The 57,671-nt window shown below is 41.9% G+C and carries 42 protein-coding genes (1 of these 42 running past the window's edge); 19 read left to right on the top strand and 23 right to left on the bottom strand.

Annotated features, from left to right (window positions below):
• Positions 1-1,386, top strand: the end of a protein-coding gene (locus U3A58_RS17120) for a biopolymer transporter Tol (protein WP_323825491.1). It extends 1,905 nt beyond the left edge of the window; only the last 1,386 of its 3,291 coding nucleotides appear in the window; its start codon lies off the left edge, out of view; its stop codon occupies positions 1,384-1,386.
• Positions 1,387-1,400: 14 nt separating this feature from the next.
• Positions 1,401-2,282 (top strand): YicC/YloC family endoribonuclease, encoded by an 882-nt coding sequence (locus tag U3A58_RS17115; protein ID WP_323825489.1) that lies wholly within the window; start codon positions 1,401-1,403, stop codon positions 2,280-2,282.
• A gap of 50 nt (positions 2,283-2,332) precedes the next feature.
• On the opposite strand, the gene U3A58_RS17110 is transcribed toward U3A58_RS17115, so the two are convergent.
• The 16 genes from U3A58_RS17110 to U3A58_RS17035 all read right to left on the bottom strand — a co-directional run bounded on the left by U3A58_RS17110 (position 2,333) and on the right by U3A58_RS17035 (position 25,494).
• On the bottom strand, positions 2,333-3,004 hold the full coding sequence (locus U3A58_RS17110; protein ID WP_323825487.1) for an energy transducer TonB: 672 nt from the start codon (positions 3,002-3,004) through the stop codon (positions 2,333-2,335).
• A 146-nt stretch (positions 3,005-3,150) separates the two neighbouring features.
• On the bottom strand, positions 3,151-3,828 hold the full coding sequence (locus U3A58_RS17105; RefSeq protein WP_323825485.1) for an energy transducer TonB: 678 nt from the start codon (positions 3,826-3,828) through the stop codon (positions 3,151-3,153).
• 68 nt (positions 3,829-3,896) lie between these two features.
• A complete protein-coding gene (locus U3A58_RS17100; RefSeq protein WP_323825483.1) occupies positions 3,897-4,265 on the bottom strand; it encodes a VanZ family protein in 369 nt (122 codons plus the stop codon).
• Between the two features lie 10 nt (positions 4,266-4,275).
• On the bottom strand, positions 4,276-4,653 hold the full coding sequence (gcvH, locus tag U3A58_RS17095) for a glycine cleavage system protein GcvH (protein ID WP_323825481.1): 378 nt from the start codon (positions 4,651-4,653) through the stop codon (positions 4,276-4,278).
• Positions 4,654-4,709: 56 nt separating this feature from the next.
• Positions 4,710-11,840 carry a T9SS outer membrane translocon Sov/SprA gene (gene sov, locus U3A58_RS17090; protein ID WP_465038362.1) on the bottom strand — a complete coding sequence of 2,377 codons (7,131 nt, stop codon included), beginning with the start codon at positions 11,838-11,840 and terminating at the stop codon, positions 4,710-4,712.
• Positions 11,841-11,852: 12 nt separating this feature from the next.
• The gene (gene ruvA, locus U3A58_RS17085; RefSeq protein WP_323825479.1) at positions 11,853-12,449 is read right to left on the bottom strand and encodes a Holliday junction branch migration protein RuvA; all 597 of its coding nucleotides are present in this window, start codon (positions 12,447-12,449) and stop codon (positions 11,853-11,855) included.
• The gene (locus U3A58_RS17080) at positions 12,446-14,716 is read right to left on the bottom strand and encodes an NADP-dependent malic enzyme (RefSeq protein WP_323825477.1); all 2,271 of its coding nucleotides are present in this window, start codon (positions 14,714-14,716) and stop codon (positions 12,446-12,448) included. The genes ruvA and U3A58_RS17080 overlap by 4 nt, the downstream gene beginning before the upstream one ends.
• 21 nt (positions 14,717-14,737) lie before the next feature.
• Complete coding sequence (locus U3A58_RS17075) at positions 14,738-15,835, bottom strand: DUF4837 family protein (protein WP_323825475.1); 1,098 nt, start codon at positions 15,833-15,835, stop codon at positions 14,738-14,740.
• 123 nt (positions 15,836-15,958) lie between these two features.
• A complete protein-coding gene (locus U3A58_RS17070) occupies positions 15,959-17,347 on the bottom strand; it encodes a LysM peptidoglycan-binding domain-containing protein (protein WP_323825473.1) in 1,389 nt (462 codons plus the stop codon).
• Positions 17,348-17,360: 13 nt separating this feature from the next.
• A complete protein-coding gene (gene gatA, locus U3A58_RS17065) occupies positions 17,361-18,788 on the bottom strand; it encodes an Asp-tRNA(Asn)/Glu-tRNA(Gln) amidotransferase subunit GatA (RefSeq protein WP_323825471.1) in 1,428 nt (475 codons plus the stop codon).
• Positions 18,789-18,806: 18 nt separating this feature from the next.
• On the bottom strand, positions 18,807-19,007 hold the full coding sequence (tatA, locus tag U3A58_RS17060; RefSeq protein ID WP_057938704.1) for a twin-arginine translocase TatA/TatE family subunit: 201 nt from the start codon (positions 19,005-19,007) through the stop codon (positions 18,807-18,809).
• Between the two features lie 112 nt (positions 19,008-19,119).
• A complete protein-coding gene (locus U3A58_RS17055; RefSeq protein ID WP_323825469.1) occupies positions 19,120-20,367 on the bottom strand; it encodes a murein hydrolase activator EnvC family protein in 1,248 nt (415 codons plus the stop codon).
• A gap of 5 nt (positions 20,368-20,372) precedes the next feature.
• Positions 20,373-21,113: a lipoprotein insertase outer membrane protein LolB1 gene (gene lolB1, locus U3A58_RS17050; RefSeq protein ID WP_323825467.1), complete on the bottom strand. Its 741-nt coding sequence runs from the start codon at positions 21,111-21,113 to the stop codon at positions 20,373-20,375.
• On the bottom strand, positions 21,106-22,833 hold the full coding sequence (locus U3A58_RS17045) for a tetratricopeptide repeat protein (protein ID WP_323825465.1): 1,728 nt from the start codon (positions 22,831-22,833) through the stop codon (positions 21,106-21,108). The genes lolB1 and U3A58_RS17045 overlap by 8 nt, the downstream gene beginning before the upstream one ends.
• Before the next feature lie 354 nt (positions 22,834-23,187).
• Entirely contained in the window at positions 23,188-24,693 is a 1,506-nt protein-coding gene (locus U3A58_RS17040) for a lipopolysaccharide biosynthesis protein (RefSeq protein WP_323825463.1), read from the bottom strand.
• A gap of 15 nt (positions 24,694-24,708) precedes the next feature.
• The gene (locus U3A58_RS17035) at positions 24,709-25,494 is read right to left on the bottom strand and encodes an enoyl-CoA hydratase/isomerase family protein (protein ID WP_323825461.1); all 786 of its coding nucleotides are present in this window, start codon (positions 25,492-25,494) and stop codon (positions 24,709-24,711) included.
• A gap of 210 nt (positions 25,495-25,704) precedes the next feature.
• On the opposite strand from U3A58_RS17035, the gene U3A58_RS17030 reads away from it, so the two are divergent.
• From U3A58_RS17030 to U3A58_RS16970, 13 genes are all read left to right on the top strand, one after another.
• On the top strand, positions 25,705-27,156 hold the full coding sequence (locus U3A58_RS17030) for an NADP-dependent isocitrate dehydrogenase (protein ID WP_323825459.1): 1,452 nt from the start codon (positions 25,705-25,707) through the stop codon (positions 27,154-27,156).
• 128 nt (positions 27,157-27,284) lie between these two features.
• Complete coding sequence (locus U3A58_RS17025; protein WP_323825457.1) at positions 27,285-28,574, top strand: glycosyltransferase family 4 protein; 1,290 nt, start codon at positions 27,285-27,287, stop codon at positions 28,572-28,574.
• Positions 28,555-29,640 (top strand): DegT/DnrJ/EryC1/StrS family aminotransferase, encoded by a 1,086-nt coding sequence (locus U3A58_RS17020; RefSeq protein WP_323825455.1) that lies wholly within the window; start codon positions 28,555-28,557, stop codon positions 29,638-29,640. Before U3A58_RS17025 ends, U3A58_RS17020 begins: the two co-directional genes overlap by 20 nt.
• Positions 29,641-29,648: 8 nt before the next feature.
• A complete protein-coding gene (locus U3A58_RS17015; protein ID WP_323825453.1) occupies positions 29,649-30,788 on the top strand; it encodes a DUF819 family protein in 1,140 nt (379 codons plus the stop codon).
• A 117-nt stretch (positions 30,789-30,905) separates the two neighbouring features.
• Positions 30,906-31,538, top strand: coding sequence for an RNA polymerase sigma factor (locus U3A58_RS17010; RefSeq protein ID WP_323825451.1), 633 nt, complete (start codon positions 30,906-30,908; stop codon positions 31,536-31,538).
• A 136-nt stretch (positions 31,539-31,674) separates the two neighbouring features.
• Complete coding sequence (locus U3A58_RS17005; RefSeq protein ID WP_323825449.1) at positions 31,675-32,709, top strand: FecR family protein; 1,035 nt, start codon at positions 31,675-31,677, stop codon at positions 32,707-32,709.
• A 17-nt stretch (positions 32,710-32,726) separates the two neighbouring features.
• On the top strand, positions 32,727-36,269 hold the full coding sequence (locus tag U3A58_RS17000) for a SusC/RagA family TonB-linked outer membrane protein (protein WP_323825447.1): 3,543 nt from the start codon (positions 32,727-32,729) through the stop codon (positions 36,267-36,269).
• A gap of 11 nt (positions 36,270-36,280) precedes the next feature.
• Positions 36,281-37,798 carry a SusD/RagB family nutrient-binding outer membrane lipoprotein gene (locus tag U3A58_RS16995; RefSeq protein WP_323825445.1) on the top strand — a complete coding sequence of 506 codons (1,518 nt, stop codon included), beginning with the start codon at positions 36,281-36,283 and terminating at the stop codon, positions 37,796-37,798.
• Positions 37,799-37,854: 56 nt separating this feature from the next.
• Entirely contained in the window at positions 37,855-38,793 is a 939-nt protein-coding gene (locus U3A58_RS16990; protein WP_323825443.1) for an RraA family protein, read from the top strand.
• A gap of 118 nt (positions 38,794-38,911) precedes the next feature.
• The gene (locus U3A58_RS16985; protein ID WP_323825441.1) at positions 38,912-40,189 is read left to right on the top strand and encodes a mandelate racemase/muconate lactonizing enzyme family protein; all 1,278 of its coding nucleotides are present in this window, start codon (positions 38,912-38,914) and stop codon (positions 40,187-40,189) included.
• 228 nt (positions 40,190-40,417) lie between these two features.
• Positions 40,418-41,317: an RraA family protein gene (locus tag U3A58_RS16980; RefSeq protein ID WP_323825526.1), complete on the top strand. Its 900-nt coding sequence runs from the start codon at positions 40,418-40,420 to the stop codon at positions 41,315-41,317.
• Positions 41,318-41,426: 109 nt separating this feature from the next.
• Complete coding sequence (locus U3A58_RS16975; RefSeq protein ID WP_323825438.1) at positions 41,427-42,911, top strand: mandelate racemase/muconate lactonizing enzyme family protein; 1,485 nt, start codon at positions 41,427-41,429, stop codon at positions 42,909-42,911.
• A gap of 94 nt (positions 42,912-43,005) precedes the next feature.
• Complete coding sequence (locus U3A58_RS16970) at positions 43,006-44,100, top strand: bile acid:sodium symporter family protein (RefSeq protein ID WP_323825436.1); 1,095 nt, start codon at positions 43,006-43,008, stop codon at positions 44,098-44,100.
• Between the two features lies 1 nt (position 44,101).
• Here U3A58_RS16970 and U3A58_RS16965 read toward each other — a convergent pair whose 3' ends face one another.
• From U3A58_RS16965 to U3A58_RS16950, 4 genes are all read right to left on the bottom strand, one after another.
• Positions 44,102-44,521, bottom strand: coding sequence for a nuclear transport factor 2 family protein (locus tag U3A58_RS16965; protein WP_323825434.1), 420 nt, complete (start codon positions 44,519-44,521; stop codon positions 44,102-44,104).
• 401 nt (positions 44,522-44,922) lie between these two features.
• Positions 44,923-45,219: a cupin domain-containing protein gene (locus U3A58_RS16960; RefSeq protein WP_323825432.1), complete on the bottom strand. Its 297-nt coding sequence runs from the start codon at positions 45,217-45,219 to the stop codon at positions 44,923-44,925.
• 85 nt (positions 45,220-45,304) lie between these two features.
• Positions 45,305-46,597 carry a chloride channel protein gene (locus tag U3A58_RS16955; RefSeq protein ID WP_323825430.1) on the bottom strand — a complete coding sequence of 431 codons (1,293 nt, stop codon included), beginning with the start codon at positions 46,595-46,597 and terminating at the stop codon, positions 45,305-45,307.
• A 56-nt stretch (positions 46,598-46,653) separates the two neighbouring features.
• Positions 46,654-47,520, bottom strand: coding sequence for a cation diffusion facilitator family transporter (locus tag U3A58_RS16950; RefSeq protein WP_323825428.1), 867 nt, complete (start codon positions 47,518-47,520; stop codon positions 46,654-46,656).
• Positions 47,521-47,794: 274 nt separating this feature from the next.
• Between U3A58_RS16950 and U3A58_RS16945 the strand changes: the two genes are divergently transcribed.
• A complete protein-coding gene (locus U3A58_RS16945) occupies positions 47,795-49,204 on the top strand; it encodes a cellulase family glycosylhydrolase (protein ID WP_323825426.1) in 1,410 nt (469 codons plus the stop codon).
• 53 nt (positions 49,205-49,257) lie between these two features.
• On the opposite strand, the gene U3A58_RS16940 is transcribed toward U3A58_RS16945, so the two are convergent.
• The 3 genes from U3A58_RS16940 to U3A58_RS16930 form a co-directional block, all read right to left on the bottom strand.
• Positions 49,258-50,493, bottom strand: coding sequence for a multidrug effflux MFS transporter (locus U3A58_RS16940; protein ID WP_323825424.1), 1,236 nt, complete (start codon positions 50,491-50,493; stop codon positions 49,258-49,260).
• 244 nt (positions 50,494-50,737) lie between these two features.
• Positions 50,738-51,871: a DEAD/DEAH box helicase gene (locus U3A58_RS16935; protein WP_323825422.1), complete on the bottom strand. Its 1,134-nt coding sequence runs from the start codon at positions 51,869-51,871 to the stop codon at positions 50,738-50,740.
• A 38-nt stretch (positions 51,872-51,909) separates the two neighbouring features.
• Positions 51,910-52,338 carry a cupin domain-containing protein gene (locus U3A58_RS16930; RefSeq protein WP_323825420.1) on the bottom strand — a complete coding sequence of 143 codons (429 nt, stop codon included), beginning with the start codon at positions 52,336-52,338 and terminating at the stop codon, positions 51,910-51,912.
• A gap of 168 nt (positions 52,339-52,506) precedes the next feature.
• On the opposite strand from U3A58_RS16930, the gene U3A58_RS16925 reads away from it, so the two are divergent.
• From U3A58_RS16925 to U3A58_RS16915, 3 genes are all read left to right on the top strand, one after another.
• Positions 52,507-55,053 (top strand): DUF7133 domain-containing protein, encoded by a 2,547-nt coding sequence (locus U3A58_RS16925; protein WP_323825418.1) that lies wholly within the window; start codon positions 52,507-52,509, stop codon positions 55,051-55,053.
• A 9-nt stretch (positions 55,054-55,062) separates the two neighbouring features.
• Complete coding sequence (locus U3A58_RS16920) at positions 55,063-56,163, top strand: sugar phosphate isomerase/epimerase family protein (protein ID WP_323825416.1); 1,101 nt, start codon at positions 55,063-55,065, stop codon at positions 56,161-56,163.
• A 226-nt stretch (positions 56,164-56,389) separates the two neighbouring features.
• Positions 56,390-57,172 (top strand): SDR family NAD(P)-dependent oxidoreductase, encoded by a 783-nt coding sequence (locus tag U3A58_RS16915; protein WP_323825414.1) that lies wholly within the window; start codon positions 56,390-56,392, stop codon positions 57,170-57,172.
• The last annotated feature ends 499 nt before the right edge of the window (positions 57,173-57,671 follow it).

Here is a 57,671-nt window from a genome sequence, read left to right as displayed (position 1 = left end):
AATTCAACCTCTTCCATTGATCTTAAGCGTCTAAGTTTTGAGTCTAAAAATGGAATCAATACCGACAATTACACATTCGATACGTTGCCAAATAATCTTACCTCACCTGTAGCTGCAGCAGCTGAGAACAAGACTAATTTGCTAGATGCATTTAGGAAGGAAAGTTTAAAAAAGAGAGTAACAGGGCCTAGGCCAATGGAGCCTCAGTTTTTCATCAACAATATCAATACCCGATTTGTCGTAGATCCTTTGCGAGGTTTTGGGATTGGTCTTACTGGCAAAATGACTGATTTACTTGATAATCATTCCTTTCAAGGTGGTGTAATGACTACACTTGACTTTAGGTCTGGAGGCGATGTCTTCTTTGAATATGAGTATTTGAAAAGTAGAGTTGATTTCAAAGGGAGATTTGATCGTAAGACAATTCGTGTTACCGAAGGAGATATTACATTTCAGAAATATGTGCTGACCAAAGTAGAAGCTGCGATTTCTTACCCGTTGAATGCAAACGCAAAATTCACTCTTTCTCCTTTTGCAGCAAGAACACAATATTTTAACCTCAATGCTGATTCCTTAATAAGCGGTCAAGATCCAGATCAAAATCGGCTAAATGTCAATTATGTGGGAGGAAAGGCAGAATTCGTTTACGATCGTACGCAGTCTCTGGGGCTTTATTCCCAGACTGGATTCAAAGGTAAAATTGGCTACACGCAGTATCAATCTTTCAACAATAAGGAACGTTCATTTGGGAATTTCTATTTGGATTTGAGAGAATACAAAACAATCCATAAGAATATTGTCCTTGCTGCTAGATTGTATGCGGGATCATTTATGGGAAATAATCCGCAGACCTACCTGCTGGGAGGAATGGATAATTGGCTATTCAATGAGTTTTACTTTCCACCATCCAATAGACCGGAATCTTCACCTATAAGAAACCCAACCGGCACAGAAAATTCAAATGTCCTTTTTGCAGACTTTGTTGACTTGAGAGGATATGACTATGATGAAATTCGCGGCAGCAATATGATCACATTTACTGCTGAGTTGAGAATTCCTGTTTTCTCCTACCTGACCAGAGGGAATATCACTTCAAATTTCATTCGAAACTTTCAACTTATAGGGTTTTATGATATTGGCTCGGCATGGAATGACTCCGCCCCATGGGAGCGCGTAAACGATCAAAACACAGAAGTAATTAATACCCAAGGATCCCCATTCACTATTGTGCTTAATAATTTTAACAATCCTTGGCTACAAAGTTATGGTGCAGGATTGAGGACAGTGTTGCTTAACTATTACGTCAAATTTGATGTGGCAAGACCAATTCGAAATTATGAAGCGGAAGACTTAAAGTTCTACGTAACTTTGGGCTTCAATTTCTAACTACATATTTTAAGATGATAAAATCAATGACCGGCTTTGGAAATGCCGGATTTGAGGATGAGCGAATGGTGATCCAAGTGGAGGTTCGTACGCTCAATTCGAAATTTCTGGATCTTTCCATCCGAAGTCCCAGACAGTTTAACGATAAGGAGCTAGAAATTAGAAATCTAGTTCAATCCATTTTGGACCGTGGTAAGGTGAGTATTTCGATTGATTTCCAATCTAAGGGGTCTGTAGAAATGCCAGTGGCCATAAATGAAGATTTGTTTAACCTATTCTACCAAAAGTATAAAGACCTTGCTGAAAGTGTAAACGATAGTTCTCAGGATATTTTTAAGCTAGCATTACAATCTCCAAGTGTAATTACACAGTTGACAGGTGAGGAAAGGGATGACCAGGCAGATTGGGATGAAATCAAAAAAGTTTTGACAATAGCTTTAAATAAATGTGACTCCTTCAGACAAGATGAGGGGAATTCTCTGGAGGAGAAACTGCAAGGAAATATCAAATCCATAGCTACTGGTTTAAAGAAAATTGAGGGGGAAGAGGGGAATCGAAAAGATAGAATCAATCAAAAGATCCGAAATCATTTCAATGAATGGCTGGACGAGAATTCATTTGATGCTAATCGCTTTGAACAGGAATTGATCTATTATTTCGAAAAACTAGACATTACCGAAGAGATTGTTCGGCTCGGCACACATTTAAAGTATTTCGAAAAGTGTCTTGATGAAGAAAGCAGCCAAGGCAAAAAGCTAGGTTTTATCAGTCAGGAAATAGGCAGAGAGATCAATACCATTGGCTCGAAGGCAAATGATGCCGGAATGCAAAAACATGTAATCCTAATGAAGGACGAACTTGAAAAAGTGAAAGAACAATCACTAAACGTATTATAGAAAGAGGGGCCAAGCAGCCCCTTACTTTTTGCTAAAAGGTATTTTTTTGTCTAGTTGAGCTGAAAGCGGATTGGCATAGTCATACGAGATCGAACAACACGACCGCCAATTCTCCCAGGATTCCAAGTTGGTGAGTTTTCTATTACTTCCTTCGCGACTTCATCACATCCACCACCAATTGTCCTCACCATTTCTATGTCCTGGATAGAGCCGTCAGTATTCACTACAAAGCGGACTATGACCATGCCCTCTATCCCCATTCTTTTGGCTTGTGACGGATAGATAAGGTTTTTGTTGAGATAGGCATGCCATGCATCCATATCCCCTTTAAACCTAGCCTGAACGTCCACAAAGTTTTCTATTTTATCAATTTCCTCAACTATCGGCGGAGCAGTCATCTCTACTTCTGGGATAATAGTGTCCTCAATAGTATTAATATCGAGTTTGATGTCGGTGATTTTATCGATTTCAATATCATCTGGAATGATATTCACTTGTATGGGAGCTGGTGGGGGAGGGGGTGGAGTGGTGTGGATTGTGATAGGAATATCTAGATCATCCCAATCATCTTCCATTCCATCAAATGTCTTTATAATTTCTTGATCTTTAGCTTTCCATTCAAAAGCTATTAAAACTGCGCCTAGACTGATTGCCAGTCCCAAATTAAACAAGGTGGCTGACCATCTTTTCAGATCTGACCTTCGGTTTTTTTTGTGTTCCATGAGTGTATTATTAGAGGTTCGAAAAAACTATTCTAATAAATTACACTAGATAACTCACTGATACTAATCTACTAACACTATTTAACTAAGCTAAAAGTTGTTAATGATTGGACAAAAAAAAGACCCGATTTCTCGGGTCTATATGATTAGCTAAGTTTGAATCTAATCGGTAGTCTCATACGCGTACGTACTGGCCGTCCCCGTTGTTTTCCTGGAGTCCAATTAGGAGCTGCTTTTACAACTTTAACTGCTTCTTCGTCACAACCTCCGCCGATTCCTCTCAGTACTTCTACGTCTTGAATAGAACCATCAGTGTTCACTACGAATACTACGATTACGGTACCTTCCACTCCCATTCTTCTTGCTTGAGTAGGATATTTCAGGTTATTTGAAAGGTATTTGTTCCAACCTGCCATTCCTCCTGGAGGGTTAGGTTGCGTCTCTACTACATCAAAGATTTTATCTACTTTTTCCTCTACGGGTGCTTCAGCGATTACCACTTCTTTGATTACTGTGGTTTCCTTCACATCTACATCAAAGTTAACTTCGATTTTCTCTTCGATTTCTACTTCATCAGGAATCTCCTGAATGATAGGCTGCTCGATAGGGGGTGGAGGTGGTGGTGGTGGCTGCTCAGTGATAGGAATATCTAGCAATTCTTCGAAGTTGTCAGTTACTTGACCAAGGTCTTTCAATGAACCATCGTCAAATGACTTCCATTCGAAGGCAGCAAGGGTAGCACCTACAGCTACTGCCAAACCAAGGTTCAGGAACATTCCTGACTTTCTGGTTAGATCAGCACTGGGAGTCTTTTTTGCTTCCATGATAAGTTTGGTTTATAAAGGTTAATTTTTTTCTATTTCAGACTAACAATTGTAATAATTAATAGGCATTAATCCAAGCCAATCTTGGTAGTTGGAATCTTAAAATATGCTAATAAGCCTACGATTCCACCTATTTCATTGACTATCATATCCATATAATCAAAAGATCTGTAAGGGATATACAGTTGTGCGTATTCCAAAACTATTCCTGCGGCAATACCGAAAATCAAATAGTTGCTGAGAACTCTTCCGTGTAGGCCATTTACAAAAGCCCTTTTTACGCCTACCCCACACCAAAGAAAACTCAAGGTGCCAAAACAAACAAAGTGAATAAGTTTATCCGCGAAGTTAAATGATGAATCAGGGAAGTTATTCCCTGGAGTCAACATGGCTGCGGCAATGAATAAGAGCCAAATTACTGCAATTCCTAATCTCAAAATGGTTTGTTTATTCTCCTACTAAAGCTGCATACTCAGAGGCAGATAGTAAATCAGAGGGAAGATCCCCAGTGATTTTTACTTTGATCATCCAGCCTTTTTCATAAGGAGATTCATTCACAAGTTCTGGAGAATCTTCCAGATCAGAATTTAATTCCAAAATTTCACCAGATACAGGCATGAATAAATCAGAAACGGTCTTTACTGCTTCTACTGAGCCAAAAACTTCGTTGGTGTCTAATGTATCACCGGTTGTTTCAACTTCTACATAAACGATATCTCCTAGTTCACCTGCGGCAAATTCAGTGATTCCAATAGTTGCAACATCACCATCAATTTTAACCCATTCGTGGTCTTTGGTGTACTTTAGTTCTTGAGGGAAATCCATATTTGTGAATAGTTATATAGGAGTCAAAATTAGCAGGAATCAAATCAGGATGAAATCTATTGTCCTAAATTAAATCGAAGTTGGCCACCAAAAGCAGTGGAAGTTCGCTTATAAGCTGTCGTCACTCTAGGGTCATTGATCGTTCTGTCAAAATACAAGGTGAGGTTTAGGTTTTGGTTAATCAGGTAGGAGATGGTTGGTCGAATCGAGATATTTAGATTTCCACTAGTAATGGTGCTGCCTTCTTCGATCTTTCGCTGGATTTGGGTGGTACTCACTACCTTAGAATCCAATTTGAACTGCAGGTCATTTTTGAGAACTGTTTGTCTTCCTTGGAACTTGAATGGGATTTTCATGCCTGCTTTAGTATATCCTAGCGTCAATCCAAAATCATTGCTTTTCTGTTCTGTGACCTGCGAGTTGGAGAAGTTCAATCCTAGGTTTCGTTCCTTATTATACATGATAGCTATATTCAGTCTGTCTTTTGTCAACATATCTATCCCGATCAGCGGGCCAAATCGCTCCGTGAGTACGACCTGATTCAGCACGTAAATTGGGATGTATTGCCCTTCCGTATTTACTTGTGTAGGTCTTGGTATTTGCTGTAAGGTATAGTAGAGCTCTAGCCCCTGCTGATATTGAAGGGAGTTAGAGAAATTACTCGCATCATAGCTTGATGTGTACATATGTTGGATATTGATGCTACTGAATATCTCGCTTAGCCCTTTGATTCTGGAAAGTCCACGATAGTCCAATCGCCAATTTGGCAAAGGAGTTTTAGGGAAAGGATTCAGGTTGAAAGTCGTAGCATCTTTACCTCTATAGGCTGAGAGGAATGCAGGTATCAATACATCTTGGCCATTTATGGCATATTCTCCCCCAGCATCCATGGCGTCTAGCCTACTTTTTATGATGGCTCTGTTATTTTCGAAATTTGTGAAAAGAGGTGAGACATTATCAAAATCATCTTTGCTGAAGCTGGTGCCAAGCATTATCGTAGTGACACTGTAAGCGCCTAGTCTATTAGGGCTTATGGATTCGTAAACTCCCGGATTTACCATGGAGTTCCTGAAGATTTCCTGATAATCGCCCACTTCTCGTTTGGAGGCATTTAAGGTAATTTTGAAATCCTGGAATGGCTCAATCAAACTACCAAACCTCATGTTTACTACGCTACTTTGCCGGAAGGTCTGCGTGAGCTCACTGCTTGGCGCCATGATTCCAGCCTGTGCGAATTGATTTCTGATACTAGGATCCTGACTACCTAAGAGAAAGGCTAAGCCAGGGTTGTCAAATGCTCGATCCATTCCTAAAAGCCCTGTATTTGGCATGTATCCGGGCAAGAAAGTTCCTTCAATTTTACCATAATTGAAGGTGACCTCCTTTACCATCATAAGTGATTTCAGGAGTTTATTAGTGAAAGGAGTACCGATGGTATCTTCAGCTTGTGTCCCTGACCTACCTGGGATACTTGGTCTTTTTGGGGCGTTTAATGCGGCCAGCGTTTTGTTTTTATTATATAGTTTGATTAGATCTAGCTTACCGTTGAGGGATTGGTCTCTGGTGTTTTGAATGGAATTGCCAAGCGTGTCCTTTTGCCCTATAGCTCCTGTCAGCCAGGTATAAGTAGTGATGTATTTATAGTCTGCTTTAATCCAGTCGGTAATAGGTGACTTGTCTAGTGGCAGCGTGTAGTTAAGATTTATGCTGTGGTTATAATTTGTACGCCGGCCGAATCTCCAAGCATTGTACCTGACAGAATCAGATTTTTGCTCTGTATCCAAGTTGCCTTGGGGTTCATCTACTATTGCCATTACACTTCCGGTATAATCTACACGAAGATTTTTAGTCAGGTCCCAATTCACCGAATAAAAGCGATTTATAAAGAAGCTTTTTTGGAAAAGTGGGTCCACTCCAACCGTACTGAGCTGATCATTTCTATACTGGGAACGCAAATGCTTCCGATCTATATCTAATCTCGCCAATACTAGGGTAGGCGATAGGTTCAAGTTGAAATCTTTAATCAACTGCAAATGCGGAGAGTCTAGAAAACCTGCGTTTTTGAACGGTTCTATAGCGAGAGGTTTTGGTTGGTAACTGTAGGTGACATTGCCGCGATAGGTTTTGTAGCTGTAATCCTGAATTTGCGCATTTGTCTGATTCATTATTCCAAATGCATAGGAAAAAGAGAGGTTGCTGAGGTCATAAAAATGGCTTTTTGCATCGGGATTGGTCTTGATTTTCCGTACGTTATTGAAGCTTATGTTTTTGCGGTTTACTTGATCCAACGCAATTTTTCGATACGCATCTTTTTGATCTTGCGTCTCAAATTTTTGCAACGCCACCTCAAACGGTACATCAGGATTCAAAGGATCGTATTCAGGTTTTGTAGTGCTATTTTCCACAGAAAAATACATGGGAATACTCACACCTAGTCCTTCTGGTAAAAGTTTGTGAATGTCCACATTGGTGGAAATATCATACTGAGTGGTAGCAGATCTTGACCGTTGAGAAAGTCTCGTTTCTAATCCTCCAAAGCCAATGGAATTATGTCTTATCGAACCAGAAACTACCGCTACATCAGCGATTTTCACATTCATGAGTGCATTTGCCGCCCAGCCGTTCGATTTGGTAAACCCTGTCACCCGCAGCTCATTTGCCCAAATACAAATGCTACGACTTCCACCACCATTTGTACCGGGATTTCGCACACCTATCATAGAAGATTGGGATTGATTCAATTCTGGGCGACCTACCACTGTGACAGTGTAACGACCCACTTGCTGTGAAAATGGAATATTTAACGGTACGTGCTGATTGTCACGCGCTACTTTCACTCCTACTATTTCCTGGATAGCAATGTCGATTTCATTTTCTGTCGGCCAGATCTGCGCTGGATCTCGTGTACCTTTTGGCGTGATCAAAAGCGGTACTTCTATTTCGTAATAGTTATCTGTATTATCTGTGCCTAATCTTAAAAACGCTGTAATTTCTCCATCCCTAGCGTCTTCACTGTCGGCATGTAGAAACATCTTGATTCGCTCAAACTGCACCAAATCCAACGTGACATTTTTGAAAACTGCTCTGGCGTCTTTAGCTCCAAGGTCTTCTATACAAACTCGTAGTGACTGCTCATTTAATCTTCTCTCTACAGTTGAGGTATTGTCACGGTCTCTGATAATGCCTGGAGGAAGCACATAAGGGCTTTCGGTGGCACTTCCTTGACTGTTTTCCTCTATACTCACTACATCCACAGTGACATTCGAATTGTCAGGCTCGGGGATTTCGAACAGCCCTCTCTCAAAAAGTGATTCCTGAAAAACTCTCCATTGGCTGCCCACCATTCGGAAGTTGGCCATTCTTAGTACTACTGGTTGCTCAAAATCAGTCAGATAGGTTCTGAACCATCGAATGGATTTGAATCCTGTGATGTCCCCTTCTACACGGTCAGGCTGACGAACAGGAATGCGGAATAAGTACCAATCTACATTTTCACCATTTACATTAGCGGTAGTTTTGTCTACGATATTATTTTGACCCACTACCATGCTGCCTGGCTTCAGATCCAGTTCGTATGAGTAGTAATTCTCCAGTTCGTTGATGGTGTTATCCGTGTTCAAATCCTCATTATCCGGAGTATTTGATCCAGATGGAGTGTAGGGAAGGTTTTCATTGGCAGCTACTGGCGTATTGCCTTCCATTCCGTTGAATTTTTTATATCGCTCTAGGATTTTAACGTCGTTTTGATCAAAATTATCGTCTAAGTAATATTTGAATAAATCTCCTGAAACATCTTGGAGAATTTCATTTCTAGCAGTTGCATTTACATTTAAGCGATTTAAGAATCGACTACCGAAATAAGTAGCTTCATCTTCATTTTTCAATCCATCCAAACCGACATCCTGATTTTGTCTGGATATCTCTGAATTATCAAAAGCCGGCAGTAAATATTGTTCACGGGTAATTCTTCCCCACTCATTTTGCCCTGTCTCGGCAGGATCACCATCTGCTGGAAGTCCATTTTCGAAAGCATGGCGACCATCTTTCAAGATATCCTCGGAGATATCTCCAAGATTGATAAAAAGTTTACCTCCCGTTGTGTTGTTTTGATTAAAGGTACCGTCCAACACCCGGCCATTTTCCCCTTCAATAAATGGATCCAATAGCCAGAATTCTATGTATTCTATATTTGTGCGGTCAAAATCAACTTCGGTAGTTATAGCTCTGGTTACACCACCGAAATTCATTTTTGGATTGGGGAGCAATCCGTTTGTAGTCAGGTCAGTATTGTAATTATACATTCCTCGTTCACTTGGAAAGTATGCTAGTTCAAAGAGAGGCTCAGGTGTAACAATCACCTCTCGATCTTGTTGAGGGAAGATCTCCTGAGGAAGTACTCGTCTTACATAGTGATTTCTACGGTCTTCCCGAGTGATATTAGACGGAACTCCCGGGCCACTTTCTCTATAGAAAATATTATCAATATTGTACCAAGCCACTCTAGCTCTGCGGTAACCAGCTCCTAGATTGTCTTCAGTTTGGTTACTTAGGTCAAATCTATCATCAGAGGTTTGTGGCGTAGATGACAGCTTCCAGTTTTGATTGGCAGCTCCCCCCAAATTGTATGGAGTAATAGCTGCCTCAAAATCATCTATATACGAAGCTTGCTCTCCATTCACTCGATTGGATGTTCCGGGAATGAGATGGGCGAACTCTCCACTGATCTGCACCAGAGAGGTTTCCTTGGTGCTGGTAAAAGGAAGTGCATCGGCCATTTTAGTCAGCCAGCGTGATTCATCGCTGAAATTCCCATCCAATCCCCAAAGGCTATTTCTTAACGTCTCACTTCCCGTTGCAATTCTGGTGACATTTGGCCTTTCATTCAAAAAAAGAAAAGTACCTCCTACGTTAAACTTGTCACTGAATAAGTAATCCATTCGAGTCCCTAGTAAACTTCGCGTTTGGAAGGACACCAAATCAGCTTTTTCAAAACTCACATTGATTTGTTTGCCCGACTGAAGTATGGCATCATTGATTATGACAAGCCTTCCTACATTATAATCTACGGTAAAATCTACCCCTTCAGTCAGTGGAATATTACCTGCCTGCACAATCACCGAGCCAGGCGAGATATTAAGTCCCGGCAATTGGATCTCGCTAGCAGAGCCGGCCGTCAATCGTCCTTTGATGAAATATTTGTTTAGCCTAGTGACTAGCTCGGCATCTGCCTGGGTCGTTTGGTATAAGGTATCGTAAACGTATTTTTCTTTGAGGATTACTTCTCCTGGCTGAAAATATTTTTCAAGGTTCGAACCAAAAGGCTCTAGCACAGGGAAGACCAATAGTCCTCTATCTGTGAGTATGGTTAGTCCTTCTACAAAGTCGAAATTCCCGTCCGGTGCAGGGTCATTTTGCGGGTTGAGATTGTCCAGCCCTGTGAGCCTGATCAATGGTTTGTCTTTGACTTCTGCACCCTCAAGTAGTGAAGGATTGTCAAGTCCCGTACGGTCATCTCTATAGATTACCTGAAGCTGAAAACCATCCCGAGTAATTTGATTTGCATTCAGGCTATAGACATTTTTCATCATTAAATCCCAAGTAGGTACTCGGGTATTAATCCGAGCAGGACGAAGAAGTTTCATGAAAATCAGCTCATCTTCCAGTCGGTTTTGATAGTCTTCCGTTAATTCACCGACTTTATACACTTGCCCGTTGTAAGTGTATTCGTAGGAAACTGCCAGAACCTCATCATTTTGAAGTCTTCTGAAAAGTGATAAATAGCCGAGTTGGGGGTTAAAAAAGTATTCAGTTTGATCTAACTTCCTCGCTCCATTGATTTGTTCAAAATCTACTCCTTTTCTGAGCCCCAAGCTTGATTCCATCGCTCTCGACCCAGTATCAAATGGGCGAAAAGCGAGGTTAGTGGATAGGTTTGAATATAGCTTATTTGCTGAATTCCCCGCAGGTGCAGCGGGGTTTCCTGGCCCAATATTGGGATTTGTAGGATTGAGTAACACTCTTCCTTCACCCAAATCCATGAATGCCGCAAAGTTCCGAAGCGTTTGAGTATTGGCGGCGCGGTTCATAATATACACCTCAATTCTAGTCACATTCACACCGGAGAGAACCTGCGGAAGTCCTCTCAGCCATCTTTCGTAATTGTCCCGGAAGAAATGTGCGATAAAGAAATGCCTATTGTCATCGTATTTCGAAGCCTGAATATCAAATGATCTACCTTGACCATTTGCATCGATTGTTAAATTATCTCTGCGGCCACGCTGAGTAGATGCGACAGCTGTCACACCGAATTTACCGAATTTGAGCTGAGTTTTGACCCCGAAAAGATTTTGAGCTCCTTGAATCAGTCGATTCTGAACCGGCATGCTGACATTACCGATTTCAATGGATTGAATGATATCTTCTTCGAAACCATCGAATTCGAGTTTCATTTGATTTTGAAAATCGAAAGAATTATTTGAGTCAAAATTGGCTCCGATTTTTACTTTTTCTCCTAATGTCCCATTGACTGCCATTTGGATCTGCTGATCAAAATTGAATCCTCCGTTTCGCTGCTGTCGGATAGGAAGGGTAGGATTATCCACGCGCCGGAAAATAGCCCCGAAATCTAAGTTTACATACCCTGATGGGACGATGTTTATTTCACTCCCTCCAAAAATCCTATCAAAAGAAGGACTGACAACAAGTGGTGGAATTAAGCCTCTTCCTTCTACAGCACTTTCTCCATCGCCACCACGAGCCCTGCTTCGCCAATATTCCTGCCGGACTTTATATTCTTGAATTCTAGAAAACTGTTCGAAATCGTATTCTTGCTCATTGCCTATTCGTACGGTATCAATCTGATCGACGACGTTGTATCGAAGCGTGGAATCAACCTTTACCACCACATTTTGGGTGATGGGGTTAGCTTGAGAAAATGGGGCTTTTGACTGTAAAAAAGGGTTGCGAGATGGATACAGAGGGTTTGTCCTCAGATTTTGCCAGAGCAAATACGAGGGGGTTAGTCTCCTTAGATTCAATGAATCAATCCGGGACTGAACACTGTCAGGATTGGTTTGTTGAGCCTCAGAAGTGGAATAGGCTAGCAGTAGACCAAAAAGGATGAATAATTCAGGCCAACTACCGAGAAACCTCCTCCCGCAAAAAGTCAGTACACTCCAAAAGTTCAATACAACTTAAAATTATGATGTCTTTAAAGATGCTTTAATTAAATCTTCTAATGAAATTTCTCCAGTGGTTTTTTTGAGGACTGTCGCTATATTCTTCTCTGCGGCAGCTTTAGGAAAACCAAGTGTAATAAGTGCTTGTAACGCTTCTTCGCGGATTTTATTGCTAGATTTCAAGAATCCTAGATTTGCTGAAGTAGCTTCAGATCCACCTTTACCTACTTTGTCCTTCAATTCTAAAATTATCCGCTGGGCAGTTTTGGCACCTATGCCTTTGACATGCTGGATGGTAGCCACATCGCCTGCCAGAATAGCCTGCTCTATTTCTGCGGAACTTAGCGAAGAAAGAATCATTAAGCCCGTACTTGGGCCTACTCCATTAATAGAAAGCAGCAATAAAAAAAGACGCTTTTCATTGGCTTGCTTAAATCCAAAAAGGGTGTGTGCATCTTCTTTGATATGAAGGAAGGTGAGCAGCTTTATTTGCTCCTCGTCCTTTATTTCGGTATAGGTTTGAAGTGAAATCTTCACATGGTACCCAATTCCATTTACGTCAATGATGACATAGGTAGGATCTTTGAATGCCAGTTTCCCGCTTAGGTAGTCGATCATAAGCTGCTGGTGGATTGCGCGTCAACTACAGCAACAGCCACCATATTTACGATTTCTCTGATAGAACTACCCAGCTGTAGGATATGCACGGGTTTGTTCATTCCAAGCAGAATCGGACCGATTGCTTCAGAGTTTCCTAGTTCGGCCAGAAGCTTATAAGCAATGTTGCCAGAACTCAAATCAGGGAAGATTAAGGTGTTTGCTCTTTTGTTGATGAGTTTGGAGAATGGATACATTTCTCGTTGGATGTCTTCATTGATCGCCACATTTGCCTGCATCTCTCCTTCGATTACCAAGTCTGGGTATTTTTTCTGTGCAATGGCTGTTGCTTTCGCCATTTTTTCAGAGATATCTCCTTTTGCCGAACCAAAGTTAGAATATGACAGAATGGCAATTCTAGGCTCCATATTAAAGAATCTCACTGCATCCGCAGTCAGGCCGATAATCTCCACCAATTCTTCTGCTGTAGGGTTGAGATTTACTGTGGCGTCAGCAAAGAAATAGGGGCCTTTTGGGGTATTCATTATGTACATACCTGCGACACGATTTACGCCGGGTTTCACACCTATAGTTTGCAGAGATGGCAATATTGTTTTAGGATAATCACGGGTAAGACCAGAGATAAATGCATCCGCAGCGCCCGATTCTACCATCAATGCACCGTAGTAATTTCTCTGGGTGACCAGCCGGGAAGCATCACCTATAGTCATTCCCTTTCTTTGCCGCTTTTGGAAGAGCATGTCTGCAAATTTCTTCAGCATCTCTTTTTCTTCCATAGGATCAATGATGGTGACGTTAGTCAAATCCAGAGAATTGTCGGCTATGAGTGATAAGATCTTTTCTCTATTACCGAGAAGTATTGGTTCTCCTATTTTTTCATCTCGGATGATCTGCGCTGCCTTAAGGATTTTTCTGTTATCTGCTTCTGCGAATACAACACGCTTCGGATATTTTTTGGCTCGTGCTATTACGACCGACATCAATCTCTGGTCAATGCCTATTCTCTCCTGAAGTTCTAATTCGTATGCTTCCCAGTCTTTTATTGGATATTTGGCCACTCCAGTCTCCATTGCAGCTTTAGCTACGGCAGGAGCAATGGTAGTAATCAATCGAGGGTCAAGAGGCTTGGGAATAAGATATAATCTACCAAAGCCTAGTTTGTCTTCTCCGTAAGCTTTATTTACAATATCCGGAACGGGCTCTTTTGCTAGTTTGGCTATGGCATGAGCCGCTGCAAGTTTCATTGTTTCATTGATGGCAGTAGCTCTCACGTCCAACGCTCCTCTGAATATGTATGGGAATCCCAGTACATTGTTCACTTGGTTAGGATGATCAGATCGTCCTGTCGCCATGATTAAATCCTCACGGGTGGCAACAGCAAGGTCATAAGATATTTCAGGATCAGGGTTGGCCAGGGCGAAAACAATTGGATTGGGTGCCATTAATCTCAATTGATCCTGATTTACTATGTTTCCTGCAGATAGTCCAAGAAATACATCTGCATCTTGTAAGGCATCTGTAAGGGTATAAAGATCTCTGTCAGTGCAGAATTCTCTTCGGATTTCATCCAGATCTGTTCTATCTGACCGAAGAATTCCCACGATGTCACATAGGACAATATTCTCTTTTTTAATTCCGAGGGAAATGTAGAATCGAGTACATGAAATTGCAGCAGCTCCGGCACCGTTTACAACTAATTTGATTTTGGAAATATCTTTTTCTACAATTTCCAAAGCGTTCAGTAATGCTGCCCCAGAAATGATTGCAGTACCATGCTGATCATCATGCATGACTGGAATTTTCATTTCCTTCTTGAGTTCTGTTTCTATTTCAAAACATTCAGGTGCTTTGATGTCCTCAAGATTTATACCGCCAAAAGTTGGCTCTAAAGACTTTATTATTTGGATTAATTTTTTGGGATCTTTTTCATTGATCTCAATGTCAAAAACATCTATTCCCGCAAATTTTTTAAAAAGTACTCCTTTCCCCTCCATTACGGGTTTGGATGCTTCAGGGCCTATATCTCCAAGACCCAGCACTGCAGTTCCGTTAGAAATCACGCCGACTAAATTGCCCTTGGCAGTGTATTTATAGATGTTTTCTACGTCTGCGGCAATTTCCTTGCATGGTTCTGCTACTCCGGGGGAGTAGGCTAGAGCAAGATCCATTTGGCTAGAAAGCGGCTTAGTGGGGATTACTTCTATTTTGCCAGGAGAACCTTGCGTATGATAATTAAGTGCGTCTTCCTTGCGGATTTTGATTGCCATAAAAGCTCGTATAATTTGGGGTTAGACCCCCCGGTCTTCTTCCCAACTCACATTAGTGTTGAGTAGAATGGTTTCTATTTCACGGAGGGCATCTCTATGTATTTCATTTGGATAAAATACGAAGCCTTCAATGTAATAAAGTTTTCCTTTTTTCTCATCAACCATCAAGTAACCCAGGTAGGATCCACCCATGCTGATGTTGTTGGTTTTCCAGGAACCTCTCATTTCTGTGGTAAAATTATCATTAATCACCATGTTTCTGAAAGCAGGAGGGATTTGTTTTTCAGATATCACATAAGAAGTGGGGTCTTCGGGATCACCGAAAATATGTTGTTTCGTAATAGAATCCCTGAGCGCGAGGATGTTTGCAGGAAATGTTTGCTCTTCAGAGGTATAATCTGTCTCATAGAAAAATAGGCTGATGTCAGCTCTATTTCCACTTGGAGTGATTTGTCTAACCCAGAGAAAGTCCTCTTCAGACTTTGCTACTTGATAGGAGGCAGGCACATTGATTTCTATTCCAAGATTCTTTTTGGCTTCGAAAGATGCTGCTGAATTTTTTCTGGCAAGAATGATTTTTTCCAATCTACCTCTTTCTCGTACTTCGAATAGATTCTGTATTCTACTTGCGTTTTCCTTGAGATTTTCTACCAGTTGCTCTTCTGTATTTCCAAATAGGTATAATACTTCCTGACCGATCGCATATTCATCCTCCATTCTCAAGGAATAAATATTGGGGTCATTCATCGCTTTTTCTTTGGATTCCTTGGAGAACTGTGCGTTAATTACTTGACTTGCTGAGCCCTTATCATCAAAGGTTGTGACGTATATCAGGTTGGTGGACATCTTGAGGATACGGGTCATCGCTCTAGGGTCCACTGTGTTTACTTTGAATTTTGCTTCAGATCGAATCATTCCCGGTATGTCGGATTCGAAAATTTCTTTGAGCTGATCTCCCACAGGCCCGACCCATTTTACAGAGTCTATTACTAGGATGATTTCCCCAATCGAGCCTCTTGCTTTTGGTTTGGAGCTATCTGCAGTAGTTCCATCAGTTTCGCAAGAAGTTAGGATTATACCCAAAACTAGGGCTAGGAGAATGGATGCAAAGGTCTTCATTTTTACTTGTTTGGTTCTTGGATTAGGTCAAATTAATGACATAAAAATACATATCCTTATTTAAGGTTGAATATTGCCAATAGTTAAAAAAAATTAACAGTTTAGAACTGATTCTGATCTGAATTAGCCGATTATAAGTTTTTGGCCTGGCTTTATGTTGTTGGAATTGAGGTTATTCAATCTCTTGAGCTGTTCCACAGTCAAGCCTTCATGTTTTCTGGAAATAATCCATAAAGAATCTCCCGGCTGCACCGTATAAGTGGTTTGTCCTGAGGAATTTGTTTGAGTAGATGCAATGTTCCCGTTCATTCCGGCATTGATTCTTAGAGTCTGACCTACTCGAATCAGATTTGAAGAGAGGTTGTTCCAAGACTTGATTTGACTAACAGTAACTCCATGACGCTGGGCTATGGATCCCAATACATCTCCAGATCTTACTTTATAGCTAATGCCGTTTTGCCTGATATCCTGAGCCAAATCTTCAATGGATTGCACTTGAACAGTGGAGGCTAGCAATACCGTTGGTGCATTATTTAGAGAATCATTTAACCAAGCTAGATTTTCTTTGATGTAGGGGGCTTTGGACTTCGGGATTCGAAGTGCCATACTTTTATTGGTTTCGGGTATTTTATTATTCTTTATCGCAGGATTTAATGTTTTCAAATCCGCTAGGCACAGGTTGGTGAGTTCTGCGAGTTTATCCAAGCTAAGTGCACGATCAAAACGGATTTTCTCATATTCCACGACATAGGTAGGGTCTTCCGGGTGAAAGTTATGCTCTTGTAGATGATTTAAGATGTAGAGCATTGCTTGTACCTGGGGTACGTAGCTGCGGGTTTCCCGTGGTAAATAATTGTAAATCCCCCAGAAGGTTTTCTTACCACCTGATCTTCGGATAGCTTTTCTTACGTTCCCCGGACCACAATTGTAGGCAGCCATGGCTACTTCCCAATCACCAAACATGCGATGGAGTGATTTCAGATACTTAGCGGCAGCTTCTGTAGAAAGTTCAGGATCCATTCTGTCATCTACCTCATTGTTTGTATTCATACCGTACATTCTACCAGTAGCCGGCATAAACTGCCAAAGCCCCATCGCACCGACCCTAGAACGGATTTGTGGATCGAGTCCAGATTCTATGATTGATAAGTATTTGATTTCCAAAGGCATCTCATGTTTTGTCATCATTTCATCAAACATTGGGAAAAATAGCTCTTTACGTGCCAAGACCATTTTGGTGTAGTCTCGGTTTCTTACGGTGAAGTATTGGATAAAGGAAAAAATACGGTCATTCAGCTCAAAGGACATTTCGTGATCCATCGCTTTCACACGGCGGTCTATTTCCTCAAAAGTGAAATCGGGAATGTATTCGTAGTGATAATTGGGTAAAACTTCCTCATCTAGCAAAGGTGCTACCGCTACTGATTCGTCATCCTGAGAAAAGGCTTTGGACAGGGGGATCAGACATGTAATAAGCGCAAGTGTGATGATTCTGTGCCAAGGGGTTTTCATTGGGATATTGGTTTTATGATGTCAATTCGGTTAAATAATTACTAAATGCATAGAGTTCTGCCTCTTTGAATGAGTTACTGATTACTTGCAATCCAATCGGCATTCCTTGTTGATCTCTTCCATTTGGAAGAGAAATAGCGGGTACTCCAGCTACGGAAGCTTGAACTGTAAATAGGTCCTCAAGGTACATAGCCACAGGATCACCTCTATGCTCACCAAACTTAAACGCTGTAGATGGCGTCGTAGGCATAATAATATAGTCAAAATCATTCAAAAGGTTTTCTGTGAAGTCTTTTATTAATCTTCTGACCTTCTGTGCTTTGGTGAAATAGGCGTCGTGATAACTAGCACTTAGCACAAAAGTGCCAAGCATGATTCTACGTTTTACTTCCTCCCCGAAGCCTTCACTTCTCGTCAGCTTATACATACTTTCTAGGTTGTGGGAATTTGGACTGCGGTACCCATATTTTACTCCGTCAAAGCGGGACAAGTTAGAACTTGCTTCTGCAGTAGTGAGGATGTAATAGGTAGGCAAAAGGTAATCGAGAAGAGGGAAATTTACTTCTTTTACGGTGTGTCCTTCGGCGGTCAGCTTATCCAAAACAGCCAAGGTGTTAGCTTTGATTTCTTCTTGAAGAGCTGGAGACTCTATCGTTTCTTTGAGGTATGCGATTTTTGCCTTTTTCTCAAAATGTAGTAATTGGCTGTAGGGAAGCACAGATTTTCTAGAAGACGTGCTATCGTATTCGTCGTGTCCTGCCATGATTTCCATCACTAGGGCATTATCCTTTACCGTACGTGAAAATACTCCGATGCAATCAAAAGAAGATGCGTAAGCAATTAATCCCCAGCGAGAAACGCGTGAATAGGTTGGTTTCATGCCAATGACTCCTGTGAATGCAGCTGGCTGTCTTACAGATCCTCCAGTGTCAGTTCCTAGGGAAACTGTACAGAGGTTGGCTTGAACGGCAACAGCCGATCCTCCAGAAGATCCTCCTGGGACGCGTGATTCATCTGCGGCATTTAATACCTTGCCATGTACGGAATTCTCATTGGAACTACCCATGCCGAATTCATCACAATTGAGTCTACCGATGATTATAGCATCCTCGTCTAGCAGTCGCTGAATAGCAGTAGTAGTGAATTGAGACTCGAAACCTTGTAGGATTTTGGAGGAGGCATTTGCCTCATGGCCGGTGTAACAAAGAACATCTTTAATACCGATGACCATTCCGGCAAGTTTGCCGGCATTTCCATTTGCCAATTTCTGATCTATCAGGTCGGCTTGAATTAAAGCGGATTGCTCATAAACTTCGACGAAGGCGTTGAGATGCGCCTTCGTCTGAATGTTTTTAAGATAATATTGGACTATAGTGCGACAGTCTGTTTCCTTCTTTTCGAGCGATTTTTTGATTTCGTCGAATGAGATAAATTTTCCCAATTTCCTTGGTTTAAAAGATTACTTTTTCTTGCCGTCTTTCAGACCTTCTTCTAGGTCGTTTTGAATGTCCTTAGTAGCATCTTTAAATTCTCTGATACCACGTCCAAGGCCACGCGCCAATTCAGGTATTCTTTTAGCACCAAACAATAGAAGGACGACCAATACGATCAGTACGATCGAGCCACCGCCCATGTTTTGAATGAAACCTAATGTAGTCATGATGGTGTGTATTTAAGGGTAAATGTGATTACAAAGATATAACTGTGATCCGCTTACACAAAGTTCAACGGGAAAGCAATACATCTTTTTTTTGAATATACGCAATTCTCCGCTACTTGGATGTAAGCCATGCAGAAGGATTCATAACAGTCAGTCCTTTCCAAGTCTGAAAATGTATTCCTGCTTGGCCATCTGCATCTGTAGCGACCTGACCAATTACGTCTTTTGCACTTACAGTTTGACCCGATTTTACAGAAATGGTTTTCAACTTGCTATACATGGTATAATATTCACCATGTTTGATGATGACAGTTCCTCCGAAGCCGGGCATAGTTGTGATTTTGGTCACAGTACCATCGAAAACAGCCCTGACATTTGAATTAGGCTGAGTTCGGATATCTACTCCATCACTTTCCATGGTAATCCCTTTCAGCGTAGGGTGGGGGTAGGTGCCAAATCCCTGAGAGACAAATCCTGTTTCCACTGGCCAAGGTAATCGGCCTTTGTTTCCTGCAAATGAATTGGATAAGGCTGCAACTTCAGGGGTCATTGGCATACTACTTCCGGATGATTTTGTTGCAGTGCTGTTTTCTTTTTTAGCGGCAGCTTCTGCGCGGCGAATCTCATCTTCGATCACCTGCTTGATCATTTTATTAAGCTGATCCTGCTGTTTTTTGGTTGCAGTAATTTGCTTTTTTATAGCCTGTTCTTTACTGGTAAGTGTATTTACAAGTCCTTGTTGTTCTCGCTTCATCTTGTCTAGCTGAGCACGTTCCTTTTGCTCTTCAACAAGAACCTTTTCTTTTTCGACTTTTTTCTCGTCTAGCAAAACTTGCTGATCGGTAAGCTCAAGGCTTAAATTTTCGATTTGGGCTGCTTGTTGTTTGCGGCTGTCTGTGTATTGCTTTAAATACATCAGCCTGGCATAAAGCTGATTAAAATTGGCTGAACTGAAGACGAAGGAAACGATGGACAATCCGCGATTGAGTTTAGAGGCATTGTAGATCATTCGTCCGTATTCAGCTTTCAGTTCCTTAAGCTGACTTTCTAAGCTTAGGATTTTAGACTCGGTTTCTTTGATCTCTTGGTTGATCAGCTTTACTTCTCTATCCAGTGTACTAACGAGTCTATTTTGAGTTTGGAACTGTCTGGTGACAGCATTTAATTCGCCTATGGTGTTTTTCTTAGTAGCTGTGGTTTGTTTTAGAATTTTATCAAATTCCAGCAAGCGTGCTTGCACTTCAGCTTTCTGTTTTTCCAGTTGCTCACGTGTGATTTTAGTTTGGGCGGCAAGATCTACTGCCGAATAAAAAATCAATCCAATCAGAAGGCTAAAAGGAATAAGGTATTTGCGAAGCATGCAATTCAAAATTTGAAGGGAAAGCTAAGTGGTTCGGAGTAAGGATCGACTGAGGTCCATTCTACGTGGATAATGGTATTCTGCCCACCTTCTGGGAGTTGATAGGCTAGCTTATAGAGTACTTCCAAAGGGAAAGGCTTTGAGTCCACTTCTTGAAATGTAGCATAGCTGGCAAGTAAAGACCCCCGATCATCCAGCGAATTGCTCACTAGCTCGGACACCTTTCTGTGGTTGACATCGACTTTGGAGAAATACCTTACCTTGTCCCGAACCTGGGTCAGTTCAAATGATTTGCCCACCCTAACTAATCTATCTTTGTAATCTACCTCATGTGGAGGGTTGGCAAAGAGCACATTTTGGAATACATCCAAGGATAGTTTCAGACCATAGACTGACTCAAATTCCTTGAAGGTCAGGTTTACATCCTCTTGTCCAATTCTGTCTTTGATCTGGATTTTTTCCTGTGTGATCAAGCCTCTTACCGCTTCCATTCCTAATCCCGGGGAAATAATAAACCATAGCACTGAATCCTTTTTTGCACGAAGGTTCAAACTTCCACGAGTGATTTTGCCAGTCTCTTCTTCGATGACCACTTTTGCTTTGGCGCTCATGAATTCATAATCGGTATAAACGGGAGAAAAATCTTCCATTTTCCCATCGGCCTGAAAGACTATCGTCTTTTTGGAGCAGGATAATAGTAAGCCTAAGCCTATGACGAGCACAATTCCTGCAAAAAGTTTATTCATGGTATTTTCCTTCTTTTATTTTCTGTGAAAGTTTTTCTGACGCTTCAGGACTTCCTGCTGCTTTTTTCCAATAACTCAGTGCTTCGTTCTTTTTGCCGAGATGAAATAAAATATCACCATAATGCTCAAGCATCACAGCACTCGGCTCAGATTCATGCTGCAGGGCTAAGTCCATGAATTTCTTGGCACCCTCGTAATCTTCCAGCTGAAACAGAACCCAAGCGTGTGTATCAAGGAAAGTGCCATTGTCGGGAAATCGTTTGACTACTTTATCAGACATTGTCTTTGCCTGAACCAAATTCTTCTTTTCTAGGGAAAGGAAATAGGAATAATTGTTCAAGACTTGCTCATCATTGGGATTAAGCTCTAATGCTTTATCGAAATTCCGAAAAGCTTCTTCCTTTTCTCCCAAATTATAGAGAGAACTTCCGAGAGATCCGAAAGCGACCTGATCTAGCTGTGGGTTTTTGTTGGCGTTTAGATCTATCGCTTTTTTAAGCGAAATAACGGCTTCTTCGTCTTTCTTTTGGGCGGACTTGACCACGCCATCGTAAAACCAAAATTCTGGATTTAGTGGGAATTCGTCCACTCCCAGAATGGTGAATTTTTCCAATTCTTTGAAATCTGCATTTTCTCCGAAAGATCCCAAAATCACTTGCTCAAGCAATTTGGCATTCTTAGGCTTGATCAAAAGTGATTTTTTGAAGTAATCTATGCCTTCTTCAGGTTTTTTGTCTTGGATTCTACGCTCACCTAGGGCAGCATAGATGTCAGCATTCTCTGGACTTGAGGTGGTCATCAAACTTTCCAAACTATCCAGCAAAACCTTTTGCTCTTGGGTTTTTATTTCATTTGAGACACTGATAAAAGCCTTTGATTTGACCTCTGGGTCAAGATCCGGACTATCAAATGCTAAATAAAGATAGTGGTTTGACTTCTTGATTTCCCCTTTATCTTTATACAGGGTGTGGGCTGCCATTTGCAATTCTGGCTGGTTTGGATATTTTTTAATCTCGCCTAAAACGACCATTAAAGCCTGATCTACACGGTTATTATTGTATAATATCTCTACCAGATTCATCACATAGGCAGGATTGCCAGGACGAGCTTCCATTAGTTTCTCACCTTCTGCTATCGCTAGGCTCAGGTTGTTATTTTTTAAATAAATCCGCTGCTTCTGAATGGTAATCGGCTCCATCACACCAAAAAACTCTTCTGCACGATCCAATACAATTAAAGCGTTGTCTAGTTCTCCAGCATTCAGGTAGATAGAAGCTAAATCCAGGTTGTATTGTTGGTTGTTTTCGCCATCGGCGGTCAACTTTTCTAGAATATCCGCTGCTTTGAGTGGCTGCTTGAGATTTGTGTATATCTCAGCCAGCATCAGAGCATAGTATTTATTTTCACGGTCCATTGCCGCAGCTTTGGTAGCATAAGGCATTGCCTTCTCGGCCTGATTTGCCTTTACCAAAATCTCCGCAATTTTATAATGGATTGCAGGCTCTTCCGGTGAGAACTCCAGTGCTTTTTGGAAATAGAAATAGGCTTTTTCTAAATCATCAAGTACAAGGTTTTTTTCGCCTTCAATGAAATAGCGAGTGCCTTGGGACTCATTTATCTGAGCCTTACGCTCTTTCTTAGAAAGTCTATCTTGGGCAAAACTTGCGGTGGAGCCTAAGGTGACTAAGAGGAATATGAGAAGTGTTTTTTTGAAATTCACGGGAAATCTGGACTGCTGCTTGAATTCACAAACATAATGCCTTTTATGCAAATAGGCTTTGAATATAGGTAGGAATGAATTACTTAAACCCGGATTATGCAATAGGTTTCGAAATGAGGTATGTAATTGCAAGAAAATCAGGCTGTTTGGAGACTGAGGCATAGCACCGCTATGGTGAAGTCGAAAACAGTAATGTAGTGGCTGATTTTGAAGCAATTAAAGACCGTAATAACTTGTGCGCCGTGGCGTAGAATTGCTAATGCATAATGCGGGTTAAAGATTTATAGCGTAATACTATTCGGCTTGTAAACGCTTCTTGTTGCATAAATGATCCCAGATTTATAAAAATTAAGATTAAAGTGTTTTACTTTTTGGTAAATAGGACTTGATCTGCTCCCTTTCTAATAAAAAAATAAGTCCCAGATAAATAAGGATTAGACTGTTTTTGACAATGAAATTGAGCCATGGAGTACCTAAATCCAAATAAAAACCTACGTAACTCAGCGCAAAGGAGCTCAATAAGTAAAAGAGGCCTTTTGTGGTTTGATAGGGAACGGGATAATGTTTTTGACCATAAAAGTAGCAAAGCAGACACATCACAAAATAGCAGGTAATGGTGCTAAGCGCTCCTCCCATATACCCCCAAATGGGTACACATACGAAAATTATTGCTATGCTAATTATTGCCCCAACTAAGGTGATCCAAAAACTGTATTTGGTTTGATCGGTAATTTTAAACCAAATAGAAAGATTGAAATAGATGCCAAGAAGTAGGTAGCCCATCAAAAGTGTAGGTACTATAAAGAGTCCTTCCGCATAACCAGGCTGTCTTAAAAATAGAGGCCCCATCCATTCAAGATTTACGGAAATAGCAATCATTAATACGGTACAAAAAAGGATAAATGCATGCATCACTTTGGCATAGAGCAGTGGAGAGTTTTTGTCCTGTGCTTGCTTGAAGAAAAACGGCTCTGCAGCATATTTAAAGGCCTGAATCACCAAATTCATTAGGATCGCGAGCTTGAAATTGGCTCCAAATACTCCTCCTGCTTCTCTCGCGGAAAGCCCTGCATAGAAATTTGGAGGCAATACATATTCAAATAAGAATCTGGAAAACAATTCGTTGGTCACTCCAGCTAACCCCATGAATAATAAAGGGATGGAATAAGTCCACATGGGTTTGATGATACTTCCTTCCAGTTTGAATTGGAAAAAGCCAGCTTTCCACCAGACAAATGGAATAATCAGCCCGTTAGCTATCAGATTTGAAAGTAAAATGTATTCTACTCCCCAATCTGATCTATATCCTAAAAATCCTTCTGGAATTATTCCATTCGAGATTAAATAAGGGAACCCAACGATCAGAAGGAGGTTAAAGAAAATGTTTAGGAAGATGTTGAAAATTTTCGTTCCTGCGAAAATCAATGCTTTGTTTTCTAGCCTAAGCTTTGCAAAAGGAATTGCTAATATAGCGTCAAAGGAAAGGATCAAAGCTGTCCATCTGAATAAGTAAGCTTGGCCAGGATATTCCAACCATTCGGCTAGCAATGGTGCCATCAAATATAGTCCTGTGCCTAGAAGCAGAGTGCTTGTAATAAGCAAAGACTGGGTAGTATTGTATACTTTATTGGCGTCAAGGTTTTTGCCTGTAGCGAATCTAAAAAATGTGGTCTCCATCCCATAGGTGAAGACAATATTCATAAATCCTATCAGCGCATAGATACTTGTGTACGACCCCATAGCCTCTTTGCTGAGGTACTCTGTGTACACAAAAATCATTAAAAAATTGATAGATCGACCGAGGATACTACTCAGTCCATAAACTGCGGTTTGTCCGGCTAGTTTTTTGAAATTACTCATTCAGTATAAAGGAGCTTATTCTCCTTTGAAATGCGGCTGTCTTTTTTCCAGAAAAGCAGAAGTTCCTTCTTTATAGTCACCTGATTTCACACATCTGGCGAAGCTATTTGCCTCAGTCTGAAACCCGTTTTCATCCGGTACATAAGCCGAATTGACGCAGTCGATAATCATGCCGATAGCGAGTGGAGCTTTGCTGAGGATTTTGGCAATGATTTCTTCCGCTTTTTCCAAAGCTTCCTCTTTGGTAGGGAGGACATGATTAACGAGTCCTAAGGCTTTGGCTTCCTCCGCACCGATCATGTCACCGGTCATCATGAGTTCGTTGGCCTTTCCTCTTCCGATCAGGATAGTCAATCGCTGTGTGCCGCCATAGCCCGGAATGATGCCTAGATTGACTTCCGGCTGCCCGAATTTGGCATTGGCAGAGGCTATTCTCATATGACATGCCATGGCTAATTCGCAACCTCCACCAAGCGTATAGCCATTGTTGACAGCGATTACAGGCTTGTGGCAATTTTCTATTATGCTAAAGATTTCTTGTCCATTTTCAGCAAATTTTCGCGCATTCACTTCATTGAGCGAAGCTATTTCACTGATGTCTGCACCAGCCACAAAGGCCTTTTCGCCCGAACCTGTGATGATCACCGCTTTGATCTCCTTAGCGTCTGATACCTCTTCAAAAATCGTCCTTATTTCCTCCAAAGTCTCAAAATTTAGTGCATTCATTTTGTCTTCACGATTGATGGAGAGATGAAGTACTCCACCTTTCAAATCAGTTAGGATATTTTTGAAATCAGCCATAGTTCATCGTTGAATGTGAAACAAATATACAAGCAGGGTATTCAATCCCAAATTGCCTACTTAGAAAATGATAAACCTAAGGTAAGGGAATATTGCCCCTTTTGTGATTTACCTATGGATAATGTGGATTTTGTCCTAGGTCAAAAACCTGCTTCCGCATTTTTATTTACTTTTGTTCAAAATAGAATTTTAACTAAATCCGCTATTACTATGTCTTCCAAAAGAAAAATTACGGTTGCCTATGGTGACGGGATCGGTCCCGAAATCATGAAGGCTACTTTGGCGATCCTCGAAGCAGCTGGAGCTCAGCTGGAATACGATGTAATCGAAATCGGAGAGCAAGTTTATCTCAAAGGAATTAGTTCAGGAATGGAGCCGAATGCTTTCGAGTCGCTAAGAGAAACTAAAATTTTCTTGAAATCACCTATTACTACTCCTCAGGGCGGTGGTTTTAAATCGCTAAACGTTACAACCAGAACTTCTTTTGGTTTGTATGCAAACGTGAGACCTTGTAAGGCCTTTTCACCATTTATACAGACTCATTTTCCCAAGACAGATTTAGTGATCATTCGTGAGAATGAAGAAGATTTGTATGCAGGAATCGAGCATAGACAGACGCAGGAGGTATTTCAGTCATTGAAATTGATATCTAAGCCAGGTTCTGAGAAAATTATCAGATATGCATTTGAGTATGCAAAGAAATACGGTCGTAAGAAAGTGACCTGTATGACTAAGGACAACATCATGAAGCTGGCAGATGGATTGTTTCACAAGACTTTCAACGAAATAGCAAAGGAATATCCTGAGATTGAAAATGATCATAAGATCATTGATATCGGAACGGCTTTGATAGCCGATAGACCGGAGACTTTTGATGTAATCGTGACCTTGAATCTTTACGGAGATATTATTTCAGACGTCGCTGCTCAGGTTACAGGTTCTGTGGGACTGGGTGGCTCTGCCAATGTGGGCGAGGAAGTGGCTATGTTCGAAGCGATTCACGGCTCTGCGCCAGATATCACAGGAATGGGAATAGCCAATCCGTCGGGCTTGCTCAATGGAGCTATTATGATGTTGGTTCATATCGGTCAGCCGGAGATAGCAGAGAAAATCTCCAATGCCTGGATGAAGACATTGGAAGATGGGATGCATACCGGAGATATCTATCAGGAAGGACTTTCTGCGAAGAAAGTTGGTACAGAAGAATTTGCCAATGCGGTAATCGAACGATTGGGACAACTACCTGCTACAATGGTTCCTGCCTCGTTTGACAAGGATACGACTCCTATGAATGTATTCGTTTCGCCAGTGGTCAAAGCCAAAAAAGAACTGATTGGTGTTGATGTATTTGTGGATTGGGATGAGCCGGGAAGAGATCCCCAGGTATTAGGAGAGAAGCTTCGTGAGGCCAATGCGGATGGACTTCAATTGACTTTGATCACCAACAGAGGCATCAAGGTGTTTCCCGACGGAATGCGCGAGTCCTTCTGTACGGATCATTGGAGATGTAGATTCCAAAATGCTGAGCAGCACACCATCTCTCATGCACAGATTCGTGAGCTTTTAAAACAAGTAGAAGAACTTGGTTTTGACTTCATTAAGACTGAAAATTTATACTCCTTCGACGGGGTGAGAGGTTACTCTCTGGCACAGGGAGAGTAAGGGGATTGGAAATTTGAAATCTCATATTTGAAATTATAAGGGAGTGGGGTTACCTGCTCCCTTTTTTTTGTATAATTATTTTTAATGGGAATGTACTTTGTACTTTGTACTTAGGACATGGTACACTTATGAAAAAACGAGTTTTAATTATCACTTACTACTGGCCGCCAAGTGGAGGGTCAGGGGTACAGCGCTGGCTGAAATTTGCCAAATACTTGCCTGTAGCTGGCTGGGAGCCAGTTATTTTTACGCCTGAGAATCCTGATTTTGATCTAAAAGACGAAAGTCTGGAAAAGGAAATCTCGAAAGAGCTGGAGGTAATGAAATTCCCGATTTGGGAGCCATATCAACTATTGGATAAGATTCGTGGGAAAAAGGAGTCGCATCCTGGAAGAGTGATGGAGCAAAAAGAGCAAAGTTTTATAGACAAAGCAGCGATCTGGCTACGGGCAAATTTGATGATACCTGATCCTAGGATTTTTTGGGTAAAGCCATCGGTAAAATTTTTGACGGAGTTAGTTGAGAAGGGACAATTTCAGGCCATAATTACCACAGGGCCACCGCATTCAATGCATTTGATAGGAAGGGACCTAAAACGAAAAGCGAATATTTTTTGGCTTGCAGATTTTCGTGATCCTTGGTCACAGTGGGAGTTTCTTGACAAACTTCCTATGCAAAACAGCGTAATGGAGAAGCATAGGAAACTGGAGCTAGAGGTACTTCGTGAAGCGGATGTTGTTACTACCATTTCTCCTACATTTCAGCATGACTTGAGTCAGTTGTCAGATCGGAAAATCAACCTGCTTACCAATGGTTTTGATCCCTCAGATATTCCCCGGAATTTTTCTGTAGGAGAAAAAAAAGCGGGCAGTCTGCACATTGTTTATACAGGGATCATTGATTCGATCAGAAATCCCATGCCCTTGCTGAAAGCAATGAAGGAGGAGTTTTCTAAGGAGAAAGGAGAAGTGCAATTCACATTTGTAGGACGAGTAAGCGAGCAAGTGCAAGAGGATATTAGGGCTGATTCCTGGCTTTTGGCTCATGTGAATTTTGCCGGATATGTATCACATCAGGAGGTCTTTAAGTTTTATAAGAATGCCAACGCTTTGGCTTTGATTCTCACCAATACTAAAAATGCCAAGGGAAACATCCCAGGAAAGCTATTTGAATACATGGCGACCACCTTGCCAATTCTGGCTTTGGGAGATTCTGAAGGGGATTCTGCCCGAATTTTGGAAGAATCCGGAGCTGGGGAAGTTTTGGCTCACTCAGATCATGTAGCCATTCAGGTTCGCTTGAGGAAGTTGTTTGAGCAAAGTGGGAAAGCGGAATCAGCATCAGGTTTCGAACAATACTCCCGAAGAAATTTAAGTTTTCAATTAGCCGGTTTTTTGAATGAACATTCCCTTTCTTGATTTGAAGAGAATGGATGAGGAGCTGAAAGATGCTTTGAAATCCAAGTTTGCTGAAATGCTTGAAGGAGGGGTTTTTTCAGGCGGAGATGAGGTGAAGAATTTTGAATCTCAAATTTCAATTTACCTCAATTCACCCTTTTCTATTGCTTGTGCCAATGGTACAGATGCCCTTGAACTTGCCTTGAGAGCACTACAAATTGGGACTGGCGATGAAGTTATTGTTCCTGCTATGACTTGGGTTTCCACTGCTGAAGTTGTGGTGATGGTAGGAGCAAAGCCGGTTTTTTGGGACACGGATGAAGGTGGGCTTTTGGCTTCTGATTGGGAAAAAGCGATCACCTCAAAAACCAAAGCAGTGATCCCTGTACATCTCTATGGAAAGATGGTGGACATGGAAAGTTTGATGCAAAAAGCTAAAAAGCTTAATCTCCTGGTGATTGAAGATGGAGCCCAGTCTTTTGCCTCTTTTCAAAAAGGCAAAGCTGCCGGGACTTTTGGGGATGTGGGATGCCTGAGTTTTTACCCTACTAAAAATCTCGGTGCTCTGGGAGAAGCCGGAATGTGTCTGACAAAATCCTTTAAACTCAATGACAGAATTGGCACGCTGCTCAATCATGGTCAGAGAGTTCGAGATGAACATGAATTGGTAGGAAGAAATAGTCGCATTGATTCTATTCAAGCGGGTTTTTTAAATGTTTTTATAGAGCGTTTTGGTTCATATCAAGACCTACGGAAAAAGTATGCACAACAATACCTTGAAGGCCTAGCGGGAATCGAAGAGTTACAACTTCCAGCCGGTCTTTTAGAAGAAAATCATAATGCACACTTGTACGTGATCCAAGCAGCCAATAGAGACGAGTTGAAAAGTTTTCTTCAGAACAAAGGAATCGGAACGGCTATTCATTATCCACATATCTTACCGGATATGAAGCCTTATCGTTGTAAAGGAAATTTTGAACATGCCAGAAAGCTAAGTCAGCAGGGACTTTCTTTACCGCTCAATCCCTGGATGAAGGATATGGAAATAGCCTATATAGTTAATACAATTCAGGACTTTTTCGCTTAATTTCCCTGATGGCCTGGACTCAAGACCCGATTTACGTTAGTGGTATGCTTTGCTTATTTGTATTGCTCGCTATTAGGCTTGCCAAATTCCGAGGGTGGAAGACTATTGGGACTCCGATTTTGGTAATACTCACCACAGCGATTGCAGCCAACATTGGAATTATTCCTACGGCCACCAACGGCAACCCGGTTTACACAAGTGTCTTTATGTATTTAGCTCCAATGGGGATTTTTATTGCTTTGCTAGAGGTAGATCTCAAAAGTCTCAAAAAAGCGGGAGGGCCTATTCTACTGATGTTTGGCATCGGTGCATTAGGGACGATCATCGGGGTGCTGGTTGCTTGGTTTTTAGTTCGGCCAGCTGCTGAAATTGGTCCCATGGCAAATGCTGTCGCGGGGATGTACACTGGAACCTATATAGGTGGTAGCATTAATTTCAACGCAATAGCATTAAGCTATCATGTGAATGATAATGCTGATTTATTTGCAGCCACTACTGTGGTAGATAATTTGATCGGAACGCCATGGATTGTCGCCACGTTGATTCTCCCTAAGTACTTGCAGTCATTTTTTCCCAGGAAAAAACTACTTCCAGATACTAACAAAGTTCAAAAAGTAAAAGCTGAAGAATCTATCAGTATTGCTGATCTGGCAAGTATTCTAGGCCTGGCATTTCTGGCTATGGCTGTTTCAAAGTTAGTCTTTCAGTTTTTTCCGCAAATACCCGAGATTCTTACGCTCACGACCATAGCTTTGATTTTGGCTCAGCTGTCTTTTATCAAGAAAATGTCAGGGACGCATACGATAGGTTTTTTTTTAATTCTACTTTTCCTGGCAACCATCGGTACACTTTGCGATCTAGGCACACTAGCTGGGCTAGGTGATCTGGCGGGAACGCTGATTCTTTTTGTCTCTATTCTTGTGTTGATTCATGGTCTGGTGATTTTTGGAATTGGAGCCTTGTTCAAAATCGACTGGGACGTCATCGCAGTGGCCTCCCAGGCAAATGTAGGCGGGAATACAACAGCGCTTGCTTCAGCCGAGAGTTTGAATCGGCCTGATTTGCTGATACCGGGTGTGATGGTGGGAAGTCTGGGAAATGCGCTAGGGACTTACGCGGGATTTTTTATTGCGGGGATGGTAGGCTGATACTGTGTAAAGAATAGTTTGTTATTTATCTTTATTAGTCTGTGAAAGTAAGTGTTTGATAAAGAATAAAAAATTTACTACCTTAAAATCGAATTTTTATGTAATAAAATTTTGATAATGGGGAGCACAGTTGATCTATTTATTTCAAGAAGCCCGCTAAGAAACTCAAATTCTCAATCTGACGACAAGGCCTTATGGCAAAGTGTCAGGAAGGGTAATGATCTTGCGTTTTCTAATCTGTACCAGCGTTTCTCCAATTTACTTTTCAATTATGGAATGCATTTTTGCCATAATCGTGAACTGGTCAAAGACTGTATTCAAGAATTGTTTACAACGATTTGGAATAGAAGAGAAACGCTTTCTGACATAGATTCTGTCAAGTATTACCTGTTTAAATCATTTCGTAATCTACTTATTCAGCATATCAATAGAGAGCGTAAGCTCTATGTAGATATGCAGGATGATCAGGAACCATTAGCTTCTGAAGCTTCAATTGAAGATCACCTGGTTTCCCAAGATTATGGCCAGGAAAATAATGGGAAAATAGCTACTGCACTGACTAAAATTTCAAAAAGACAGCGAGAGATTGTGGTGCTCAAATATTTCAATGATCTAAGCTACGCTGAGATAGCAAATTTAATGTCCATTACACCGGCATCTGCGCACAATCTTCTATCAAAAGCGTTACAATGCTTGAGAGTTGTGATGAAAACTTTCTTATTATCCTTCTTTTTAAACTATTTAGTTTGAATTTTAAATAGCTTTGAATCAGTAGTATATATCTAATTCTATTGCTTGATTTTTTTTCTACAAAAATAAATCAAGAAAAAATGATGAGGTTTTGAGGTGTGGATACTCTACATAAGTATAACCCAAAAGCGTTACAGTGAACCATCAACCTACCGATTACGATAATTTTTCAATGGATGACTTTGTCTTGGATCCATTTTTTAAGGAGTGGGTATTGTATGCTGATCCGGTTCATAGTGAATTTTGGTTGGACTGGAAAGATGCAAACCCATCCAAAGTTAAACTGGTAGAGGAAGCTGAAGCCATACTATTAGGTATTGAGAATTCAAAACTCGAAATGAGGCCAGCAGAATTGCGTTCAGTTTGGGAGGTGATCCAAGCCGACATCAAACAGCCCCCAAAGTCCCTTGAATCATCTATCCGCAAAAGGAATTTATGGCCTTTTGCCTCTTCAGTTGCGTCTATTGCTTTAGTGTTACTTGCCTGGTATTGGTATGAATTGCCAAGGGAAATTGAATACCAAACAGCTTTTGGGGAGACCAAAGAGATTGTACTTCCGGATAGTTCCAGGGTGATTCTGAATTCCAATTCCAAATTGACCTTTGTGGATGATTGGGAAGGGCAGATGGCAAGAGAAATTTGGATAGAAGGCGAGGCTTTTTTTAGCGTGGTGCACAAAGTAGACCATCAGACTTTTAAAGTTCTAAGCTCTCAAAACGTCGCAATAGAAGTATTGGGGACAGAATTCAATGTGTATAATCGATCACAGGAGACCGAAGTGGTGCTTACCTCTGGACTGGTAACCTTGAGTTTTCCGGTAAAAGAAAAACAAGGTAAGATCGTCATGAACCCGGGTGACCTAGTAGCATTTAAAGAGAGTAAGTATCAGCGTAAGAAAGTAAATACAGCACACTATACTTCTTGGAAAGATAAAGTGCTCTATCTGGACGAAACTACTCTAGATGATATCATTAAAATGGCCAAAAATAATTACGGAATCGACATTGAGGTTGAGGATGATGAGGTTTTAGTGCAAACAGCATCAGGCTCTATGCCACTCAGTGATGCAGCGAATTTTATGAGCCAGATCTCCAAAATCTTTACTATTGAAATAGTAAACGAACAAAATAAGTACCTGATTAAAACCCAAAATGAAGTGTTCCCCAAATAACCTGAACCCTGTTTACAATGAGAAAGTTTGTACTATTAGTATGTATGAGCTGTTTGATTTCTTGGTTTGCATCAGCGCAAGTCGAGGGTTTGATAGCTTCAGAACGAAAACTGGATACCTACGGGTCATCCCGAAGTGAAAACAAAGAACTGAAAGAAGTTCTGAGTCAATTCGAGAATAATTTTAATGTCTCGATAGCGTACAAAGATGAATTGGTTCAATCAAAAAAAATCAAGACATCTCACTCTTCCTTTAACACAGTGGAAGAAGGATTGAAATTAGTCCTGCATGAAACGGGACTCAGCTACCAAAAAGCTGGGGAGAATTTTTATGTGATTTTTCAAAACAAATCAGGCAAAACAGCTGAATCTTCTGATTTGAAATACATTCAAACGGAGACTTTTTTGCCCTTATCCGATCGGAAAAGTTCAAGGACAAATTTCAAGACTGTGAGCAATAATGCTCCACAAATCGATCGCCGTAGAGTCGAAATTACCGGGAAGGTTACAGATGAAAATGGAATGGGTTTCCCGGGAGTTAATATTCTACTGAAGGGAACCTCCGTAGGGACGGTTTCTGACGCTAATGGTAACTATGCTATTAATGTGGTAAATGAAACATCCGTATTAGTATTTTCATTTGTAGGCTACCTCAATCAAGAACTTGTGGTGGGTAACAGGGCGGTAATAAACCTTACCATGAAAGTAGATGAAAGTGACCTAGAAGAGGTAGTGGTCACCGCCTTGGGAATCGAAAAGTCTGCTAAAAGTCTCGGTTACTCCACTTCAACGGTTAAATCTGACGAGCTGACCATCAATAGAACTCCCAATGTCATGAATGCGCTCCAAGGCAAAGTTGCCGGAGTAAGTATCTCCGCATTAGGGTCTGGGCCAGGTGGCACATCGAAAATCCGAATTCGAGGCCAGTCTTCAATCTCTGGTCAAAACAATCCACTGATCGTCGTAAACGGCGTGCCTATAGACAATACCAACTTTGGCTCCAATCCAGGAAATAATGCATCAGATAGCAGTATAGGAGTGCGTGGGGGAGGAAACACGTCAGATGGCGGAGACGGACTATCCAGTATCAACCCAGATGATGTGCAATCCATGACGATCCTAAAGGGAGCAGCAGCAGCCGCATTGTACGGTTCTCGTGCCAAGGACGGCGTGGTGATGATCACTACCAAAAGCAAAAATGATAGTCGGGGATTAGGCGTGACTTATAATTTGAACTATACAAACGAGGCTCCTTTGGATTTTACGGATTATCAATATGAATATGGCCAGGGAGAGCAAGGCGTAAGGCCGACTACTCCAAACCCTACTTCAGGGCAATGGTCTTTTGGTGAGAAATTCCAGCCTGGAATGACCCAGATGCTTTTTGACGGAGTGACTGTTCCTTATGTGCCTGTAAGAGGAATTATCAATGATTTTTTCCGCAACGGACAAAACGTGACCAATTCGATCACATTGGCTACTTCAGGCGAAAAAGGTGGAATGAGTTTGTCATTTTCGGATCTGAATAGTAAGGGAATAGTTCCAAACAATACCTATAACAGGAAGACGATTAATCTAGGTTTTGCCTATGATTTGAGTTCGAAATTGAGCTTTAGGGGAAACTTTAATTACTCTCATGAAGAGAATACAAATCCGCCAAACATAGGACAGCAAGATAACACCATACCCGTTGCGCTGTATAATATGGCGAATTCCATGCCTTTGGATGTGCTTCGCGACAATCGATATGATGCCAATGGAAACGAGGCCGTTTATTCGAGATTCAGGAATCGTACCAATCCCTATTTCACACTTTCTGATCAGTTCCAAAATATCCGTAGAGATAGGATTTTTGGGAATATCGCAGTAAAATACAACCTGACAGATTGGTTGTTTGTTCAGGGAAGAGTAGGTCAGGATTTTTGGACTAGAGATCAGGATTATAACAATTTCCCCACAGGCCAAGCTTCTCGGGCAGCCGCGCCGGCAGGGTTTGTAAATGGTGTGTACACGCAGGATCAACGAAGATTTCGCGAATTGAACACAGACTTTTTGATCAATGCCAATAAGGATTTTGGTGATTTTGGTGTGAATGTAAATCTTGGTGGTAATCACATGCAGCGCAGATCTGACTTGAATAGTGTACAGGTCACCGACTTTGTGGTGAGAGACCTTTATACTGTACAAAATGGCAGAGCCAAAGACCCCCTCTACGATCTGAATGAGCGAGCTGTTAATTCCCTGTATGGATCTGCGGAAGTCTCCTATAACGACATGCTTTTTCTGACAGGAACGGTAAGGAATGATTGGTTTTCTACACTTTCTGAGGCAAACAGAAGTATTATTTATCCTTCCGTTTCTGCCAGTTGGGTATTTACTGAGAATTTTGATAAAAGTGGCTGGTTGAATTTCGGAAAACTGAGAGTTGCCTATGCAGAAGTGGGTAGTGATGCCGATGTGGGAGCCTATTCGAATGTGCTTTTTTATGGCATCAACAATAATCTATTTGGCGGGCAGCCTGTGGGAGGACCTAACGGCTCCAATCTTCCTAACCCAAATCTACGCCCAATGAGAATTGGAGAAGCTGAAGTAGGATTTGAACTACGTATGCTTCAAGGCAGAGTAAGTCTTGATATGGCCGCCTACAGAAAACTCACAACAGATCAAATCGTGCGTGCACAGATTTCAGATGCATCTGGGTTTGTGAATACATCTATTAACAGCGGTCAAAGTGAAAACAAAGGAGTGGAAATGCTATTGACCTTCGTCCCTATCGAAAACGATAAATTCACCTGGGAATCTTCCATAAATGCCGCATACAATATAACTGAGGTACTAAGTCTGCTTACGGATACCCCTGGAGAGAGAATCACCGTAGGGACGCACGTGTTCAATGGAGAATTGAGACAAATCGTGGGAATGGAAATGGGCCAAGTGGCAGGATTTGGCTACAGAAGAGATGAGCAGGGAAGAAAGATTTTTGGTGCCAATGGAATACCGCTTCGTACTTCGGATTTGGTCAATTTTGGTAGCGCACTACCCAATTGGGTGGGAGGGTTTAATAACTCACTCAATTACAAAGGGGTCAAGCTTTCTTTCCTGATTGACTTCAAACTTGGAAATATTATGCTTTCAGGCACCAATTTCAACGCAACCAGACACGGTCTTCATAAGATGACCTTGGAAGGAAGAGAAGGCGGTGTTGTAGGGGTTGGCGTGAATGAAGCCGGTGAGACAAACACTGTCGTAGCACCTGTCCAATCCTACTGGGAAGTAGTGAGGTCACAGGCTTTAGTAGAACCGGTGATCTATGATGGAGGATATTGGAAGCTACGGCAAATTACCTTGGGGTATGATTTCACTAAGCATTTGCCTGATAATCAGCCATTCAAATCAGTCAAGCTGAATTTCGTAGCCAACAATGTATTTATGATAAAGAAATGGGTGGACAACATCGATCCAGAATCTTTCGGGTATTCCTCCGATAATTTGGTAGGCATGGAGTCCACAGGCCTCCCCTCCACCAGAGGTTTAGGTTTCAATCTAAATGTCAAATTCTAAGCTATACAGACATGAAAAAGATCATTAATTATATATTCATAGCGTCCATTTTGGTGTTTTCATCAGCATGCGACAATAATTTTGACGAGCTAAATACCAATAAGGTAAGCGCCACGGCCATTGATCCAGCTTTTCAGCTGAATGCAGCAATAGTTGGATGCGCTTATCCAAACGGTAGTTTGGTTTATGACATAGGAGTGGTGCAGCAGATTATTTCACCAAATTCAGGTGTGCTAACCGGAGCCAATTATAACCAAGATAATAGAGCCTCCACACAGGAGCTTTGGCAAAGCTACTATCGAAACGTGATCAAGAATACCAAAGATGTAATCAGCAAAATCAAAGATGATCCGAATCGAGCAAATCTGCTTAATATGACTAGAATTATTCAGGCGTTTGCATTTATGGTTTTGACGGATGATTATGGAAGTATTCCTTATTTTGAGGGGGGTGTAGGCTATTCTCAGCAAGTGTATTTTCCTGTCTATGATTCTCAAGAAGTTATTTACGCAGATATCATCAAGGAGCTGACTGAGGCTACCACGGCTCTGAATCTTTCGGGCAAAATTGAAGCTGCAGATATTCTGTATGGAGGGGATTTGAATAAGTGGAAGAGCTTTGGCTACTCCTTGCTGCTAAGGGCTGGGATGAGATTGAGTGAAGTAGATGCTGCAAAAGCGCAGCAAGTAGTCCAGACAGCATTTCAAGGCGGTGTGATCCTTTCGAATTCTGATAATGCGAAAATCGCCCATGATGCGAACTATACCAATACGATTGGGAATTTGTTGAATGCTACCGAAGCATCTAATTTCTATCTTACTGAGCCATTTGTAGAATATCTTCGAAGTAAAAATGATCCTCGTCTTTCCGCAATTGCTATCACCTATGTCGGTGCAAAATCCGGCCCGGAGCAAACTCCTGCGAAGGGGACTTATGAAGCAAGTGTCCACGTAGGCATGCCTATGGGAAATGACAATGTAGGCGCTGTGCAAGCAGCATCAGATTTAGGTTTGGTTAGCTTCTATGAGTTTGCGCAGGCTGATAGAAGAAGACTCGCAAAGAACACTGCGCCAAACTTCCTAGTCACAGCCTCTCAAAACTACCTGTTATTGGCTGAAGCCAGGCACCGAGGCTGGATCAATGCAGGAGATGTTGAGTCCTACTATAATGCAGGTGTGAGAGCTCACATGGATCAGTTGGGTACAGTGGATGAAGGTGCTTCAATAGCTCCTGAAGCAGAGGATGCTTATTTAATTGCCAATCCATTTGAGCCATCAAAAGCCTTGGAACAAATCAATACCCAATATTGGGTTTCCTCATTTCTAAATGGTCCAGAGGCTTTCGCAAACTTCCGTCGATCTGGCTATCCGATATTGGCAGCAAATCCATTTCAGGGAAGGGAAGTTTTATTTATCAACCGATTGACCTATCCTAACTCTGAAATCTCTGTAAACTCAGAAAATGTAAGCGCAGCCATTTCTGCTCAAGGAGCAGATAACCTGGAAACCAAAGTTTGGTGGGATAAATAGAATTCAACAGGGCTCTGTCAAAAAGAGCCCTGCTTTTTTACATTCAAAAAATGCTCATGATAAAAAAAATTACAATTTCCCTTTCGTTGACCTTGTTTATTCTCACAGGTTTGTTTGCACAGCAGATTTCAAAAGAAGAGATGATTTTTCTCACCCAGCAATGGGAGGGAGCGCGATTTGAGGATGGAAGGCCGAAAGTATCTGACGAAATTCTGCGCCGTATGCGAGAAGTGACACACGACGAAGCCTGGGCGGTGATGAAAAATGCAGGCTACAAATATCAGTACGCAGATGGTTGGGGATTATTAATCAATTCCGATAGTATATTGATAGGCAGGGCTTTGACAGCGACTTTTATGCCAGGCAGGCCCGATATCCATGATGCGATTGACGAGCGGGGCAAGAAGGAAGGGAAGAGAGGGCAAAATTCTTGGCCGGTAGATTTATTGCAACCTGGGGATGTGTATGTGGTGGATCAGTTTGGGATTCACAATGGCGGGCCTACGATCGGTGATAACGTGGGGAATGCCATTTATGCAAAGTCTGGCAATGGAATCGTGTATGATGGGGCGGTGAGAGACATTGTGGGCTTAAAGGAAATAGGTTCCTTCACTTCCTTTGTTTCCAGTTATCACCCTTCCCATCACAATCAAGCGGGTGACCTAAACACTATGTTGATTGGAATTAATAAACCTACCAGGATTCATCAGGTAACAGTGATGGCTGGGGATGTCGTCTTGGGAAGGGACGGAGCGGTGTCTTTTATCCCTGCCCATTTGGCGGAAAAAGTAGTAGTGACTTCTGAAGTCGTTCGTCTCAGAGATATGTTTGGGCATCAGCGGTTAAGAGAAGGAACTTACAGCGCAGGACAGATTGATACACGATGGTCAGAGGAGATCGAAAAGGATTTTTCCCAATGGCTCACAGAGCACATAGATGAACTTCCGATAGCCAGAGAACAGATTCAGGAAATTCTGAAAAACAGAACTTGGTAATACTTAAGCACAACCCTAAATAACCTATGAAATCGAGCATGACTCAAGCGTCACACACTGGGATGATTATCTACCATGCGAGATTCCATCTGACCTTTGAAAATCAAAATATAAACAGATGAAAAACAAGAACTCAAGAAGATCCTTTCTTCAAAAAGGAGCCGTAGCAGGCCTAACTGGCGCTGGATTGCTTTCAACTTTTGGACAGGGATTGAACGCTGCTGTAGTGAAACAAAACCCCTATTCAAACCCAGCAGATCTCAAAATAACCGATGTGAAATGTGGTTTTGTACGAGGAGCTGTCTATGTGAAAATTTATACTAATCAAGATGTCTGGGGTTGTGGAGAAGCTGTGGATGCCATTCATGGTTCATACTATTTAGTTAAAAGATTGGGTGAGCAGATCAAAGGGCAAAATCCCCTTAACCCGAATCGTCTTGCAGAGCAGATTCGTAAAGGAGCATTTTTTGGTGGAGCACAATCAGGTGTCTTTGTGGCTGTGTTATCGGCGCTGGAGACTGCACTTTGGGATATTACCGGTAAAGTGTTTGGCGTTCCTGTTTACCAACTTTTAGGAGGGAAATTCCGGGATAAAATCCGTGTTTATTGCGATACGGCACTTTATACCTCTACTAATCCTACTCCGGATGACTATTCAGCTGCCGCCAAAGATGCTGTTTCGCGCGGGTACAATGCAGTCAAATTTGACGTGGATGACGGAAGAGATCCTAATAAGTACGATCGCTACAACTGGACCGCAAGTCCGGCTGAAATAGATAGAATGTATAATGCAATTGCGGCAGTAAGAGAAACGGTGGGGCCATCTATCGATGTCTGTGTGGATATGCATGGTCGGTACGATGCGATTACAGGTATGAAAATGGCCAAAATGTATGAGCCTCTGAATCTGATGTGGCTGGAAGAACCTGTACCTGCTGATAATCCTGAGGTATATAAGCACATTACCCAGGAGACAAGCACGCCTATTTGCGCAGGCGAAAATATCTACCTCGCCTATGGATTTACAAAGCTACTCTCTGATGGTGCGCTGAATATTGTCATGCCTGATTTGCAGAAAGCAGGAGGGCTAGGAGAAGGTCAGCGCATCGCCAACCTGGCCAATCTGTATTATGTGCCCTTCTCACCTCACATGGTGGCATCCTTTCTCGGGGCGATGGCGAGCTGCCATGTGTGTGCTTCTGTTCCTAATTTCCAAATCATGGAATGGCAAATCTACATGGATAAAGATGACCTCTGGAAGGAAATAGTGACCTATGATGGCCCGAAAACCGAAAACAGCTTTATCACAGTTTCAGAGAAACCAGGAATCGGCGTGGAGATCAATGAGGAAGGAATGAAAAAGTATGCCGTTCCTGGCATCCCTTTCTTCGAATAATCAAAGTAGAATTGGTGCTCTTCAGATGAGATTTGAGTTGATATCTACCAATACTACCGAATAAAGAAAATGCCTGTTTTGACTTGATGCTATTTAAATTCTTGAAGAATCAATACTACTATATAACCTATTTATCAAATTAACTAAAAGTAAATGAACTCATTCTTTTCTCAAACCAAAAGCCTTAGAGTTGCCATTGGAATTGCAGCTTTTTCTTCAATTCTTCTCATGAATAGTACCGTGGCCCTGTCACAAGCCGTCGGTGCTTCTCCTGAATACATCAAGGCATTAACTTCTGGATGGACCGGAGACAGATTTGCTGATGGACGGCCTAAAGTTTCTGATTCAATATTGGAACGTCTTAAAAATATTTCCATAGAGGAGGCCTGGGGTGTATTGCGCAACAAAGGCTATCAAAATCAATACGAGGGTGACTGGCAAATCATGCTGCCAGATGAAGCGATGACAGGTCGTGTAGTCACTGCCCAATATATGCCGCTAAGACCGGATTTAGAGAAGCAAGTGAAAGATCAGGGAGTGGATATGGAAGGAAGATCTCCTAAAGGAGGGACGAATTCTTGGCCTATTGACATTCTTGCCAGTGGAGATGTGTATGTAGCAGATGGGTACGGAAAAATAGTTGATGGAACACTCATCGGCGATAATCTAGGGAATGCTATTTATGCAAATTCTCAACGAGGCGTGATTTTCTATGGTTCTGTTCGTGATCAAGAAGGTCTCTCTGAAATTGAGGGATTCAATGCCTGGATGAAAGGGCAAGATCCGTCCTACATTCAGCAAATGATGCTTACGTCAATCAATGCTCCTATCAGAGTAGGTCGAGCTACTGTTCTTCCTGGAGACGTGGTTTTGGCAAAGAAATATGGCGTGATTTTCATTCCTGCTTACCTGGTGGAAGAGCTTGTTTTGACTTCTGAGGTAACTGGATTGAGAGATGAATTTGGGCATCAGAGATTGAGAGAAGGGAAATATTTAGCTGGTCAGATTGATAGTCAATGGACAGAGGAAATCAAAAAGGACTTTTTGGATTGGCTGAATAACTATCCAGGTAAACTTCCAATGACTAAAGCTGAGCTGGATAATTACCTCAAAGAGCGGAATTATTGAGTCTGGGTTTCAGATAGGAAGAACCTACCCATTTTCCATCTTCCAATGGAAATACCAGCTATTGAAGGCAAACAAATTAATATAACTCATAACACTTAACCTATTTACCATGAAAAGCACCTTACAAAGTCTCATTCAAAAAAACAAGGCACAAGAGCAACAATACATTGCCCAGCGCCAAGCAGAAATTGACAACCCTCTTACCAAAGACAATAGGAGAGATTTTTTAAAGAAAACCGCACTTGGAGGTTTGAGTTTGACAGCACTGATGGGGCTAGGAATCGAAGATACCATGGCTGAGACTACCAAGAATGTGCGAAGAGCTTCTGCTCCCTCTGATCTCAAGATTACAGATTTGCGCTATGCGCACACGGCTGTCATGGGTGGAACTGCCATCCTGAGGATCGATACCAATCAAGGGATATACGGCCTTGGTGAAGTGCGGGATGGAGCAGATCCTAAGTATGCACTTATGCTGAAAAGCCGGATTCTAGGGGAAAATCCATGTAACGTAGAGAAGATATTTAAAATCATCAAGCAATTTGGCGGGCAATCGCGCCAAGCTGGGGGCGTATGCGGAGTGGAGATGGCTCTTTGGGACCTCTGTGGCAAAGCCTATAATGTGCCTGCATGGCAGCTTCTTGGTGGACGGTACCGGGATTCAATAAGGCTTTATGCAGATACCCCGGAAGCAAAGTCTCCAGAAGAGCAAATGAAGCTTATCAAATTCAGAACGGAGGATCAGGGCTACACATGGCTTAAAATGGACGTGTCTATAGGCGAGATCATGGATATACCAGGATGCGTCGTAAATCAGGAAGTGTTTAAATCAGGAAAAAGTCAGTGGTCAGGAGGATACATGTCCTATGCAAATACTGCTCATCCTTTCACAGGAGTGCAAATCACTGAAAAGGGTTTGGATGAACTGGCGAAGATCGTAGATAATGTACGGGGAATGATAGGCTATGATATCCCACTTTCCACCGATCATTATGGTCACTTCGATTTAAATAATTGTATTAGGTTGGGGCAAGCACTAGACAAATACCGTCTCGCTTGGCTGGAAGATATGGTGCCTTGGCAAATGTGGGAGCAGCATAAGACAATAACCACAGCACTCAACACACCTACTACTACTGGGGAGGATATATACTTGCTTGAGTATTTCAAAGATCTAATCGATAATCATGCCGTGGATATTGTCCATCCAGATTTGGCTTCTTCAGGTGGGCTTTTGGAAACGAAGAGAATTGCTGATTATGCTGAAGAAAAGGGGATTTCAATGGCTATGCACCAGGCAGGGACACCGGTTTCCTTTATGGCAAACGTACATTGCGCAGCAGCTACGCAGAATTTCCTTGCTCTTGAGCATCACTCGGTGGATGTGCCTTGGTGGGAGGATCTAGTGACCATGACCGGGGGAGGCAAAATGATTGACAAGGGATACGCTCCCGTTCCATTGAATGCGCCAGGTCTGGGAATTGAACTGAATGAGGAAGTAGTGAAAGCACACCTTCATCCTTCGGATAAGTCCTATTTTGCTCCAACTGATATGTGGAACGAAAAGCGTTCACATGATAGAACATATAGTTAAAAACACCTATTTTACCTATTGGAAGACCCGAGAGCTAGTTTAAGAACTGGTTGTCGGGTTAATTTTATATGTACTCACCCAAAATCCCGTCGTTTTGAATCTAAAAATCACAAAAATACTTTCAATCGTCACCGGCGTATTGTTCTTAGCTGCACTTGCCACTAGTCTCTTTGCAGGGATCGCAAATGCCGGCTTACTATGGATAGGATTTTTCTTCATTTGTGCCATTGCCTTTTTAGGAAGTACCACATTAAAAGGGTACGCCTACTCCATGATGATCTTTGGATCTGTGGCTATTGCCCTATATTTTCCTCAGTATTTTATTGAGTACGACGGCTTCAAGTTCAGTGCGCTTATTGTTCCATTGATTCAGGTGATCATGTTTGGGATGGGGACATCTATGAGCATCAAAGATTTCCTCGGAGTAGTCAAAATGCCCAAAGGAGTAGTGATAGGAGTGCTATGCCAATTTTCTATCATGCCTTTCATCGGGTTTGGTCTTGCAAATATGAGTGGTTTTCCTCCAGAAATTGCTGCCGGAATTATTTTGATTGGCTGCTCCCCTAGTGGAATGGCCTCTAATGTGATGAGCTATCTCGCGAGAGCAAATCTTGCGCTCTCTATTACAGTTACTTCTGTTACTACTTTATTAGCACCCTTTGCTACTCCTTTTTTAATGGGCTGGCTAGCTGGAGAATTTGTGGAAATCAATGTGTTGGATATGATGGTTAGCATTGTGAAAATGGTCATCCTACCCATTGGTGCTGGCCTGATTTTTAATTACTTTCTGCGTGGAAAAGCCAAATGGCTGGATGATCTGATGCCTATTTTGTCTATGGCCGCGATAGCCGTGATTCTGGTCGTCATTGTATCGGCGGGTAGGGATAGTTTATTGGATATTGGACCGCTTCTAATTATGTTGGTACTATTTCATAATCTTGCCGGATATACCCTGGGGTATTGGGTGAGTAGATTGCTTAGACTAAATGAAAAAGACTGTAGAACTATCGCGATAGAAGTAGGAATGCAGAATGGCGGCTTAGCCTCCGGTATCGCTAAGGAAATGGGGAAAATAGCTACAGTGGGACTGGCTCCGGCTGTTTTTGGGCCTTTGATGAATGTAACCGGTTCTATACTCGCTTCTTATTGGCATAAAAAACCGACAGAACCGGAGGAAGTTTCTCAATAACCTAAGGCAGCTTATAAGCCTGACGGGCCAGTAATTTCCACTGGCCCTTTTCTTTTTGCCATACAAGCATCACACCGATTTTTATGGCATTTGAGGTGCCTCCGTCTAGTACATCAGCAGCCAATACATGTCTTACGATTGCTACATTTTTGTACACCCGTATGGTTTGATTATCAAAAGAAACCGCAGCAAAATCGGATGCGCCACTTACTAGTGCCTCTATAAATTGAGCTTGGTTTTCGAGCTTTCCATTCGAATGACCATAGCTCAGATCGATAGAACTGAGTTGACTCAAATTGATTATGGTAGGGTCAATTAGTGCTAGCCGGAGCTTTTCTACCTGGGATGCTACGTCTTTCTCAGCTTGCGCAAAAGCAAAAGTTGCGCAGAGAAAAAAGGCTAAGGTTAGGATAGTTTTCATAGGTTTTTTGAGATAATCTATATGGATAAATAAAGTGTATTCATTCAGCTAATCAATGACTTGCCTTTGCGATTAATGTGCATTGTTAAGATACGAAAAATGGTGAATAGATTAATATTGAGCATGGCGACAAGTCGATGTTATCCTGCGGTAAGATAAACGTGCTAAAGCTTGCAGGTGTAGGCTATACAGACCAACAACTTTTCGACCCGGAAAATTTTCCTCAAGTATTTACACATCAAAATTTAGTTTTTTCCAAGAATTCATAGGAGTGAGGATGATTAAATTATCTCCGGATTCAATCTTAAAATTGGTTTTTTGTAAGGAGTGCATGCCGATCGTGCTGTGAAAAAGCACAAATTAAAGCTAGTTGAATTGGGTTATTAGACTATTAACAGCTGTTACTTTTCCTGTACAATGGTGAAAATATTCTTTTCTTTCAGGCCTTTCACTTCATGTTCTATCATTACCGGGATATCGTAGGTATCGAATTCTTTGAGGTGTATAATTTCTCCATTAATGAAAAATTCTATTTCACCTTGAAGCACTGTCAGAAAAGAGGGGTTATTTGCAGTGTGCTTTTTTAGGAGTTGATTTTGGATCAGCCCAATCGCAAAATAGTTCGTTTTGTCCGTCCGCTGGATCGGGCAAACGGAAGGGCGATCATTATGGAAGGTCAAGTTTTCAAGAATATTCATGCTAGTGTGGTTTTCTAGTCCTATAGGTGATTCACCTTGAAGTTAGCTAAAGTTTGAAAGAATTACGCTAATATGTAAAACTAAGTCAACTTGAATTGCGACTGCTTTGCTTGGTTATTTCCATTTGAGAACTAATAAAAGGAATTCTTGGAGCAAGAAAATATCCCGTTAAACTGGCAAATAATATGGGGATAAAATAGTTGAAGCCTGTAAGGGTGGCCAGTAGGATGGTTGTACTCATGGGTGTTCTGGTAACGCATGCATTGATGCCTGCCATACAGCTTACGATGGTTAATGTGAGATTTGTTTCAGGGAAAACTTGATGAATAATCAGCCCCAGTGTAGTACCTACGAAGAAAAGAGGAATGATAAATCCTCCTCTCCAACCAGAAGTAACGGTGATAGAAATAGCGAGAACTTTGAAAATCAGTATTGCCACCAAAGCTTCCAAAGCGAAGTCTCCAGCAAGTAATTCATTAATTTCCTCATGTCCGAAGTATCTGGTGATAGGGAAATAATAGGCAATCAGACCCAAGAGGATTCCACCAATTAATGTTTTAAAGTAGATGGGAATCGGTCTTTTGTCGAACAATACTTTGAAAGATTTTGTCGAATAAATAAATATCCAACCCATTGCTGTGGCAGCCATAGCGAATATTACGGCATAGCCAAAATCAAAGACCCCTGAATATTCATATTGCGCCAGATCCCAAGTCGCTCCTAAGCCTAGATGAATAATGAGCGCAAAGACCAGATAGCTGAAACAACTGGCGACCAATGCAGGGATAATAGCTTTATAATATTCTACAGCGTGCTTGTGATGCAATATTTCCAATGAAAAAAGGCTTCCTCCTAAGGGTGCACCAAATAACGCAGTGAATCCAGAAGCCATGCCAGCTATACTCATAGAACGTAGCTCTTCACCTTTCAAACGAAAGATTTTCCCTAGCCAAGTACCTGTAGATCCAGTCACTTGAACTAGCGGAGCTTCTGGGCCAAGACTCCCTCCAGATGCTACACATAGCAGAGATGAAAGGATCATGGATGGATTATTCTTTGGGTCAAGTTTTCCTTTGTTGAAACGGATATTGTTGACTATCAGATGGATTTCGCCGGGATCACCGATGAAATGGATGACCAGTCCAGCCAGAAATCCGCAGATAGCCATTACCGGAATAACTTCCCATCCTTCAAATATTGAGATTTTGTGCGTTAAAAATTCTAGCACTATCCAGTAGAAACCAGCTATGGCTCCACCAATCAAACCTAGTAATGCCCACAGCAAAAACGTTCGGCTAAATAGAAACGGATTGGGACGAATGGGCTGATCTAAAATATTCAGTGCATGGACTAGATTTCGTCTTCTCTTTAATTTCACCTGTTTAAATTTTTATTTTGTCGTTGGGTTGCGGTATCCAAAGAGTTGAAATGTGATTAGAAAGGCTCAATATGGATTAGTACATTCCCGAGTTCTGGGATATCCTTACACAGTTTATCTTTCAGCTGATGTGAAATATCGTGGCCTTCGGTCACCGTAAGTTTGCCGGGTACCAAGGCATGTAAATCTACATGGTATTCCATTCCTGCCTTTCGGATAAAGCATTTTTCTGTTCCTTTGACTCCTGGTACAGTCAGTGAAACCCGACGGATTTGCTCAGTCAACTCCTCGTAATTATTCTCATCCATTACCTCCCCCAGTGCAGGACGGAAAATTTTATAGCAATTGTACAGGATGAAAGCTACCGCCAAGAGCGCAGCGTAATCATCAGCTGCTTCAAACCCCGCTCCTCCGAAAAGTGCAATGGTGATTCCAATAAATGCGGCAACAGAGGTAATCGCATCGCTACGATGATGCCAAGCCTCAGCTTTTAGTGCACTGCTGTTTAATTTTTTGCTTCTGCTGATTACTACTTGGAAGGAGATCTCTTTCCATATAATTATTCCTGCAAGGACAAGTAAGGTAAAAGGCTTAGGTACCTGATGTGGAATAGTGATGTGCTGATAAGCCTGCCAAGCTATGGTGCCTGCAGAAATAATCAAAAAAACCACCACCAAAAATGTAATTAATGGTTCTGCTTTTCCATGTCCGTAGGGATGATTTTCATCGGCAGGCCTAGAGGAGTACTTCAATCCAAAAAGCACAAGCACTGAAGAAAAAACATCCACAACAGACTCGATTCCATCAGCTATCAGTGCATAGGAATTGCCAAAGATACCTGCCAGGAATTTAATCGCTGCCAAAACAACATTTCCCAGCATGCTGAAAATAACAGTTCTGACTGCAAGATTGGATTTGCTCATGGGTGAGGCGGATGTGAGAGATTCAAAAGTAGGTAATAATCTTTTTGGAAATAAAATAGCCAGAAACAAGTGATTCTATTTGCTATTGCAATTTGAAGTAACAAATGAATCCCTTTTAGCTAACATTTCCACCCCTTTTGACAGGAAAGGATTGAATACTTTTGAAGTTGAATAACCAAACCCTATGAAATCGAGCATGACTCAAGCGTCACACACTGGGATGATTATCATCATGCGAGATTCCATATGATCTTTGAAAATCAATTATAAACATATGAATAAGGCCACCAGATTTCTTGCACTCTTGCTTTGTGTGTCCCTCACTTTTTACGCCTGTGGAGAAGATGAGGATCCATTCGAGTTGTTAGTTTCTTCCACATCATTGGAATTCAGTGCAGCGGAGGAGTCTCAATTCTTGGCAATTACCAGCAATCAAAATTGGAGTATTGATCTAGACGTTCCTTGGATCCGCGCGACTCCCATCGCTGGTTCGGGAAATGCTCAAATCTCAGTAACTGCTGATACAAATGCTTCGGAGGAAGTTCGCACTGCCAGGCTAAAAGTAAGGTCGGGAGCGATTGTCCAGCAAATTGCTATTACCCAGGCAGGCGGTACTTCTGTAACTCCAGATTATTTCATTCCTGCTGATAATACTGGAATGCGGGATATCCCAGGTTTGGAGTTGGCAAGTGAAATGGGGATCGGTTGGAATCTCGGGAATTCTCTCGAAGCAATAGGAGGTGAAACCGCCTGGGGCAATCCCAAAACCACCAAGGAGCTAATCGAGGTCATTAAAGCGGCCGGGTTTAAATCCGTGCGCATCCCAGTAGCATGGAGCAAATTTACCAATGCTGAAACCTACGAAATTGATCCAGTATGGATGGCGAGAGTAGAAGAAGTGGTGGATTATGTGATTGATAATGACATGTACGCAGTCATGAATATACACTGGGATGAAGGCTGGATGCAGCCCACTTTTGCGCAGCAAGAGTATGTGAATGATAGGTTAGAGAAAATGTGGATACAGATTGCTTTGCATTTCCGTGATTATCAGGATCACTTATTATTTGCAGGAACAAATGAAGTGATAGTAGAAGGGGATTATAGTACTCCCAAACCGGAAAATTATCAGGTTCAGAACTCATTCAATCAGACGTTTGTGGAGGCTGTACGATCTACCGGAGGGAGAAATACCTTCAGAAATCTAGTTGTTCAGACTTTTAATACCAACATCGATTATGGGGTGAGCTTCTTTGAAATGCCAGAAGATAATACAGAGGACCGCCTTATGGTGGAGGTTCATTATTATGATCCGTATGAATTTTCTCTGCAAGAGAATGAAACTATCACGCAGTGGGGCATGGGCGCAACAGATCCTACAAAAACAGCTTCATGGGGTGGAGAATCCTATGCCGACGGACAGTTTCAAAAAATGAAAACCAAATTCATAGACAAAGGAATTGCAGTTTTACTAGGTGAATATGCCGCTACGGACAAGAAGGCAGAAGACAATGATATCTATCGGGAACATTACCTGCGCTATATCACCAATAGTTCCATAGCGCGTGGACTAGTACCTTTTTATTGGGATAATGGTTATAAGGGAGATTATGGTTCTGCGCTATTCGACCGGAGCTCAGGAGCACAGGTTTATTCTGATTTGATCAAAGCGATTACCGATTAAACCAAAAACTTCTGGTATTACTCACGAATTCCGGGGTTAGATTAGCAAGGTTCTTAGGAAGCAAATGCCTCCTTATTTTGGCGGCCACTGATCGTCCCTGGCATAAATTGATCCATTTTTAACACAACAAATCCACCAAGGGCACATGCAGCCATGCCCAATACCATAGGAAATGCCGAGCTCGCATGGAATAAACTAACAATTGCTGTGACTATACCTCCAATTGCCATCCTCATGCTTCCTAGCATGGCAGAGGCTGAGCCTGCTGCTTTAGCAAATGGAGCCATAGAAAGAGCGGTGGTGTTTGGGCCATTTAATCCGTGGGCTGTGAGGAATATGAACATCAAAGCGATCAGCGTGTACACATTGTACCAACTGAAATAGACTCCTGTCACTAATATCAATCCAACTGAGACCTGATAGTGAAGAGAGAAATTGATGATCTGCTGGCTAGTGTATTTGCGTAGCAATATATGGTTAAGCTGGGTAGAGCCTATCATGGCAAAAGCCAAAATGGCGAAGATCCAGCCGAATTGATGTTCACTCAGACCATACAAATTCATGAAAACGTCTGCCGAACTTGCGATGTAGGCAAACGGAGCTGCACCGGCAATACCACCTGCTAGCATGTAAACCAGAAACTGGCGATTCTCAAGTACCTTAATATAGCTTTTCCAAACCTGTTTGGGTTTAAGAGATACTTCCTTGTCAGGAAGTGCTCCAGCTGGAAGTACAACTACAGTCGCAATCCAAATAATGGCCGTCAAAACAGCTAGAATGATAAATACCCAGTGCCAATCATAAGCTGCTGTCACAAAACCACCTAAAGTCGGGGCGATCATGGGGGAAACTGCTATCACCAACACAAGTAAAGACATGGCTTGCGCAATTTTCTTCACAGGGAATATATCTCTTACGATCGCTTGAGCGGACACCATTCCAGCACAGCCTCCAATAGCTTGAAGGAAACGCATGAAAATCAGATTTTCTACAGACTGCGACATGGCACATCCAATAGATGCTAGGATATAAATAGCTAAGCCCCCATAAAGCGGCTTTTTCCTGCCATATTTGTCTAGTAGCGGTCCGTAAAATAACTGACCGATGGCGATGCCGACTAGATAGGCAGTAAGCGAAAGCTGAATATTTGAAATTGGGGTATTCAGATCTCTTGCCATCTCAGGAAAACCTGGGAGATACATGTCAATAGAAAGAGGGGAAATCGTACACAAGGCACCTAGTACCAAGACGATTTTAAAGTATTCCCTTTTGCTGTATTTTTTTTCCACCCTAAAAATAATTTGATCTTAAAATTTTGGCTATTCGTGGTAAACAGGCTAATCTCTTGATGAGTTCGCAAATATCGGGTTAATTTTTTATGAAATAATTAGGGCTAACCCGAATAGGTTAAAGAATCATTAATAGCCAAATTTTTTGAGTAAAAAGTAAATTGAATTAGCCCTAAGATTTTGTATCAATGCATAAAAGCCAAAGGATTGATTTTGGGATTTAGCAGTGCTTTACCTGAATGAATTAAAATTCTATCTCATCAATACTTCTCAGCTGCACATGCTTTTTCATCTTCTTTTGGATGATTTTGAAGTGGTGCAGGTCCTCCTCTGCGATCAAAGAAATGGCTTCTCCAGTTGCACCGGCTCGGCCTGTTCTACCGATTCTATGCACATAGTCTTTTGGTGATCTTGGCAATTCATAATTGATCACCAGCGGCAAAAATTTAATATCAATCCCTCGTGCTGCCAAATCTGTAGCCACTAGCACCCTGGTTTTGCCGGTTTTGAATCGATGCAATGCTTCTGTCCTAGCTCCCTGACTTTTATCCCCATGAAATGCCAGCGCATCAATTCCATTTTTGCTGAGCTTGGTGACGATATTATTAGCAGCTCGGATAGAGGAAGCAAAAATCAATACCTGCGACCAATCTCCTGTGCTGAGTAAATGTCTTAAAAACGGGCCTTTTTGCTCCATAGGCACGCGGTAAGCATATTGATTAATTAAATCCGGAGAAACTGTGTCCGGCTCGGCAGAAATTCGAATAGGCTCATGAAGCAGTTCTTCGGTTAATTCATCCACGGATTCTTCGCTGGTGGCTGAGAAAAGTATGTTCTGTCGCTTTTTGGGGAGTTTTGCTAAAATCTGATCCACTTCTTCCTTAAAGCCCATATTCAAAACCTTATCAGCTTCGTCCAACACGAGCACTTCCACCTGATTAAGATTCAGAGAATTTTTGGATAACAAATCCAACAGTCGACCGGGAGTAGCTATCAAAATATCGGTTCCATAAATCTTCATCATCTGCGGATTGATCGATACTCCTCCAAATACAGCCAAAGCTTTTACCGGTCTGGTCAGAAACCGGGCAAAATTCTCGGTCACTTCTGCCACTTGACTTGCTAATTCCCGAGTAGGAACTAGCACCAATACCGGGATCATACGCCCCTTATGTGGAGCTTTTTCCTGAAGACGCTGGAGAATAGGAAGGATATAGGAAGCAGTCTTTCCTGAACCCGTAGGGGCGATACCAAACACATCTTTTTGCTGAAGGATAGCCGGAATAGCTTCTACTTGTATAGGATAAGGACTATCGTATTTTGCCTTGGCGATAGCATCAAGTAGTTGCTTGGATAGTCCTAATTCTGAAAAATTCATGTGCAGATATTTTCGACAAAGTTAAGGCTTGGAAATTACTATTGAACCTTTTCGGTAATCTTCATGCCTGAGGTTCCGGCATAGAAGACAATAATCTCTGCATCCTCGTCACCTGTATTCCTACCCAAATGTTTTTTGTTCACCACTTCTATGATAGGATCACCGGCTTTGAGTGTGAGTTTATTGCCATCTTCATCGATGACAAATAGCTCCCCTTTGAGCAGTACACCTGCGTTAATGACCGGATGAAAGTGCAGCGGTAGATCAGAGTGGGCCGGAATGGTGATTTTTAGAATAGAAATCTCCGGCTTTGAAATTGGGTAATGCGGCAATGAGTCACCATTCCAAGAAAGTTCGGATTGGATAAGGGTGACAGAGCTTGGAGAAGTCTTTTCCCAGACTTCTTTTTTCACCACATAAAATGAAAAAAGAAATAGTAGGGCAACAAGCAGCATGTTTTTCTTCATGGGATGGATTTTAGGTTTAAAAGAATAATCAAACAGTTGATGTAAATCTTACTTGTGTATAAGGGTAATATGTTTCAACTTGTAAAGTACCTTTTAAATGCATACCGTAACTAAGACGATTGGTCGTTGAAAGATACTTAGCTCAAACCTAAAAACCCGATTCCTAGTATGTCCTTTATTCGTATTGCATCCTACTTTTTGATAGCAATTATTCTGACTTCTTGTTCCAAAACACTACAGGAAGATCATTCCAACCCCTCTCCAGCGAAATCTGCAGCCGAAGAAATGGAAACATTTCAATTGGAAGCAGGATTCAAAATTCAATTAGTCGCATCAGAACCTATGGTGGAGGATCCTGTCTTTATCACGTTTGATGAGGATTCCCGGCTCTGGGTGATTGAAATGCGCGGGTTCATGACAGATACGCTGGGCTCTGAGGAAGATAAGCCCATTGGGAGGATTTCGGTACTGGAAGATGAAAATGGAGATGGATTGATGGATAAAAGAACCATTTACCTGGATAGTCTGATAATGCCGCGAGCCTTAGGGTTTTTCGCCGATGGCGTACTGATTGCTGAGAATAAAGCCCTTTGGGTGACCCAAGATGTTGATGGAGATCTCCAAGCCGACACGAAAGTGTTGTTGGATTCTACTTATGCTGCTTCAGGGAACCCCGAGCATTCAGATAATGGCTTGCTCAGAAATGTGGACAATTGGTATTACAATGCAAAATCCAGACTTAGGTACAAATATCTGGATGGCAATTGGATAAGAGACTCTACAGAATTCCGAGGACAATGGGGAATCAGTCACGATGACCAAGGGCGCTTATTTTACAACTACAATTGGTCACAACTTCACGCAGATTTGGTTCCGCCCAATTACCTTTCCAGAAACCCAAATCATAGCCCATCAACGGGAATTGACTTTGGAGTAGCGCAGGATCGCAGAGTTTTCCCTATCCGTTCCACTCCGGCTGTTAATCGAGGCTATATTCCCGGAGTATTGAGTGAAGATCAACGATTGATGGAATTCACCGCTGCATGTTCACCTTGGGTGTATAGAGCGACACTTTTTCCGGAGCCATATGAGGGAAATGTCTTTGTGGCAGAACCTGCAGGTAACTTGGTGAAGAGAAACGTCCTGTCTGAAAATGGCACTACAATTATCGGTTCAGATCCTAATCCCGGTAAAGAGTTTTTGGCCTCTACGGATGAACGATTTCGTCCTTCGGGGTTCGCAACTGGACCAGATGGGGCATTATATATAGCAGATATGTACCGAGGGCTGATCCAGCATAGAGCCTATATGACACCGTATTTACTGGAGCAAACGGTAAAAAGGGGGCTGGAATTCCCGATCCATTTAGGAAGGATTTGGAGGATTGTACCTGAGGGAGAAAATACTATAGCAATGCCTAAGCTTTCGCAGGCCAGCAGTGCAGAATTGATATCATTTCTTTCTGATAAAGACGGCTGGTACAGAGATATGGCTCAGCGACTCTTGGTGGAGCGAAAGGATGCGCGGGTGAAAGAAGGTTTGATGCAGGTTGTTTTGGATTCTAATGCGAGTGAAATGGGGCGATTCCATGCCCTTTGGACACTGGAAGGACTGGGTTTGCTTTCGGAGGATTTTCTTTTTTCGACCTTTGAGAAATCTTCAGGTCTGATTCAAAATACGGCACTGAGATTATTAGAGCCATTTGCGCAAGTTTCTGCAGTCATTCGGTCCAAACTTGCTCAAGCGATGCAGGATGCTGCGCTTATCGCTACTCAGCAAGAAGCACTTCAATTGGCCTTGAGTAGCTATGTGCTTGCTGCTGATGAGAATGAGAAAGTGCTTTCTACAGTTTTTAAAGAGCAGGGTGATGACCCTTTGATTAGGGATGCAATGATGAGTAGTTTGAGGGGGGGAGAATATGATTTCTTGCAAAAACTCTGGGCTAGTTCAGCATGGGAAATTCAGGATCAGACCAAGGAAATATTTTTAGAAACACTAGCTTCAGCAGTGCTGAAAAATGGAAATCCCTCTGAAGTAGCCGGACTTTTGACACTGGCAGATGCTAAAGAGCTAGCCTGGAAGGAAACTATTTTGATATCCGGTATGTCAATTCAAGCTGCAAACCTAAAAGACAAAGTACAGATAGCTCTTAAGTCAGAGCCTTCACTTTTTCAGCGAAAAGATCTTCCCATTGATCAGAATCGCTTGAATATGCTGATGAGAATATTTACCTGGCCTGGGTATGAACCCTCTAAAGTTGTGGTTTCAGCAAGTCAGCTGGATGAAAGAGCAATGAAGCAATTCGCTCAGGGCCGGCAAAAATTCCTGGTGACCTGTGCTGGATGTCATGGATCGGATGGGGAAGGGGCTACCCGAATGGGGCCGCCATTGGCTGGTTCGGAGTGGGTGCTGGGTGACGAGCGAAGACTGGCCATGATCTTATTGCACGGGTTGGAAGGACCGGTAGAGGTTGCCGGGAAGACCTATGATGCGCCTGATATTCTTCCTGTGATGCCGTCACACGCTACAATGGATGATGGAAGTATTGCGGCGATTTTGACTTACATTAGAAATGAGTGGGGAAATCAGGCTCCGCTAATATCAGGCCGAACGGTCAGCAAAACCCGCCTGACTACTCAGGGAAGAGTCTATCCATGGAAAGCAGCTGACTTAAATGAGTATATAGAATCTTTGCCTCCCGAGGAAACCCAATAACCCTAACCTATGAAGACTTCCAAATCAAATTTGGTCAGCTTTGATGCTGACAGAAGGCATTTTATTAAAACAGCAAGCCTCGGAGCAATGGCTATGAGCTTTCCATTTCCCTCCCTGCCTGACACCTTGAAGGGTATCCCAATGGGTGTAGTCGTGCACTCCTATGGAGCAAGATGGCATTCCCAAGTAGGCAGCCCAAATTTTCCTGGCTTTGCTGATGCGATAGATTTGATGGAGCATTGCAAGCAAATCGGTGCCGGGGGAGTGCAAGTACTCGTGAGTGGTTGGGCGGATGATTTTGCTAAGAAAGTGCGTGATCGTAGAGAAAAACTGGACTTATATCTGGAAGGAAGCATAGGTCTTCCAAAGTCAGCTGATGAAGTTGCGAAATTTGAAGCCGAGGTGTTAGCTGCAAAAGAAGCAGGTGCTACTGTCTTGAGGACGGCCTGCCTGAGCGGTAGGAGATATGTGAATTTCCAAACTCCTGAGGAATACAAAGCCTTCAAAAAAAATGCGCTTCAGTCCATAGAACTGGCTGAGCCCATTGTTCGAAAGCATAAAGTGAAGCTTGCTATAGAAAATCATAAAGATTGGAATGCAAAAGAACTCGAAGCGATAATCCTTAATATGGGCAGTGAATGGGTGGGAGTAACTTTGGATTTTGGTAATAATGTATCATTTCTAGAAAATCCTATGGAAGTAATCAAGACTTTGGCACCTTACGCATTTTCTACTCATGTGAAAGATATGGGCGTGAAGGATTACAAGGATGGATTTTTGCTTTCAGAGGTACCACTTGGCGAGGGGATTGTGGATGTCAAAGCGGGAGTAGATTGGTGTAAAAAATTCAATCCTGATATCACCTTTTCGCTCGAAATGATCACGCGTGACCCCTTGGAAATTCCTTATTTGACTGACAGCTATTGGGCAACTTTTGAGGATGCATCTGCTCAGGAAACAGCGAAGCTACTTCGGCTAGTAAAAGAAAATGCATTTAAGGGGGAACTTCCTCATGTTACCGGACTTAGTCCCGAAGAAAAACTGGCATACGAAGAGCAGAACGTGGTATCCTGCTTGAATTACAGCCGAAGCACGTTGGGATTGGCATAAGTGTTTTTCTAAAACATGTGTTTCTGGCTGAGTGCACGGTCTAGTATTAAGTTTGTTTTTCATTTGAGAAATACCCATTTTCCTACTTTAAGAAAGGAGAGATTACCTAATTTGAACCTCAACCATTTACCCTAAAAGTACTAGGTGCAGTTCACGGGCAAACGTATACTAAAAAGAAAAATCTGCAATTAAAATTTAACCATTAACCTATTAACCCATAACTATCATGTCTGAAAAATTACCAGGAATCAAACTTTTTGACCTAAGTGGAAAAGCAGCAATCATCACAGGTGGATCCAAAGGTCTTGGTTTGGCAATGGCCGAAGGACTTGCCTCCGCTGGAGCAAATGTGATGCTGGTCAGTAGAAATCTGAATGAATGTGAAGAATCAGCCATCAGAATCAACAAACTTTATGGAGTCAAGGCTATCGCCTTTGAAGCTGATGTTGTGAATAAGGATCAGACAGAAGCCATGGCAAAAGCAGCTTTTGATGCTTTCGGAAGAATAGATGTGCTAATCAACAGTGCAGGGATAAACATCCGGGGAGCGATTGATGAATTGCAGCTGGAGGAATTCAGCAAAGTGATGGATATCAATGTGACAGGAACTTGGCTATGTTGTAAAGCGGTAACTCCCTACATGAAGGAAGCCGGAAAAGGAAGTATCATCAATCTCGCGAGCACTTTGGGATTGGTAGGGCTATCGAATAGAACGCCCTACGCATCCAGCAAGGGTGCCGTGGTGCAGATGACCCGAGCACTAGGATTGGAGTTTGCACCATTTAAAATTACGGTCAATGCGATTTGCCCTGGGCCATTTTTGACAGAAATGAACTTGCCTATTGCCGATACAGAGGAAGGAAAGAAGTTTGTGGTTGGAGCCACAGCTCTTGGCAGATGGGGGAGATTAGAAGAAATTCAAGGAGCGGCAATTTACTTGGCTTCGGATGCGGCAACGTATATGGTGGGATCCATGCTAACTGTGGATGGAGGTTGGACCGCCAGGTAATTTTGATAGATGTAAGGCGGCTTGATTGCGTAAGTCATCAGACTTGTATCTAGTTAGCAGCTTTTAATGCCGTCACGAGCTTTAAGAGAAAAGTAAGAAATTGGATTCTTTGCTGCATAGAACATAGATTTAACAGAAAATGTAAGCTATCTCATATAGCAAGCTATGGTTGCTATGGGTGTGGTTTTTATTTGTTCAGCTTGCTTAAGGAACATTCTTTTAAAAGGCCCTCCATTATCAATTCTTCAGTTATCCTTATTGACAAACGTTTTTTGACCATTTTGAAATAATCAGAAATAAGTCGAGCTCAAGATCTTTACTACCTGAACAAGCTGAGTCTTTAGTCAACTCTTTTTTTTCTCTGCGATAAAAGAATAGCAAAAAAAAGAGGCTGTCTCAAAAGTAGATAGTTTAAAAGGCTAGTCGATTACTCGGCTAGCCTTTCTTGTTTTACTCAAAATATGTACTTTGAGGTGTGGAAAAACAAGACTTAAATGTA

Source organism: Algoriphagus persicinus (assembly GCF_035156415.1).
GTDB classification, from domain to species: Bacteria; Bacteroidota; Bacteroidia; order Cytophagales; family Cyclobacteriaceae; genus Algoriphagus; species Algoriphagus persicinus.
This window is presented reverse-complemented; position numbering and strand designations above follow the sequence as displayed.

What these genes read in the sequence shown, in the direction of transcription:
- U3A58_RS17115 (WP_323825489.1), top strand. Translation starts at nt 1,401, where the DNA reads ATGATAAAATCAATGACCGGCTTTGGAAATGCCGGATTTGAGGATGAG.
- U3A58_RS17110 (WP_323825487.1), bottom strand. Translation starts at nt 3,004, where the DNA reads ATGGAACACAAAAAAAACCGAAGGTCAGATCTGAAAAGATGGTCAGCC.
- U3A58_RS17105 (WP_323825485.1), bottom strand. Translation starts at nt 3,828, where the DNA reads ATGGAAGCAAAAAAGACTCCCAGTGCTGATCTAACCAGAAAGTCAGGA.
- gcvH (WP_323825481.1), bottom strand. Translation starts at nt 4,653, where the DNA reads ATGGATTTCCCTCAAGAACTAAAGTACACCAAAGACCACGAATGGGTT.
- ruvA (WP_323825479.1), bottom strand. Translation starts at nt 12,449, where the DNA reads ATGATCGACTACCTAAGCGGGAAACTGGCATTCAAAGATCCTACCTAT.
- U3A58_RS17080 (WP_323825477.1), bottom strand. Translation starts at nt 14,716, where the DNA reads ATGGCAATCAAAATCCGCAAGGAAGACGCACTTAATTATCATACGCAA.
- U3A58_RS17075 (WP_323825475.1), bottom strand. Translation starts at nt 15,835, where the DNA reads ATGAAGACCTTTGCATCCATTCTCCTAGCCCTAGTTTTGGGTATAATC.
- U3A58_RS17070 (WP_323825473.1), bottom strand. Translation starts at nt 17,347, where the DNA reads ATGAAAACCCCTTGGCACAGAATCATCACACTTGCGCTTATTACATGT.
- tatA (WP_057938704.1), bottom strand. Translation starts at nt 19,007, where the DNA reads ATGACTACATTAGGTTTCATTCAAAACATGGGCGGTGGCTCGATCGTA.
- U3A58_RS17055 (WP_323825469.1), bottom strand. Translation starts at nt 20,367, where the DNA reads ATGCTTCGCAAATACCTTATTCCTTTTAGCCTTCTGATTGGATTGATT.
- lolB1 (WP_323825467.1), bottom strand. Translation starts at nt 21,113, where the DNA reads ATGAATAAACTTTTTGCAGGAATTGTGCTCGTCATAGGCTTAGGCTTA.
- U3A58_RS17040 (WP_323825463.1), bottom strand. Translation starts at nt 24,693, where the DNA reads ATGAGTAATTTCAAAAAACTAGCCGGACAAACCGCAGTTTATGGACTG.
- U3A58_RS17035 (WP_323825461.1), bottom strand. Translation starts at nt 25,494, where the DNA reads ATGGCTGATTTCAAAAATATCCTAACTGATTTGAAAGGTGGAGTACTT.
- U3A58_RS17030 (WP_323825459.1), top strand. Translation starts at nt 25,705, where the DNA reads ATGTCTTCCAAAAGAAAAATTACGGTTGCCTATGGTGACGGGATCGGT.
- U3A58_RS17025 (WP_323825457.1), top strand. Translation starts at nt 27,285, where the DNA reads ATGAAAAAACGAGTTTTAATTATCACTTACTACTGGCCGCCAAGTGGA.
- U3A58_RS17020 (WP_323825455.1), top strand. Translation starts at nt 28,555, where the DNA reads ATGAACATTCCCTTTCTTGATTTGAAGAGAATGGATGAGGAGCTGAAA.
- U3A58_RS17015 (WP_323825453.1), top strand. Translation starts at nt 29,649, where the DNA reads ATGGCCTGGACTCAAGACCCGATTTACGTTAGTGGTATGCTTTGCTTA.
- U3A58_RS17010 (WP_323825451.1), top strand. Translation starts at nt 30,906, where the DNA reads ATGGGGAGCACAGTTGATCTATTTATTTCAAGAAGCCCGCTAAGAAAC.
- U3A58_RS17000 (WP_323825447.1), top strand. Translation starts at nt 32,727, where the DNA reads ATGAGAAAGTTTGTACTATTAGTATGTATGAGCTGTTTGATTTCTTGG.
- U3A58_RS16995 (WP_323825445.1), top strand. Translation starts at nt 36,281, where the DNA reads ATGAAAAAGATCATTAATTATATATTCATAGCGTCCATTTTGGTGTTT.
- U3A58_RS16990 (WP_323825443.1), top strand. Translation starts at nt 37,855, where the DNA reads ATGATAAAAAAAATTACAATTTCCCTTTCGTTGACCTTGTTTATTCTC.
- U3A58_RS16985 (WP_323825441.1), top strand. Translation starts at nt 38,912, where the DNA reads ATGAAAAACAAGAACTCAAGAAGATCCTTTCTTCAAAAAGGAGCCGTA.
- U3A58_RS16980 (WP_323825526.1), top strand. Translation starts at nt 40,418, where the DNA reads ATGAATAGTACCGTGGCCCTGTCACAAGCCGTCGGTGCTTCTCCTGAA.
- U3A58_RS16975 (WP_323825438.1), top strand. Translation starts at nt 41,427, where the DNA reads ATGAAAAGCACCTTACAAAGTCTCATTCAAAAAAACAAGGCACAAGAG.
- U3A58_RS16965 (WP_323825434.1), bottom strand. Translation starts at nt 44,521, where the DNA reads ATGAAAACTATCCTAACCTTAGCCTTTTTTCTCTGCGCAACTTTTGCT.
- U3A58_RS16960 (WP_323825432.1), bottom strand. Translation starts at nt 45,219, where the DNA reads ATGAATATTCTTGAAAACTTGACCTTCCATAATGATCGCCCTTCCGTT.
- U3A58_RS16950 (WP_323825428.1), bottom strand. Translation starts at nt 47,520, where the DNA reads ATGAGCAAATCCAATCTTGCAGTCAGAACTGTTATTTTCAGCATGCTG.
- U3A58_RS16945 (WP_323825426.1), top strand. Translation starts at nt 47,795, where the DNA reads ATGAATAAGGCCACCAGATTTCTTGCACTCTTGCTTTGTGTGTCCCTC.
- U3A58_RS16935 (WP_323825422.1), bottom strand. Translation starts at nt 51,871, where the DNA reads ATGAATTTTTCAGAATTAGGACTATCCAAGCAACTACTTGATGCTATC.
- U3A58_RS16930 (WP_323825420.1), bottom strand. Translation starts at nt 52,338, where the DNA reads ATGAAGAAAAACATGCTGCTTGTTGCCCTACTATTTCTTTTTTCATTT.
- U3A58_RS16925 (WP_323825418.1), top strand. Translation starts at nt 52,507, where the DNA reads ATGTCCTTTATTCGTATTGCATCCTACTTTTTGATAGCAATTATTCTG.
- U3A58_RS16920 (WP_323825416.1), top strand. Translation starts at nt 55,063, where the DNA reads ATGAAGACTTCCAAATCAAATTTGGTCAGCTTTGATGCTGACAGAAGG.
- U3A58_RS16915 (WP_323825414.1), top strand. Translation starts at nt 56,390, where the DNA reads ATGTCTGAAAAATTACCAGGAATCAAACTTTTTGACCTAAGTGGAAAA.